Origin of the sequence: Prosthecobacter sp. (assembly GCF_044222565.1) — a bacterium.
Lineage (GTDB): Bacteria > Verrucomicrobiota > Verrucomicrobiia > Verrucomicrobiales > Verrucomicrobiaceae > Prosthecobacter.
The window spans coordinates 173014-230684 of the sequence record NZ_JBGANA010000013.1; the positions used below are offsets into that span (position 1 = coordinate 173014).

Consider the following 57671-nt stretch of genomic DNA (forward strand, 5'->3'; position numbering starts at 1 on the left):
CTGGGAAGGCTACAAGCTGCACGTCGACTGGATGCCGGGTCAGACGGAGTTCGGCAACTCGCTCTGGCTGGAGCTGGACGGCAAGAAGATCGTCTTCACCGGAGACAACCTCTTTGGCGATCCCGCTGATCCCGCGCAGAACGGCCATGAGTGCGTCAATGCCCGAAACAGCGCCATCGTTGAGGAAGGCTACCTCGTCGCTGCACAGTACCTGCAAAAGCTGCAGCCCGACATCATCATGGGCGCGCATGGCGTGCTGATGACAGAACCCAGGGCTTTCATCGAGCGCTACCATGATTGGGCCCGCCGCATCATTGCCGAATACAAGGAGCTGCTGCCCGACACGGATTATGAATACCTCTTCGACCCCTACTGGGTCAGCGCCTATCCGTATCGTGTGGACCTGACACAGCTGCACACTCAGGAGGTCAGCATCACCGTGCGCAACTTCCGCGCCACGGAGCAGAAGCACCGCATCGTGCTCCAGCTTCCGCCGGGGGTTCGCGCGGAGCCGACCACGCTGGAAGGAAGAGTGCCGCCCAAGTCGCGGCAGAGTTTCAAAGTGAAGCTTAGCGCCGACCCCGCCCGAGTGCCTGCGAGTGTGCAGATCGTGCCCATGGATATTACGCTGGATGGCCGGCACTACGGCCAGCTTTTTGATTTCATCCTGCAGGCCCGGGAACCCGAACCGAAAACCACTGCTCCATGACCAACCGCCGCGTCTTCCTGACTTCCCTCGCCGGACTTGCGGCCACCACCGGCCGCGCGATCACTTCCACCCCCATGAATGCCGCCGCTCAGATCATCAAGAAGCAAATCGACACCGGCACGCTGGAGTCCGCCGTGCTGCACGTCCGTAGGGGAAAGGACACCTTTGGGCAGGCCTTTGGCAAAGCCGCGAATGCGGATGCCATTTTCCTGCTCGCTTCCATCACCAAGACCATGACCGCCACGGCGGTGATGGTGCTGGCAGATCGAGGGGAACTGCGAATCAGTGATCCCGCCATGAAATTCCTCCCGGAATTCAGCGAAGGTGCACGAAGGGAAATCACCCTTGAGCATTTGCTCGCCCACACCTCCGGCCTGCCTGACCAGTTGGAGAACAATGCCGCGCTGCGCGCACGCCATGCACCTCTGGCGGAGTTCGTGCAGGGAGCACTCCGCACGCCGCTGCTGTTTGCCCCTGGCACAAAGTATCACTATCAAAGCATGGGCATTCTGCTGGCGGCGGAAATCGTGGAGCGCATCACCAAAACTCCGCTTCCAGAGTTTCTCGCGAAGGAGGTTTTTGCGCCGCTCGGCATGCGCCGCAGCGCGCTTGGCCTCGGCCGCTTCAAACTTGAAGACACCGTACGCTGCCAGACTGAGCACGCTGCGCCCGAATCCGGCGCAGGAGATCCCAAGGCTGCCTCGTGGGATTGGAACAGCCCCTACTGGCGAAATCTTGCGGCGCCCTGGGGCGGTGCGCATGGCTCAGCGGGTGATGTGGCGAAATTTCTCGAATCCTTTCTGCACCCGAGAGAGACTCTGCTTCGGACAGAGACTGTGCGCCTGATGCTTCAGAATCACACTCAAGGCTTGGAAGGTCGCCGCGGCCTAGGATTTGCCTTGGGGCCGGATGGGTTTGGCAAGAGCTGCTCAGAGCAAAGCTTTGGTCATAGCGGCTCCACAGGCACACTTGCCTGGGCTGATCCGGCCACAGACACAACCTGCGTCATCCTCACCTCCTTGCCCTCGCGAATCTCGGGCACCTCGGTTTTGCGTCCGGTTTCGGATGTGGTCTCAGGGCCCGGCTAGCGTGCTGTGAGCGCGAATTTCCTCCGGGCTGAGCAGGTGATCATAGACGGCCATCTCGGCCATGCGTCCGACGAACTGGCGGGCATCGCGCACGCCTGCGGCTTCAAACAGGCGGCCAAAACGCAGCACAGAAGCGGTGGTTTGCTCGCTTCCACGCAGAGGGGTGTCTCCAACCAGCCTGCCGTCCAGATACATTTCCAGCGCGTCTCCTCGACGCTGGCAGACGAGATGCTGCCAGCGGTATGGAGCATAAAGCGGGGCGCTGTACACATTCATCCCGTCCCGGCTGCCGGGAGGCCAGCGAAACAAAAAACGCACCCGGGCAGGGCGCAGGGCATTGCGTGCATCCCGCCGTGTCAGCTGCAGCAGGGAAAGTGTGTCGTGCTCGTCATCTTGCGCATGCATCACCGCGAGTGCGCTGTTGTGAAAACCATCGCTGGCAAACCATAGCTCCACAGCAAACTCCGCTGGGGGTGTCCAATCACCTTCGGCACGTAGAAACTGTGGCTCGTCGCCCGCAGCAAAAGCCAGGCTGCCATCTTCCTGCGACACCACGGCGCCATGAATGTGCAATGCCCTGCCACCAGGAGCCGCATCTGCAATCGTGCCATTGGCCGCAGCCTGACCGCGCCAGTAGTGCAGAGGTTTGGACTTGAGGATGCGCTGGGAATAATCCGCACTCAATTTCAGCGCAGGAAGCCGGAGGTCTGGAGCGGCGAGAATTTCCCGCGGCTCGATGCCACGAAAGCTGTCCGTCTGAGGATCCAGCTCAGAGGACTGCTGAGCATTCAGCAGGCGGGTGCGGCGGGGGCTTCCATCCGGAGAAAGCAGGGACAGCTCGGCCTGGCCTTGGTACACCACCACCTGCGCCTTTCCATCCCCTTCCACATTCACGCCAAACTCAGTTCCCAGATCCACCACAGCGCCGCCTGGCGTTTCGATCGTGAAACCTTCCGAACCCTCATTCACCAGGGTGCGGACGTTGCCACGCCGGCAGGCCATGCGCTCCGGGCCGAGGAGTGTAATGTCCGCCGGACCTTCGACGTGAACACTGACACCGCTCAAGAAGGCGAGCGTGAGTTTGCCGCGATCAAAACGCAGATCTCCAGCTCCGACGAGCCCACCCGCCTGCGGAGCATTTTTCTGCGCCGCATTCCACTTCACCCCGTCAACACGCACCGCCACCGCGAGATTCTCACGGCTCGCGTTGGCTGCCACTACGGTCTGCGGCGGCCTCATCAGCAGCAGAACCGCAAACACTGCGGCCAGGCAGGCGGCCAGCGCAGCCACAGGCCGCCACCAGGATGCTACAAACGGGCGCGGCTGCGCGCGAATGGCGTCCCGGATCCTCTCCACAGAAAAGTCGGTGCCTGACGCTGCCACGCCCAGCTCATCCTGCAGGGCCAGCCAGCGCGGCTCCGGCGACTGCACGGCATGAAGCATGGCAAAAGTGCGCAGCTCGGTTACTAACTCCCGCCTGAATTCCGCGTCCTCGCGCAAACGCTGCATCAGGGCCTCCCGGCGTGCCTCAGGCATCTCTTCCCCGAACCAAGCCGCGATAATTTTATTCAAGTCTTCAGACATCCTGCACCTCCTTCAGCACACACTCCCGCAGGAGCTGGTTCGCACGGTAGTGAAGCTGATACACAGCTCCGGCGGAAGTTTGCAGCGCCTCCGCCAGCGCGGAAACTTTGGTGCCGTCCAGCCCCGCATGCACCACACGCCGCAGCTTTTCCGGCAGCCTGGCGATGCACCGCAGCAGAGCCGCGATGTGCTCATGGCGGTCTCCTGCGCTTGCGACCTCCAGGTCATCTCCCATGATTTCCACCACCTCGGCACGAAAGCGGTCAAGCGCACCTGTCCGTCTCTGAGTGCTGCGGAAGTACATGAGCACTTTGTTGCGCGCGATGCCGCGCAGCCATGCCCCCATGTCATCGCCACGCCGGAAGCTGTGCAAGGTCCGGTAGGCCGCAATGAAGGTTTCCTGCGCCAGATCATCCACATCGCCAGTGTTAAAGACCTGCGCACCGATGTAGCTGCGCAGCATGAGGCCATGCGCCTGCACCACCTGCATAAAAGCAGCGGAGTCTCCGCGCGCCACGGCGTCCAGCACGGCATCCACCTGGTTAGGATCTGTCATCAGCGACCATTTGCCGCTGACCGACGAATCTCACACAAAAAAGATTTTTTGTGAGATCACCGGCCCGGCGGCAAATCAGGGGTCAATAACGCGTTCTTTCTACACGTTATCTTTCCCCGTATGTCCCTGCTCAAACCCACCAGCCTCCTCCTGCTTGCCGCCCTCGGCCTCCATGCCGCCGAACCGCCGGTGCCGGCGAAGATCGTGTTTAACCGCGATGTGCAGCCCATCCTGTCTGACAACTGCTTCTACTGCCACGGCAACGACCCCAAGCACCGCGAGGCCGACCTGCGGCTGGACATTCGTGACGAGGCCCTCAAGGCCAAGGCCTTTATCCCCGGCAAAGGCGCGGAAAGCGAGCTCGTCTCCCGCATTCTTACCAAGGACGAAGACGACCTCATGCCGCCGCCGGATTCGCACAAAAAGCTCACCCCGCGACAGAAGGAGATTTTACAAAAGTGGATCGACCAGGGAGCCGCCTACCAGCTGCACTGGTCCTATGAAAAGCCGGTCAAGGCAGCCGTTCCGGCAGGCAAAAATGGTGTGGATGTGCTGGTGCGGCAGCGCCTCTCCGAAATCGGCCTCAAGTCCTCGCCCCAGGCAGATGCGCGCACTTTGATCCGCCGACTTTATCTGGACCTCCTCGGCATGCCTCCGAAACCGGAGGAAGTGGCCGCGTTTGAAAAAGACTCCTCACCCGCCGCCTATGCGAAGCTTGTGGACAGCCTGCTCAAAAATCCGCACTACGGCGAGCGCATGGCCATCGGCTGGCTGGACGTGGTGCGCTTTGCCGACACCATCGGCTACCACAGCGACAATCCGCACAACGTCTGGCCCTACCGCGACTACGTCATCCAGTCCTTCAACAGCAACAAGCGCTTCGACCGCTTCACGCTGGAGCAGATCGCCGGAGACCTTCTGCCAGATGCGAATCAGGAATCGAAGGTCGGCTCCGCATTCAACCGACTCCTCCTCACCACCGAGGAGGGCGGCGCACAGGCCAAGGACTACGAGCAGCGCATGCTCACCGACCGTGTGCGCGCCGTGGGCAATGCGTGGATGGGCCAGACCACCGGCTGCTGCCAGTGCCACGATCACAAATTTGACCCCTGGACCATGCGCGATTTTTATTCCCTCGGCGCATTCTTTGCAGACATCAAGGAGCCGATCCTCGGCCGCCGCGAACCCGGCATGATGGTTCTCGACGCTGCGGGAGAGGAAAAGCAGGCGGACATCGCCCAGCGACTTGCCGCACTTCAGGCCGAATTTGCCAAACCACGCCCCGATCTCTCGGCAGCACAGGCAGCATGGGAAAAGCAGGCGCTGGAAGCCGTGACCGCGAACGGCCTTTGGCAGCCAGTGAAGCAGGTCGCCGCTGCCGCTGCAAAGAAGAATGTCAGCCTGAAGGCTGACAAAGACGGCATCGTGCGCGGTATCATCGATGCCAAGCGCAACGAGCGGAAGCAGAACGACGGCACCGAAACCTACATACTCACCACCAAGCTTCCCGCAGGCACTACGGGCATCCGCATCGATGCGCTCAAGGAAAAGCTGCCCGGCATCGGTCTGTCCTCCAATGGCAACTTCGTGCTCAGCGAAGTCACGCTCACCAGCGGCGACAAAAAGCAAAGGGCAAAGATCGAACTCGCACATGCCAGCGCCACCTATGAGCAGAAAGGTTTCAGCGCGGCGGCCGCCATCGATGGCATTGCCGACCAGAAGAACAACGGCTGGGGAGTGCTGGGTGGCACGAAGGCAGATCAGTCCCTCTATTTGGAACTGGCCGAGCCCATCGCCGATGGCAATGCCAGCGTGGCTCTCACGCTCACGTTTGCCTGGGGGGACAATCACGAAATGGCCAACCTCCGCCTCAGCACCACCAGCGCTCCCAAACCCATCCGCGCCCCCGGCACAGGTCTTCCCGCCGCCGAGATCGCAGCCATCCTCAAAGCCGCGCCGGAAAAGCGCAGCCCCGTGCAAAAGCAGCAGCTCACCACCGCTTACAAACAGATCGCACCGGAGCTCAGCGAGCTGCGCTCCAAGATCTCCACCGTGGAAAAGGAGAAGGCGGATTTCGATAACAACGCGCCCAAGTGCATCGTCTCCGTCAGTGACGCCAACAAGCGCACCGTGCGCATCCTGCCGCGTGGCAACTGGATGGATGAGAGCGGCGAAGTCGTGAAGGCCGCACTGCCAGGCTACCTGCCGAAGCCGAAGATCGAAGGCCGCGACCTAACGCGTCTGGATCTGGCGCAGTGGCTTGTTTCCAAAGACAATCCACTCACCGCGCGCACGGTGATGAACCGCCTGTGGAAGCAGTTCTTTGGCACCGGACTGAGCAAGGTGCTGGATGATCTGGGCGCACAGGGCGAGCCGCCGGTGAACCCCGCGCTGCTCGACTGGCTGGCCTGTGAATTCATGGACAGCGGCTGGGACATGCAGCACATGATCCGCGTCATTGTGGAAAGCGACATCTACAAGCAGGTCTCCACCTCCACAAAGGAGCTTACCGCCGCGGATCCCTACAACCGCGAATGTGCTCGCCAGAGCCCCTTCCGGCTGGACGCGGAACTCGTGCGTGACAATGCGCTAGCCATTTCAGGCCTGCTCGTTCCCAAAATCGGCGGCCCCAGCGTGAAGCCCTACCAGCCCGCCAAGTACTGGGAGAACCTGAATTTCCCCACACGCGAATGGCAGAACGACAGCGGCGAGGGGCTCTACCGCCGCGGTCTGTACACTTGGTGGCAGCGGACCTTCACCCACCCTTCCCTCCTCGCTTTTGATGCGCCCAGCCGTGAAGAGTGCGTGGCCGAACGCAACCGCTCCAACATCCCTCAGCAGGCGCTCGTGCTGCTGAATGATCCGACGTACGTCGAAGCCGCCCGAACTTTCGCCGCGCGCGTTCTCACCGAATGCAAGGGTGACAACAGCCGGCGGATCACCTGGGCTTTTGAGCAGGCTCTGCAGCGCAAGCCGAGTGCTGAAGAATTGAACACGCTCTCATCCTTGTTCGAAAAACAGCTGGCCGATTATCAAAAGGACGCTGCTTCCGCTGAAGCGCTGCTCAAGACTGGAGCATCGGCAGTCCCCGCCAGCCTCAGCAAGAGCGAGCTCGCAGCCTGGACGCATGTCACGCGCGTGCTGCTGAATCTGCACGAAACAATCACACGGAGCTGAGCCATGAGCACCTTTTCTCCACTCACACGCCGCGCTATCCTGGGCCGAGCCGCGCAGGGCCTCGGCAGTGTGGCGCTCGCCTCGCTCCTCCAGCCGCGGCTGCTGAACGCCGCTGCCAGCGGTGCGCTGGGCGCACTGCCACTGCCGCAGAAGGCAAAGCGCGTCATCTGGCTGACCATGGCTGGTGGCCCGTCACAGCTCGAGCTTTTCGATCACAAGCCGAAGCTCGCGGAAATGGATGGCATGCCCATGCCGGAATCTTTCACCAAGGGGCAGCAGCTTGCACAGCTTCAGGGGCAGAAGCTCGTGTGCAAAGGCCCCATGTTCAACTTCCAGAAGTTCGGCAGATGCCAGATGGAGCTGTCGGAGCTGCTGCCACACATTGGCAGCGTGGCGGATGACATCTGTCTCGTGCGGTCCATGACCACAGACGCGATCAATCACGACCCTGCGCACATGTTTATGAATACCGGCGCGCAGATCGCCGGCCGCCCCAGCATGGGCTCCTGGGTCACCTACGGCCTGGGCAGTGAGGCCGATGACCTTCCGGGCTTCGTCGTGATGATGTCCACCGGCAAAGGACGCAATCCGCAGCCCATCGCGGCACGGCAATGGAGCAGCGGCTTCCTGCCTTCGAAGTATCAGGGCGTGCAGCTCCGCTCGCTTGGGGATCCCGTGCTCTATCTCACCAGCCCGAATGGCGTCACACGTGAACGTCAGGGACGCGACTTTGCGACGATCAACAAGCTCAACAAGCAGCATGCCGCCATTTGCGACGATCCCGAAATCGCCACGCGCATCGCTCAATACGAAATGGCCTTCCAGATGCAGTCCAGCGTGCCTGAGCTGATGGACATCAGCGGTGAAGGAGCCAAGACACTGGAGCTCTACGGTTGCCAGCCCGGGGACGGTTCTTTCGCGTCCAACTGCCTCCTCGCCCGTCGCCTCGCGGAGCGCGGCACACGTTTCATCCAGCTCTACCATCGAGACTGGGACCACCACAGCCTCCTCAGGGAAGAGCTCCCCCTCCGCGCCAAGGAAGTGGATCGAGCCTGCGCAGCTTTGATCACGGACCTCAAGCAGCGCGGCATGTTTGATGACACCCTCATTGTCTTCAGCGGTGAATTCGGCCGTACCCCCATGGCCCAAGGAAACAAAGGCCCTGTGGGCCGCGACCACCACAACAAGGCCATGTCCATGTGGCTGGCCGGCGCCGGCATTCAGCGCGGCGTCACCTTTGGCAGCACCGATGATCTCGGTTACGCCGCTCAGGAAAACGTCACCACCGTACACGACATTCACGCCACGATGCTTCACCAGCTCGGCATCCAGCACGACGCCTTCACTTTTAAATTTCAAGGCCTCGACGCCAAGCTCTCCGGAGTCGAAGGTGCGAAGGTCATCAAAAAGATTCTCGCATGAAACCCACCGCCCTCATTCTCCTCGCCCTATCCCTCAATGCCGCCGCTTTCGACATCTCCGTCGTGGAAAAGGACCACGTCGATGTCTCCGCTGGTGGCAAAGTCGTCGCCCGTCTGATGATGGCGAATGATCTGAGCACTCCGGAGAAGCACCACGAAACCTACAAGCCCTATCTGCATGTCTTTGATGCCGCCGGAGCCACCCGCCTGACGAAGGGCCCGGGCTCCAATTTCACGCATCATCGCGGCATCTTCCTGGGTTTCAGCAAGATCAGCTACGGCGGCAAATCTTACGACCGCTGGCACATGAAGGGCGGCGATCAGGTGGTAACCAAGGTGACGCCAGGGGACTCCAGCTTCACCGCCTCCATTGACTGGCAGGGAGACACCAAAGACGCCTTCCTCACCGAAGAGCGCCGGTTCACCTTCTCCGCACCCGCGAAGCCTTTTTATCTCGGCATCGACATGACGAGCGCCATCAAGCCAGTGAGCGGCGAGGCCGAAATGAACGGCGATCCCGAACATGCCGGCGCGCAGTTCCGTCCGTCTGAAAAGGTGGACACCAAAACCACCACCTACCTCTTCCCCGGCGAAAACATCGATGCGCACAAGGTCAAAGACCTGCCCTGGTCTGCCGAGATCTTCACAGTGGAAGGCAAAACCTTCACGGTCGTCATTCTCAATCATCCCGACAATCCGAAGGAAACCTCCACCTCCGCCTACCGTGACTACGGCCGCTTTGGCATGTTCCCCAAAGGCAAGGCCACTGCGGAGTCCCCTTTCAAGCTGCACTACCAGTGGCTCGTGGCCGAGGGAGAAGTGCGCGATGCCGCCGACTTCCAGCAAGCCTGGAATGCCTTCGCTGGAAAGAACGATCCCGTGCCGGCCCTGACCGTCAAGGGCTCGGAGCAGCCCAAACCGAAGAAGGAAAAATGAGGCGCTCCCAGCGACGCCAGAAATATCAAAATTGGTCATTGAGCGACTAGGATTTCACCCGGATTTTGGTTAGCTGTCACTCCCCCGCTCAAATCAAAAACCGTCCCCATGCCTCCTCCTCAAAGGTTTCCCTCCCTCCTGCTGCGCTCGTCGCTGATCGTTCTTGCCTCATCTTTCCTGCCCGCCGCGTTCGCCGTTCATCAGAAGAACGCCGGGCCGGAAAAGGTCGAGCTGAAGTTCAAGCTGCCCCCGCCGGCGCCGCTTTCTCCGGAAGACGAGATGAAGACCTTTAAACTCGAAAAAGGTTTCCGCATCGAACTCGTGGCCAGCGAGCCGATGATCGAATCTCCGGTGGCCATGAGCTTCGATGACCAGGGCCGGCTCTACGTGGTGGAAATGCGCGGCTACATGCATGACCTCAATGGCGCAGGCGAAAGCGAGCCCACCGGCCGCGTCTCTTTGCTCGAAGACACCGATGGCGACGGCCGCATGGACAAGGCAACTCCGTTCCTGGACAATCTCGTCATGCCCCGCGCGGTCCTGGCCGTGAACGGAGGTGCCTTGATCGCCGTGCCGCCGAATCTCTACTTCTGCAAAGACACGGATGGCGATGGCAAGGCGGACGTGAAAGACGTTGTATCCAGCGATTTCGGCACTCTTGGAGGACAGCCGGAGCACATGGCCAACAGTCCGGTCTGGGCCATGGACAATGCGATCTGGAGCGCCGGCTACTCCACCCGCTTCAAGCTGCGCGGCGGCATGTGGCAGAAGGACAGCGGTCTCGGCCGCGGCCAATGGGGCCTGTGTCAGGACAACTACGGCAGGCTCTATTTTAACTACAACTCCGATATGCTGCGCGCGGACATACTCCCCACGGAGGCGTTTACGCGCAATCCGCTTCTGCGCAACGCCATCAGCATCAATGCCAAGGTCGCCGCGGATCAGACTCTGTATCCCTCCCACCCCACACCGGGTGTCAACCGCGGCTACGATCCGAAATCCCTCCGCGCAGACGGCACCCTGAGCAAGCCCACTGGCACCTGCGGCGCGCTGATCTATCGCGGCGATGCATTCCCCGCTGCGTATCGTGGCAATGCGTTCATTCCCGAGCCCTGCGCCAATCTGGTGAAGCGCTTCACCATGAGCGAAAAGGACGGCATCGTCACGGCAACGAACACGGCCAAGACCACTGAGTTCCTTACTTCCACCGATGAGCGCTTCCGCCCCGTAAACGCCACCAATGGCCCGGATGGTGCCCTCTATCTTGTGGACTTGTACCGCGGCATCGTTCAGCACCAGAGCTTTCTGACGCATTACCTCATTGCGAACATCAAGGACCGCAAACTTGAGACTCCATTCAATCAGGGCCGCATCTGGCGCATCGTGCCAGATACCAAGGAGCGCCCGCAGCCGGTCAAGGCAAGCAAGGACGTGAAACTCCTCTCTCATGCCAATGGCTGGGTGCGTGATGCAGCGCAGCGCCTCATTGTAGAATCTGGTGACGCATCCACGGTTCCTGCGCTGAAGGAACTCATCGCATCCGGCACCCCGCTTGCGCGCCTGCATGCCCTTTGGACTCTCGATGGCCTCGCATCTGCCACACCAGACGTAGTTCGCACCGCACTTGCAGACAAAGACACACAGGTACGTGCTGCTGCAGTGCGAATTTCCGGACGCGATCTCGCCCCGGAACTGATCGCGATGACCTCCGAAAAGGAAGCGCTGGTGCTCGCCCACCTCGCCATCAAACTGACATCCTTCAATTTGCCCGATGCAGACGCTGCCGTGGTCAAGCTGCTCGCCAGCCATGGCAAGATCGCCCTCGTGCGTGAAGGTGCCCTCACAGGCCTGCGCGGCAGGGAGGCCGCGTTTGCCAAACTCCTCGCGGCCCAAGTTTCCAAAGATAACTCTTCGCAGATCACCCCGGTGATCGAAGCTCTCGGCGCCTTGCTGGCAGCCGCCAGCAAAGCCGGACCGTTTGAAGACATGCTGGAGCTCGCCGCCGCTCAGCCGCAGGGCGGCTCTGTTCAAGCCGCCGTCATCAAGGGTCTCGCCACCAGCGGCGCCGATCCCAAATCCAAAACCCCCGTCAAGCTGCTCTGGCTCGATGCCGAGCCAGCCTCGCTCAAGACGCTGAAGGCCGCCATGACGGACAAGACGAGCGCCAAGCTCTTCACCAGTGTGGAGGCCCGCATCGCCTGGCCAGGCAAGCCCGGCGCTCCACCGCCGCCGAAAATCGTGCCGCTGAATGACGCGCAGACGGCCCTGTTTGAAAAAGGCAAAACCATCTACGCCACCCTCTGCGCCGCGTGCCATCAGCCACACGGCTTTGGCTTGGACGGACTCGCCCCACCATTGGTGGACAGCGAATGGGTGCTGGGCAGGCCGGACGTCACCGCCCGCATCGTCATGCAGGGCCTTGCCGGTCCCGTGAAGGTCGGAGGGCGTAATTTCAATCTGGCCATGCCTCCCCTGCCTCAACTTTCCGATGAAGACATCGCCGGTGTGCTCACCTATATCCGCCGCGAGTGGGAGCACACCGCCTCCCCGGTGGACGTCAAGACCGTCACCGGCATTCGTGAGCAGAGCAAGACGCACATGGCCATGTGGACCGAGGAAGAGCTGAAAAATTTGGGCAAGAAACCCAGTACCAAGTAACACCATGCACACACCCGCACCGCTCCATCGTCGCGCCTTTCTCGGCAGGACTTCCCAAGGCCTCGGAGCGGTGGCGCTTGCTTCCCTGCTGCGTCCGGCACAAGCCGCGCCCGTGCGCGGCGTGCTGGGCAGTCTACCTCTTCCGCAGAAGGCCAAGCGCGTGATCTGGCTGACGATGGCAGGCGGCCCTTCGCATTTGGAGACCTTTGATCCCAAGCCGAAGCTGGCCGAAATGGACGGCAAGCCCATGCCGGAGTCCTTCACCAAAGGGCAGCAGCTGGCGCAGCTCCAGGGCAAGCCGCTGAACTGCTTCGGCCCGCAGCATCCCTTTGCCAAATTTGGCAAAAATCAGATCGAGATCTGCTCTCTCTTCCCGCAGATCGGCAGCGTCATTGATGACATCTGCCTGATCCGGTCCATGACCACGGACGCCATCAATCATGATCCGGCGCATATGTTCATGAACACCGGCTCGCAGATTGCCGGACGCCCGAGCATGGGCTCATGGATCACCTACGGCCTGGGCACAGACGCTTCGGACCTGCCCGGCTTTGTTGTGCTGACCTCTCTCGGCAAGGGCGGGCAGAACCAGCCCATCGCCGCACGCCAGTGGAGCAGCGGTTTCCTGCCTTCCAAATATCAGGGCGTTCAGCTTCGCGCTCAGGGCGACCCCGTTTTGTATCTCACGAATCCCGGCGGCATCTCACGCGATCAGCAGGGCCGCGATGTCGCCGCGATCAATGCTCTCAACAAGCAGCGCAGCAGCCTCGTGGACGACCCCGAAATCGCCACGCGCATCGCTCAGTACGAAATGGCCTTTCAGATGCAGGCCAGCGTCCCTGATTTGATGGATGTGAGCAAAGAAGGCGCGAAGGCGCTCGAACTCTATGGCTGCACGCCAGGCGACGGCTCCTTTGCCTCCAACTGCCTTCTCGCACGCCGCCTGGCGGAACGCGGCACCCGCTTCATCCAGCTCTACCACAAAGACTGGGACCACCATGGCGGCGTGAAAGACGGTGTGGCTCTCAAGGCGCAGGAAATCGACCGCGCCTGCATGGCGCTGATCACCGATCTCAAGCAGCGCGGCATGCTGGAGGAGACTCTCATTGTGTGGGCCGGAGAATTTGGCCGCACCCCCATGTCCCAGGGTGGCAGCGGCCGGGACCACCACAACAAGGCCATGTCCGTCTGGCTCGCAGGCGCCGGAATCCAGGGCGGCCTCGTGCATGGAGCCACGGATGATCTCGGCTACGCCGCCGTGGACAAAATAACCACCGTCCACGATCTGCACGCCACCATGCTGCACCAGCTCGGCATTCAGCATGACGCCTTCAGCTTCAAGTTCCAGGGGCTAGACGCACGTCTCAGCGGCGTGGAAGGCGCGAAGGTGATCAAGGACATCCTCGCGTGAAATGAGTTTCCGCACCTTTGAATCCGCCGCCGTAGGCAACGGCATTTATCATGCCACGGTGAAGTCCTCCGCGCTGAGCCATCGCGCCGACATCAGCTTCTATGTGCCGCCCGATGCGAAGGTGGAAAAACTGCCGCTGGTCATTCTTCTGCACGGCGTTTACGGCAGCCACTGGGCGTGGCTGTACAAGGGTGGAGCGCAGGAGGTCATGGACCGTTTGATTCGAGACGAAGGCCTGCCGCCCATGATGCTGGCGATGCCGTCCGATGGCCTGTGGGGCGATGGCTCCGGGTATGTGCAGCATCGCGGTGCTGACTTTGCCCGGTGGATCGTGGATGAGGTGCCTGAGGCTGCGGCGGAGATCGATTCACGCTGCCAAGACGCGCCACGTTTCATCGGAGGCCTGTCCATGGGCGGCTATGGTGCTCTGCGCCTGGGCTTGCTGAGTCCGCAAAAATTTGCCGCCATCAGCGCCCACAGCAGCATCACGGATGCGCCGGCACAGATGGAGGGCTTTGTGGAGGAGCCGCTGGCGAAATATGATCTGACAGACGCGAACCCACTGGCAGTCCTCGATTGTGCAAAGCAGGCGTCACATCTCCCGCACCTGCGCTTTGACTGCGGCTCCGAAGACATCCTGATCGAGTACAACCGCAAGCTGCACCGGGATCTGGAGGCTGCGGGCATCCCGCATGTGTATGAGGAGTTTCCGGGCGGGCACACCTGGGACTACTGGCATGAGCATCTGGCGGATACTTTGCGGTTTTTCAAGGGGTGCCTGTCTTAACGCAGATCAGCAACCGAAGACCGAGATCCAGCTTCGAACGAATTGCGCGGGTTTCATTCCATTTGCCTCTTAAGCCACTATCAAAAGGTGAGGATGATCTCCTCGACAATGATGACATCTCCCGCCCGGATTGCCGGGTCGGGCGTGAGCGTCATGACAGGGCGTTTTTTATCCAGGCTGACGAACAGGCGCTGCATGTAATTCCCAGTACCGCGACGCAGGATGATGCGGCGCTTGTTGGCAAATTGAGCGAAGCCCCCCGCCTGCGCAATGGCCTGGGAGACTTTGATTTCTTTCGAGCCATCCACCGGATAATCCCCCGGTTTCATGACCACGCCCGTCACCCTGTAGGCCTTCTGGTCTTGCAGCCGTTCGATCATCCGTGTCGTCACCTTGGCCTCATGCTCTTCATAGGGGGAGCAGCCCGTAAGGGCAAAGCAGAGAAGGGCTGAAACCAGGACGCTCGCATGCTTGTTCATAGGTCCGGGCATAGACCGGCGATGGCCTTCTGATGTTCAATGCTTCTACTTCTTAATCGTCCTCACTTTGTCCGTATAAAAGACCATCGGCAGACTGAGATGTTCCTTATCCCCCACCGACTGGCCGACGAGTGGGATGGGATTTTTAAAGGGAAATTCGGGACTTGGCGAAAAATCGCGGTCGAAGGCTAGCATGGGGCCGCGGATGATGAGATCACGCCATTCGGAGTAGGGACCGGTGTAGAGGTCAGTGATGTGCTCTACTCTGGCGGAGACGGGAGTCATGACAAAACCGGCCAGCCTCGCTCCGCGCTCTTCGGCCTTTGATTTCATGGGCTCATAATCGCCGCGCTGAGTGCAAAGGTTCACGCTGGGAACATCACCATACCAAGCCACAAAAGCGGGCGAGTCGGAGATGACAAACTCGTTCTTTTCCGTGAGCTGGCGCAGGGCGGAAATGCGGTCGGGCATGTACGGCGGCCAGTGGGGTGGGATCTTGCCGCGCATGGTGAGGCCGAATTTCATCACCACCGGCAGATTCACCGCCATGGGCAGCGCGGTGATGACCAATGCCGCCAGAGGTGCGCCCCAGCGCGCTGTGAATTCCCCGGACACCTGAAAGCGTGACCAGAGCACCACGAGCATGGCCGCACCAAAGGTGGCCATCGCGGGCATGAGCACGATATACAGCGCGTTGTCGTCCTTCACCTTTTCCGGCAAGCCTATGAGCCCCATTCCCACGGCCACGCAGAGGAGGATGACTGCCAGTGTCCAGCGGGCGGAGGCTGCTTCCGGTTTACGGAAGCGGTGCATGGGCGCGAGAAAGAAAAACAGTCCCGGCACGACATAACCCAGATGAGCCACGAGCATTCCCAGCTGATCCTGCCAGCCGAGTCCGACTCGACGGACCAGGTCGTCCACCTGCAGCAGCGGCACGGTCGGGGTGAAATCCCGCAGCAGCAGGTCATGGGCCACGGCCGAAGACTGCGCCTGAAACAGGGCCTTGATGCCTCCCAGCGGATCTCCGCAGAGCTGGGCATTCCACCATCCCCAGGCCGCGAGTGTGAGCACCGGAAACAAAGCCACCAAGATGGCCCCCGCCCTGCCCTTCGGCATAAACACCGCCACTCCGATGATGATGCCCAGCACAATCCATAGCGACAGCCAGTGGGCGAGCACCATCAGGGAGCACACGCCGCCCAGAAAAATCAGCGGCACCAGCACTCCACGATTTTCCGCCGCACGGTTCGCGGCCGACGCATACAATCGAAAGGCCAGTGCAAACAACAGCACCAGTATGCCGCGCGGCGCCCCGCTGACCATCATCTCCCACGCCGGTTCACACACCAGGAGCGCGATGGCGGAGATGGTGGCCACTTGTTCATCAAAGAGCCGCCGCGCCGCACCATGGGTGAAATAAATCGCCAGCAGATACCACGTGACCCCAAAGCATGCGATCACCCGGTCCATGATGAAGACCGCCCCACCGGTGGCCGGATCATAAACCACCCATGGCTTCATGAAGCGAAACGCCACCGACCACAACAATGGCTGCAGGGGCGGCTGCACCGTCTCCGGCATGGCCAGCGGCGTAGGCTTTTTCTGCGCCGCTTCCATCTGCGCCCAGGCATAAGGCTCGATGACATGCGTCTGATACGATCCCGTCCGCGAAATCTGCCGTGCGAGCTGCGCCTGATTCATCCCTTCGGCGCTGCTCAGTCCGCGAAACGTCACAAACACATGCAGCAGCGCCATCACAATGGCGGCGGCATAAAACACCAGTCGAAGCAGAGCGCCGGGGCCGGAGGAGTTGGGAGACATGACCGTTACATGCCACAGCCGGGCCATGCGTGCCAAGAACGATTCACGCCTCACTGATGCGGCTCGAAAACCACCCAGGCGCACTGACGCTGCCCGTCAGCCCCCGCACAGCGCCAGTGCCAGCGCACAGCGGGCTTCACAAACGAGCCCAGATCCCCTTCCAAAATACGGAACTGCCCCAGCAGCTCGCCGCCGTCTCGCACCACGAGGGAGCGTGCGGCCGCCTTGCCGGACAAGGTGCCTCCCTTTTCGAGGATCACCGGGCCTTCGCACACGAAATCGCCCGAGGCATGACCGGAAACCGTGATCGAGCGCGCTTTCACCTCCTGCAGAAACGTCACCTCGCAGCCTGCGGCGATTTCGAGGCTGTCGCATACGACTGCATCGGCTATGAGACCATCCGTATCGATCGTGCGTGAACACAGCGCCAAAGACTCCTGCTCGATGCGCTGCAGTTTCTTCATGCAAATCGGGCATGTGGGCGTGGAAAAGTCTCCCGCGGTGGTGACGACAAACAGAAAATCGCTCTTGTCCCCAGGGAGAGCACGCACTGCGGCATCCAGCGCCACGGCATCCACCGCTTCAATGCGCATTTCCTGGGCTTTGCGCAGAGCCGCCGGACTGAAGCCCGCCGGGGCGATCAGAATGCCCCGTGTATTGCGCGCCGAGCTCATCTCCTGCGCAAAATGCTGCACCGTCTCAGGGGTGGCTCCCCATTCGTTCCATGCGGCTATCTTCACCAGCGCCCGCCGTGCTTTTGAAGACCTGGGCTCTTCGATCATGCCAAAGTGCACCGCTCCATCCTGCATGATTCGCGCTTCCGCCAGTTCGCATCCCGCCGCGGCCGCGATTGCACGCGCCAGATCGGAGAGGCGCGCCCAGTCCAGGCTCGCGATCAATTCCGGAGACCAGCCGGCCAGCCGGTCCACGCCTCCACTCCTCCGCAGGGAGAACCCTGCTTCTTCGAGTGTGACAAATGGATCAAGCATGGCAGGCGGCTGGAGGCTGAAAAATTAAGACACCAGTTTATTGACATCGAACTCCGGTACCAAAGCACATTCACGGAAAGCACCAAGGATATTGATCCCGTCTTTCTGCCACCTCCCCGAAAAACATCTCGTCCGACGGCGAGCAATCCGCCTTGCCGCATCTCCAAAACCCTGTTTCTTCCGCGCCTCATGTCGAAGGCCGTCAAAACAGAAGAAACCAAGTTTTTCCAAACCGGAAGCGCCGAAGAACCGTTCACGTTTGCCTGCGGTGCCCAACTTCCTGAAATCACGGTCGCCTACGAAACCTACGGCAGGCTCAACGCCACCAAATCCAATGCCATCCTGCTGTTTCACGCCCTTTCCGGCAGCCAGCATGCGGCGGGCATTACCCGCGAAGTCCCCGGAACGGACGAACGCTGGACAGATGACATCCACAATGGCTGGTGGGACCTCTTCATCGGTCCGGACAAGGCGCTCGATACAAAACGCTACTTCATCATCTGCGCCAACTACCTCGGCGGCTGCTACGGCAGCAGCGGCCCGGCCTCGATCAACCCCGCCACCGGCAAACCCTACGGCAGCGCCTTCCCCGAGGTGCGCACGAGCGATGTGGTGAAATCACAGCTGGCACTGCTGGACAGCCTCGGCATCAAGCAGCTTCATGCCGTCATGGGCGCGTCCGTAGGCGGCCTGCTGGCGATCAATCTTGCAACCCTTCACCCTGAGCGCACCCGGCTGGTCGTTCCCATCGCCAGCGGCTGCCGTACCACCGTGCTCACGCGCCTCACGCTGTTTGAGCAGGTCCTTGCGATCGAAAACGACCCCCATTTCAAAGGCGGCGATTTTTATGAAGGCAATGCGCCCGAATATGGCCTCGCCCTCGCCCGCATGATCAGCCACAAAACCTTCGTCCACCTTGATGCCATTGAGCGCCGAGCACGGCAGGATGTGAAATCCGGCGGCGCTTCGCTCTCGTGGTACCGCGTGCAGCACAACGTGGAGAGCTACATGCTCCACCAAGGCAAAAAATTTGTGAAGCGCTTCGATGCCAACACCTACCTGCGCATCGCCGACATGTGGCTGCGCTACGATCCGCTGGGAGACGCAGGAGTGGACAACTATGCCGATCTCTTCGCCCGCAGCGCTGCCGCCGGGCAGCACTACCTGGTCTTCAGCATCGACAGTGATTTCTGCTTCTACCCGGAGGAGCAGGCGGAACTCGTCAGCCATCTGGAAAAAGCCGAGGTGTCCAACATGCACATCACCGTCCATTCAGACAAAGGCCACGACTCTTTCCTCCTGGAGCCGCAGCTCTACACGCCGCATCTCTCTTTCACCCTCGATGGTCGCTGGAACAAAGGTTCAGTGGACCGTCCGGTGCCGGAAGTAGAGTGAGAATACGAGCGCACCCGGCGGGCCGATCTTGAGTTTCGCGATACTGGTGCGGGTCAATCTTCCAGCGATCTGGCCTGCGCCGCTTGCTCGCTATCCAGCCTTTCATCCAGCCGGGACAATTCACGATTGCGGATTACCCCCAGCAAGCGGTCAAGCTCCTGCTCAGCCAACGTCTCCTCGACTTGATCTGAGATTGTCATATCTTTGCCACTGCCCGGGCGGTCCTCCGCTTTGAGATAGGTCACAAACGCCGCCCCTTTTTGCCGCTCCCTTTCTTTGATGATCTCCAGCGCTCTGCTTGCTACGGCATCGCTGATCTTCCACCGGGCAAACAGCCCGCGGTATCTTGGTTCGCGAATTTGGAAGGCGGCCTCATCAATCTCCCGCTGCAATTCAGCGGAAGCCATGCTCGCCAGAGAAGCGTTGACCTGCCGGCGCCTTTCTTTCTCTGCCTCATCCACTTCAAAAACACCAGCATCAGTCGTCACAACTTCACGGCCCACAACCGCCTCCTCGCCTCCACGCGCCGGCTGCTGTCCTCCCCGCCAAAGATAGACGAAGGCTGCTGCAACCATGGGAACGAGGACAGGCAGATATCGAGTGTTCATGGGAAGGCTGGATTTATAGTGCCGGCAAAAGAGGCATTCGTTCACCTGAATCGCCCACGCTTCCTTGCCCGGCTTGTCATTTGGCTCAGGCTGCTGGGGCGGTTGTTGGATGAGTGGCTGCTCGAACAAAGACTCGGTGGACCGGCAGGCACCGGAGGTGGAGTGAGCGGCCGGTTCATACGTGCACCACCTGCTGAGAATCCGCAGACGGACCGGTCTCCTGTTGTGCCAAGGCCTCGTACGTGCAGTAGAGGCAGACCGTGCCATAGGCAAAAAAGATATCAAAAGCAACGCTCGTGGCGGCATCTGCAAGCCAGTGATCAGGAATAATTTCGAAGGCTGCCAGGGCAATGAGAGCCGCCATGGGAATGCAGATAATCAACGTGAGGAGCAGCAGGATGCCCGTCACCCACCAGTAACGGCCACGGAGAAGGACCTCGCTGCGCCTCATGGCGGCAGCGCCAGAAATCCGCTCACTAACGGTAACGCTGTCCACCAGCACCAGCCTCGGATACCAGTAGAAAAAAGGCACCACCAGGATCAGCAGCGCCATGGAGAGAACGAGGTTGGTGAGCAACCTCGTCCACCACATTCTCGGCCAGTTTCGGAAGCCTGCGGCAAGTGCCTGGCCAATGCCTGCCGGCGTTTCTGAGCGGTGCCGCAGCGCCACATGAATCACCCCCGCGGTGGCGATGATGCCAAAGAGGTTGTCGAGAAACATGCTAAACTTGAAGGATCTTTTAAGCTCATCCTCTCCAAAGACAAAGGCGTCCATATAGCTGCTGAGCAGCTCACAGGGAATCCAGACCAGCAGCACTGTGCACGCAATGACCACGAACCGTTCGCAGAAAATATGCCACGCCTTGAACATGATGGCCCCAATGCGGAGAGGATCTTGATGAAAGCTCGCCACTTCGGCGGCGGGCGGTGCGTAAGGATTGATTGATTCACTCATGGGAAAAGCAAAGTCTGGCTGACCAAACGCGGCAAAGTCGAAGAAAATGCCGCTTCAAGCGCAAAGAGTCTGATCTAACCCTGTGAAAGTTTCAAATCGTGGCTATCACTCTTACAGTTCCCATCATCCCTCGTTCCATGTCCATGCAGCTCACCTTTCTCGGCACCGGTACGTCCGTCGGCATTCCGGTGATTGGCTGTGACTGCGCGGTGTGCCGCAGCACGGACCCCAGGGACAAGCGGCTGCGCAGTTCCGTGTACATCCGCACGCCGGAGGCGGCCTGGGTAGTGGACACGGGGCCGGATTTTCGCATGCAGTGCCTGCGTGAAAACATCCGCAGTCTGGACGCGGCCATCTTCACGCATCCACACATGGACCATCTCACCGGTTTTGATGATCTGCGCCGGTTCACCACCGAGGCCGATCATTTCCTCCCCGTCTATGGTACGCCGGAGTGCCTGTCTGTGCTGGAGCGCATGTTCCTTTACGCCTTCAATGGGGAGAACCGCTACCGCGGTTATTTGAAGCCTTTTCCAAAACCGGTCCACGGCCCCTTTCATATTGGCGAGACCACTATCACCCCCCTTCCCGTTTTGCACGGGAAGGTGCACACGATTGGTTACCTGTTTGAACGTGGTGGAAAAAAACTCTGCGCCTATATCCCAGACTGCAAGACCTTGGAACCCGAGGCTCAGGAACTGCTGCGCGGAGTGGACACACTCATCATCGACGCCCTGCGTCATACACCGCACCCCACGCACATGAGCTTTGAAGAAAGCCTGGCCGTGCACCGCGAGTTCCAGCCACGACAGACGTGGTTTACCCACATCCAATGTGAGATCATGCATGCCGTGGAAGAGCCGAAGCTGCCGCCCGGCGTGAACATCGCGTACGACGGCCTCAAACTGGAATGGTCCTGAAATGACTCTGTTCCTTCGTCATTGCTGCATCTTCTTTCTTGCGCTCACGCCTGCCATCCAGGCCCAGCACCTCTCTGAATGGGACGCAGGCTCTGAAACGGCCGTCATTTTCAATCCCGACTTTCCCGGCTCTGCGGAGCTGGCCGCCTATTACGCGACCAGACGACACATCCCCAAGGAGCGCGTCATCGGCCTGCGCTGCTCAAAGGAAGACTCCATTTCACGCGGTGAATTCGAAGCCCAGTTGCGCGGCCCGCTGCTTCAGCTTTTTGAGTCCAGGCACTGGTGGTCGGCAGATTCGCCTCTTCCAGACAAAGCCCGGAAAGGCAGCGGCACTGCTGCACCCATGGCTCCGTTCAGCAAGGTCCGCGTTCTGGTGCTCATGCGCGGCCTCCCGTTTCAAATCCGTCGTGCGGCACAGAAGCCGAAACAGTCCCAGGAGGATGAAGCCAGCGTCGATTCCGAACTGACTGCACTCGGCCTGACCAGCCCGCCAATCCAGGGCGGCCTGCGCAATCCCTATTTTGAGCAGGCGTCACGCTTCCCCCATGCTCAAAACACGGCCGGTTTGCTGATCGTCGGCAGGCTGGATGGCCCGGATGACTCCACGGTCCGGCGTATGATCGATGATGCGATCTCGGCGGAAGAGACCGGACTGCTGGGCCGGGCGGTCATTGATCTCGCGCAAAAATCGGGGGTCTATCAGGACGGCGAAGAATGGCTCACGAGCAGCGCAGAATCCTTCCGCCGGGCAGGCATTCCTGTGTACATCGACCGTTCCGCGGAAGTGCTGCGCGAGGCATGGCCCCTGCCAGACACGATTCTCTACTTTGGCTGGTACACGGATCACATTACGGGCGCGCTCGCTTCGCCATCATTCAGGTTCAAAACCGGCGCCATCGCCTGCCACCTGCATTCCTTCAGCGCCAGCAGCCTTCGCTCCACGGATAAATTTTGGGCCGGCCCCCTGCTCTCTCATGGCGCGGCGGTGACCTTTGGCAATGTGCACGAGCCTTATCTCGCCCTCACAATGCATTTCGACATTTTTAACAAACGCCTTCTCGAAGGCTTCACCGTAGGAGAGGCCGCGTGGAATGCCACGCCTGCACTGTCATGGATGAATGTCGTTCTTGGAGATCCCCTGTATCGCCCGTTTGGCAGGGGAATCGGCACAAAGCTTGGTGAAGGCCCCGACCGTGACTATGCACTCTACCAGGGCATGGTGCTGCGTCTGGCAGGTGAGCCGGACGGACACATCAAATCCGCGCTCACGGAATTCGCCGAGAAGCGCCAGAGGCCGCGCCTCCTGGAACTCACCGCGCTGCTTGCCTCTCTTCAATCCAAGCTTCCGCAGGCCCTGGACCTGCTCGAACATGCAGAATCCACCACCCAGGATTCTGCCGAACTGCTGCGCCTCCGGCTCTACCGTGCCGAAATGCTCCGGCGCGGCGAGAAGGCGGACGCCGCGCGCTCGCTGCTGCGAGACGTTCTGAAAGACGACCACTTTAAGGAGCAGCCCGCCCGCGCAGCAGCCGAGTCCCTGCTCAAGGACATGGGCGGCTGAAAAAAGTCTCTCGTCGAAAATGGGCAGTCTGTGCTAAAAGCATGGCCCACTCGTCCGTTAAGATCACTCCACCTGTTTCCACCCAATTTATGAAGATCATCTCCACCGCCTTGTTATCACTTTGTCTGACTGTTGCGGCCAGTGCTGAAATCCGCGTCTGGAAAGATGCCTCCGGCACCCACGAGATCAAAGCCGAGCTCGTCAGCGTAGCCGGCGGGAAGGTCACCCTGAAGCGTGAAAACGGCACGATCCTCACTCTGGCGGTCACCGCCCTGAGCAAGGCCGACCAGGCGCTTCTGGCCGGAGGCTCCAGTGGCGGGGCGCCGGGAGACTGGCCGCAATGGCGTGGCCCGGCACGTGACGATGTCTCAAAAGAAACCGGCCTGCTCAAAAAATGGCCGGCTGACGGTCCTAAGCGTGTGTGGGTGAATGAAGAGGCCGGCCTTGGCTATTCGGGTTTCTCCGTCGTGGGTGGCAAGTTGTACACCATGGGTCTTTACGATGCGGAGGAGAAGCTCATCTGCATCGACACTGCCACAGGCAAGAAACTATGGGAGACTCCCGTGGGAGCGATTTTGAAGAACAAGTGGGGAGACGGCCCCCGCGCCACACCCACCGTTGCCAACGGCATGGTGTATGCCACCGGAGGCAATGGCGACGTCGTCTGCGCGGATGCAGCGACTGGCAAGATGGTCTGGACCAAAAGCCTGATCAAAGACCTCGGCGGCAAGCTTCAGGGCTGGGGCTACACGGAATCCCCGCTCGTGGATGGCGACCTCGTCATTGTCACTCCCGGAGGCAGCAAGGGCGCTGTGGCAGCACTGGAGGCCAAAACCGGCAAAGTCCTGTGGCAGACAACGGATGTGACTGAAAACGCCCAGTACTCCTCTGTCATACCCATCACCGAGGGCGGAGAACGCGAGTATGTGCAGCTGCTCATGAACAGCATCCTCGGAGTCTCCAAATCCGGCAAGGTGCTCTGGAAGACCGAATTCCCCGGCAAGACCGCCGTCATCCCGACCCCCATCTACAGCAACGGGCAGGTGTATGTGGCAGCCGGTTACGGCGTCGGTTGCAAATCGGTTAAGATCGACGGCGGCAATGTCACCGAGTTGTATTCCAACACCAACATGGTCAATCACCATGGCGGCGTTATCCTCATTGACGGACTGCTTTACGGACACTCAGACAAGGGCGGCTGGACCTGCCAGGACTTTAAGACCGGAGACATCGTCTGGCAGGACAAAGGCATTGGCAAAGGCGCGGTCACCAGCGCGGATGGCATGCTCTATTGCCAGGCGGAAAACGACGGCACGATCGCCCTTGTGGAGGTCTCCAAAAGCGGTTGGAAACTCGTCAGCAGCTTCAAGCTGGCCGCTCAAAGCTCCCAGCGCTCCCGCGACGGCAAGATCTGGACACACCCCGTCATCAGCAATGGCAAGCTTTACCTGCGTGACCAGGAGTTCATCTCCTGCTACGACGTGAAGGGTTGATGAAGAGCGTCCTCAATGATTTCGGAGGCAGGGCCGCGTGGCTCTGCCTCTTTTTTATGCTCGCCCAGTGCGGGCCTGCAAGGCGGAGCGAATGGAGGCTGCTTTCGGACGAGTTCCTCCCAGCCTGGAAAGCCGCGCACATCCCTGACGAAGGGAAGGTCACCATTGAGGAAGGCGAGATCAAACTCGAAACTGGCAGACCGATGACGGGCGCACGGTTGGAGCTTTCTAAATGGAAAGAAGCCGAAATGCCTGCCACACGTTACTCCATCGAGTACGAGGCCATGCGGGTGGAGGGAAATGACTTCTTTGGCACTGTGACATTCCCGGTGAACGAGTCGCATGTCTCTCTAGTTGTCGGCGGCTGGGGTGGCACTCTTGTTGGCATTTCCAGCATCGATGAAATGGACGCCAGCGAGAACAACACCCGCGGCAACGCCCGGTTTGAAAACAACCGCTGGCACCTCGTCCGCATCGAAGTGCGCGATGACGACCTGCGGGCTTGGATCAATGGCAGGCTCTTCGTCAACACCAGCACCAAAGGCCACAAACTCGGACTGCGTGATGGTGAGATCGAAAAATGCACCCCTTTTGGTTTTACCAGCTACGATTCGCGGGCACGCATCCGCAATGTGGTTCTGCGGCGGCTCTAAACTCGACGACCTAAGACTTGACCCCTGGGGGGCCTCCCCATATTCTCCACCCATGGCAACCGAGCATTTTCAACGTGGACAGGTCATTTTCCGTGAAGGCGACAAGTCGAAGGAGGCATACTTCATCGTCAACGGCATGGTCGAGATTTCCATCAACACCTCCCACGGCGTCCAGTCCCTCGCTCAGATCGGTCCTGGAGAAATCTTTGGAGAGATGGGCATGATCATGGACCGTCCGCGCTCAGCCACGGCTGCGGCAATGGAAAACACCACGCTGGAAACCATTGCGGAGGAGGATTTTGAGCAGCAGATCATCCAAAGGCCGGAGCGTCTGCACGTCTATCTTGCGACGCTGTTTGAGCGCATCCGTAAGACTGATCTGCTTCTGACCACGACCACCAACGCCACCGTCCCGCTGGTTTCCAAACCCAAGCCCGCCAAGGAGCCGGTGTTCCGCGTGAAGATCCGCTCGCACTACGAAGAAACCGGGCTGGACCATCCACGGGTGGAAAAGACCATCACCAAGCTGCCCTTCCGCATCGGCCGCACCTACTTTGACACCGCGGTGTCTTCGCTCGCCCGCAACGATCTTTCCATCGAGGAACCGCATCCCTACCAGCTCTCACGCAATCACTGTGAGATCGACTTCGAGCATGGCCATTTCATCCTGCGGGACCGTGGCAGCAAGCTCGGCTCATGGGTCAATGGTGAGCATGTGTCCGTGGATGCAGGCTGCATCACCTCTCCGCTGAAAACCGGCGAAAACAAAATCATCCTCGGCAACGGCGACAGCCCGCACCGCTATACCCTCACGATTGAGGAGCTGCAGTAAGAGCGCGCTTCACTTCATCCGCACGATAGCCAAAGCCGGGACCGCTGAGGGTGCTCAGGTCCACAATTCCGTTGCGGCGCTGGAAGAGGCCGGGATGAATCTCCGCTTCTGGCAGTGAGGCATCGGGATAGAACTGCATGGCGTTGCATTCCACGCCCTGAATGGTGCCGGCATGGGCGGCAAGGCGCACATGAGGGATCATGGCGAGCATGGGATTGGTCAGATCCTGCACCATGAGGGGCATGCCGTGGGCTTTGGCCCAGCATAGACTTAGCAGTGCGCCAGTTTGCGTTTTGCAGGTCTTCAAGGCCACGCCGGACCAGCCGAGACGGCGGCCCAGGCGCACGAACTCCCAGTCGTGCGCGCTCTCATCCAGGAACAGCGGTTTGCGTGCTGAAACGCTGCGCACGTCGATCTGATGCGCTTCCAGATCGTACGGGAAGGGCTGCTCGACGTAGAGGGTGCGCGCATAGATTTCCGGTTCGTCGCGCAGCAGCTTGTCGAGGATGTCGTTCACGTAGCCAGGCTCTTTGACGGTGCAGTTAAAGTCCGCGCTGAGCCACTTCACGCCATTGGCAAAGCCGATTCTTCCAATCCGCTGCATGCGCTCAAAGTCCCAAGCAGCATCGGTTCCGCGCAGCTTGACCTTGAGACACTTCAGGCCGTCGCGCTTGATCCAGTCTGCCAGCAGCAGGGGGTGTTCGTCCTTGGGCTCTGTGCCGTTCAGATCAGAAGCTTCAAGCGCATCCACACCACCGACGAGATGCCAGACCGGCAGTTGTTTCGGCGCGTCCATCACCAGGTAATCCTGCGGATAGCGTCCTTTGAAATCGATGCCGCTGCCTTCTTCCGGCGTGATGAAGGCGGAGAGATCGCGGTTCATGAATTCCGCGTTGTAGGTGGAGTAGATGTCCAGGTTGTGCAGCACTCCAAAGGCGTCATGCACGGCGATGTCGAAGGCGCTGAAGGCCACGAGCGAGCCCAGGTAGGGCATGGCATCGCCGCCTGCCGCTGCATTCGCCTCCTTCAAGGTCGCCGCCAGCGGGCCGTGCATGAAGTCGGCGCCGATCTCCATCGGATGCCCGGTGAAGCCGCTTTCCACGAGGCGCTTGGCCAGCAAAGTGGAAAAGTCCTGCATGCGCTGAGCACGTACCGCCACGCTCAGACTGCTGGGCCAGACCCATGAGACGCTGAGCGGCGTCTCGCCCCAGCCCTGTGCGGATTTGCCACCCCGGTCTTCCACCGTCACATGCACCCGCAGGCAGACGGCGCTGGTCACCGTTTCCGGGCCAAACTTCAGCGGCACGCGCATCGTCACGGGGAGGAAATAAACTTCTGCGGCGGTGACACGGACATCGGTGGGCTTGGTGGTGGGCATGGGCTCAAAATGAAGCGCAGTGGCAGGCTCGCAAAGAAAACATTGCCGGCGTGTGCGGCTTCCGCTTCAATCCTCCTCATGCGCATTTGGGATCTGCATTGCCACATGTCCGGCGTCCCCGGCCTCACGCCGGAGGAACGCCTCAAAGCCCTCCTCGTCTATGCCGACCGCATGGGCATTGAGCGCCTGTGCGTTTACATGGGCCTCAAGTGGGCGCAGGATCCCACGCCTGCTGACCTGGTGCAGCAAAACAGCGAAGTGCTGCGCGCGCTTGCCAAGTTTCCGGACCGGGCCTTTGGTTTTGTCTATCTCAGCGCCAGGCATCCTGCCGAGAGCCTCGCCGAACTGGAGCGCTGCGTGGCCAATGGCCCGATGGTAGGCATAAAGCTATGGGTGGCGGAAAAGTGCAGCGTGTCCGCCATCGATGCGATCATCCGGCGCGCCGCCGAATTGAAAGCGGTGATCTTCCAGCACACATGGTTCAAGACCAATGGCAACTACGCCGGCGAATCCACGCCTGACGATCTCGTGGCACTGGCCAGGCGTTTCCCTGAGGTGCCAATCATATGCGGCCACACGGGTGGCACCTGGGAGCTGGGCATCCGGGCCATCCGTGCCCAGACCAATCTGTATGCCGATCTCGCCGGCTCAGACCCTACGGCGGGCTTCACGGAAATGGCGGTGCGCGAGCTCGGTGCCGGACGCGTCATCTATGGCAGCGACTGCGGAGGCCGCAGCTTTGCCAGCCAGCTGGCCAAGGTGCATGGCGCTCAGATCAGCGAAGCTGACAAACAGAAAATTTTTTGCGACAACCTGCGCGGCCTGATGCTGCCGATTCTCAAGGCCAAGGGCATCAAGGCGTGACGATCAGTCTTTCTTCTTTTTCCCAAAGCCGAAGAGCCTCTTGAAAAACCCGCCGCTTTCCTTGGGCTCGGCGGCTTCCGTCGTCGGAGCATTCGGCCCGGACAAACGACGCGTACCCGCACTGGTCGCCTTGCCTTTGCCTGCCGCCTTTGTCTCCGCCACCGGCCTGCCGGCAGGAGTGGGCAAGGCCGCCGCCCACCAGGCAGGCGACAGCACTGCGACCGACTGCCATGCCTCCAGCCCAGCATGCCAGACGAGGGAGTCCGAGACCACTTTGCTGGCACGTGCCAGCTCGGTCATGGCCTGGTCGTCCAAGGGACCTTCGGCGGCGCCGGCGTTGTTGTAGTACCAGTTCATCAGGTTGGGTGCTCAAGGCTACGCATATGGCAAAATAGCGCAAGGCAGGAGGAAATGCTTTTCTCCGTGGCCGAATCGTTCAAACTGCCCTCATGAACCGCCGGACTTTCCTTCTGAGCTCCAGCGCCGCACTGGCGGCATCCACGTTGCAGGCGGAGGACAAGCCGAAGCTCACCGACTGCCACGTCTATCTCGGCTCATATCCCTTTCGCCAGTTCGGCGAGTTCACGGACCCCACGAGCCTGCTCAAGCGCGGTGTCACGGAGGCATGGGCCGGAGCCTTCGAAGGCCTGCTGCGCCGTGATGTGGCCAATGTGAACCGAGAGCTTGCCCAGGCATGCCAAAGCCATCTACTTCGCCCCTGCGGCACCATCAATCTCTCGCTGCCGGACTGGCAGGACGACGTCAAACGCTGTGCCTTGGACCATGGCATGCGCGTCATCCGGCTTCACCCGAACTACCACGGCTACGATCTGAATACGCCCGCTTTTCGTGAACTGCTCGCTCTGGCCGTAAAGCACCGCCTCCTGGTGCAGCTCGTGGTGCAGATGGAGGACGAGCGCACGCAAAACCCCCAGGTGCGGGTGGCACCGGTCGACCTGAAGCCCCTCCCAGGAATCATGCATGAGATGAAAGAGGCCCGCCTCATGCTCCTCAACGCCAACGCCACCATGCTGATGCGGCACCTGCAGGAGTGCCCGAATGTCTGGGTGGATTTCGCCATGATCGAAGGCGTGGGCGGCGTGGAAAACCTCCTCAAAACCTGGCCGCTGGAGCGCGTCGTCTTCGGCTCGTTCGCCCCCGTTTTCTACTGGGAGTCCGCCCGGCTGAAGGTGCAGGAATCCGCGCTGGATGCGGCGCAATCGACCGCGGTGCTGTGGCAGAATGCCGCCGGTTTGCTGGCCTGAGAGGCTGTGTTTTGTCAAAGCCAAACCTTGCGCTCCAGCGCCCAGCATCCATCAATCTGACCCACCCGTATCCCCTCCCCCAGACCATGATCAAACTTACCGGCATCGCAGACGAAGCAGGCGCATCTTTGGATGTGCAAATCCAGGCCCACCAGGAACTTGGCTGGGACAGCATCGAGTCCCGCATCGTCGAATTTGACGGCGTGAAGGGAAACCTGCATGAAATTCCTGAGGCCACCTTTGACAAGGTCGTGGCCCGTCTGGCAGAGAAGAACATGAAGGTCAGCGGCTTCGGCTCCCTCATCGGCAACTGGGCCAAGAAGATCACGGATGACTTCAGCATCACCGAGGCAGAAATCGGCCGCGCCATCCCGCGCATGCAGCGCCTCGGCGCCAAGATGATCCGCGTCATGAGCTACGCCGTGTGCAAAGATGAAGGCGGCAAAGATTTGGAAGAGCAGTTTGCGCCCGAGCGCATCCGCCGCATGTCGGAAATCAACAAACGCTTTGCCGACGCCGGCATCACCGTGCTGCATGAAAACTGCATGAACTGGGGCGGCATGAGCCCGACTTACGTGAAGCGCATGGCCGAGGCCGTGCCCGGCATGAAGTGGGTCTTTGACACTGGCAATCCCGTCTTCATCGACGACCGCGACAAGCCCGGACACAAGCAGGATGCATGGGAGATGTACCAGGCCGTGAAGCCCTACATGGCCCACGTGCACGTCAAAGACGGCATCTGGGACAAGACCAAGAACGACGCCGTTTACACCTTCCCGGGCGAAGGCGAAGGCCAGACCGAACGCATCATGAAGGATCTGGTGGAAACCGGCTACAACGGCTACATCAGCATCGAGCCGCATGTGGCCGTCGTCTTCCACGGCGCAGGTGCTGCTGACGATCTCTCCCCTGAACAGAAGGCCAGGGAGCAGTACGACAGCTACATCAAATATGGCCGCATGCTTGAAGCCATCCTGAAGAAGGTGGGCGCCAAGCTCAGCTGAGGCTGAGGAAGTTAGGGGGATCATCCTGATCCCTCAAGCTCCCGCGTTCAGCCGTCGCTTCCAAACCGGGGACCAAGATGGTCCCCATCTTCAAGGCCGCGCCTGCAGCCACGCCTGGAACATCAGAATATCCCACAGATAGAAGTGCCAGTTACGCGTGCCGCTGAGGTGTTCCTGCCATTTCTGGCGGATGGGAGCGGGGTTGAAGAAGCCTTCGCGTTTGAGGCGGGATTCGCTGAAGAGGTCTTCGGCCCAGTCGCGCAGGGGGCCGCGCAGCCAGATTTCCAGGGGAATGCCAAAGCCCTGCTTCGGGCGGTCGATCATGGCCTTGGGCACGTGGCGGTAGAGCGTCTCGCGCATGAGCCACTTGCCTTTGCCGTCGCGCACCTTCATCGAATAGGGGATGCGCCAGGCGAACTCGATCAACTCGGTGTCCAGCAGCGGAATGCGTCCCTCGAGGCTCACGCCCATGGCGGCGCGGTCCACCTTGGTGAGAATGTCTCCCGGCAGATAGGTCTCCATGTCGAGGTACATCATGCGATGGGTGAAATCGCTCACGCGCGGCCAGGCCTTGGGATTGGTGAGGGCAGTCACGGGGTCCTTGCCGTCGATCACGATATCTGTGGGCTTCTTCCAGTAGGACATGATCGTGAGATACAACGCCTCCGTGCCCGGTGCGGCAACGACTTCGGCGAGCTTGTGCAATTTGTCGCCGACAGGGATGTGGCGTTTGCTTTTGGGCAGCACTTTGGCCCCGACGCTGTTGAGAACTCCAGGTGGCATGAGGGTGAGTGCGGTCGCTGTGAGCTTCTTTAGCGGCCGCGGCATCCAGGAAAATTTGTTCCAAATGCTGCGACCCATGGCGTAGCGTTCGTAACCGCCAAAGAGTTCATCTCCGGCATCGCCGCTGAGGGCCACGGTCACGTGCTTTCTCGCCATCTTGCAGACGAGGTGCGTGGGGATCTGCGAGTAGTCGGCAAACGGTTCGTCATACAACGCAGGAAGCTGCGGGATGACGTTGAGCGCGTCTTCGCCGGTGACGTACATTTCGGTGTGCTCAGTGCCGAGATGTTGCGCAACGCTCTTGGCAATCTCCGCCTCGTTGTACTGCTTCTCGTGGAATCCGATGGTAAAGGTGCGCACCGGGCGGGCGCTTTGCGCCTGCATCATCGCCACGATGAGGGAGGAGTCGATGCCGCCGCTGAGGAAGGCGCCAAGCGGAACGTCAGACACCATGCGCATGCCCACGGCTTTTTTGAGCATGGCTTCAAACGTGTCGATGGCTTCGGCTTCGCTGCCGGTAAAAGGATTGTCCAGACCGCGCTCCACGGCCTGCGGCAGGCTCCAATAGTACCCTGGCTGCGGGCGCTCGGCAGGAGCTTTCAGGCTCAGCATGGCAGCAGGAGGCAGCTTGTGGAAGCCCTGGTAGATGCAGAGCGGATCGGGAATGTAATTGAAGCGCAGCAGCGAGGTCAGTGCTTCACGGTCTACGCTCGCATTGAAGCCGGGGAAACGCTGGATGGCTTTCAATTCGGAGGCAAAGACGAAGGTCTCGCCGATCCAGCCGTAGTAGAGAGGCTTCTCGCCCATGCGATCCCGCGCGAGGTGCAGCACGCGCTCCTGCTTGTCCCAAACCGCGAAGGCAAACATGCCGTTGAAGCGCTGCGTGGCCGCGATGACGCCCCACTGGCGGAAGGCGGCCAGCATGACTTCGGTGTCGGAATGTCCACGCCAGGTGTGTCCGTGGGGTTCGAGTTCCGCTCGCAGATCCTGGAAGTTGTAGATCTCGCCATTGAAGACGAGTACGAAGCGGCCATCGGCGCTGTTCATCGGCTGATGGCCAAGCGGCGAGAGGTCGAGAATGGAGAGGCGGCGGTGGCCCAAGGCAATGCCGCTGGGAGAGTCCACCCACGCGCCTGCGTCATCCGGCCCTCGCAGGATGATGGCGTCTGTCATCGCGGTGACGATGGCGTTCATCTCATGCGAGGGACACGCCGAGGGGGGACTGAAGAAGCCTGCGATGCCGCACATGGTTCAGGATTGGGGAAGTGAAGTGACGAGACGATGCTGCAGCGGTGCTTCCGTTTGGGGCGAAGGCTGTGGCGGAGAGTTGAGCAGAGATGCAAACTTCTGCAGCACGCTGTCGATGGAAAACTGCTGCTCGATGCGCGCGCGTGCCGCATGGTCCTGAGTGATGCCGGCATCCAGCAGTGCGATGCAGGCCTGCGCGAGCGCAACTGGATCTCCCGGTGGGACGAGATGGCCGGTGTCTCCCATGACCCAGCGGGTGTCCCCAATGTCGGTGGCCACGACCGGCACAGTGCAGGCCATGGCCTCACCGACGACATTGGGAAAGCCTTCGCCAAAGGCGGAAGAGGACACTGCGATGTGGAGGGAGGCGGTGAGCTCAGGCAGGTCGTGGCGTTCGCCCAGAAGCTGGATGTATTCGGGCACCTCCAGCTTTTCCGTGTCTGCACCCACGATGATGAACTGAGCTGCAGGACGCTGCTCGTGGATGAGTTTCGCGGCAGCGATGAAGGTGGGGTAGTCCTTCATGGAGGCATTGCGCCCGAAGCGGCCGATGAGTCCAGTGACCTGTTTTCCTGGCTGCCATTTGGACAGATCAAATCCATTCGGGATGAGCTGCGTTTTCTCCGCACGGAAGCCGAGTGCTTCGTGCTGGCGTGCGCCCGTTTGCGTGTTGTAAGTGATGCGCTGCGTCATCCAGGACAGCCAGGTGAGGGCGCGGATGACGAGGGCGGAGCCGCGCTTCTCGTGCTTCAAATCGTAGAGGCTCTGGCGCACGTTCCAGATGATGGGAACGCCTTTAAAACGCATGAAGCGCGCTAGCACGGCAGCGAAGCAGCCATGGTACATCCAGCCCATCATCACATCCGCCTTGGTGGCACGAACGACCCTGAACAAGCGCCAGAGAGAATTTAGCGTCGGTTTGCCAGCGGGCATGTCGAGGCTGTGGACCCCGATGCCTGCCTCCCGCAATGCAGTCGCATGCTTGCCTCCGGCGGTGAGGGAGATGACGACGTGCTCAAACTGCGGCAGTCCGCGAATGAGCTGCACCAGCATCATCTCCGCGCCTCCGCTGCCAAGGCCGGTGGTAAGCCAGAGCACTTTTTTGGAGAGCAGACGCGTGGTGCGCTCCACGAGCTTGGCCACGCTGAACTCCTCCACGATGCGTTGGCGCGGGTCTGAGGGACGGAAGTTGCGCATGCACTGGGCGAGCGCTGCGTGATCGCCCACGGGAAAGACCTGCGCTTTGTCGCCAATGATCCAGGCGCTGTCGCCCACGTCGCTGGCGATGCAGGGCACGCCGCAGGCCATGGCCTCGCCGATGACGTTGGAGAATCCTTCGCCAAACGCGCTGGAGTTCACGAGGCAGTCAAACTGCGCGTACACGGCTGGCATGTCATGCTGCGCGGGCATCCAGGTGAGGCGGTCATCAAGACCGAGCTGAGTGGAAAGGTCGCGCATCTGGCGCTCATACGCGGCATCGCCAGAACCGACGATGATGAACCTGGCCTCTGGCACCAGCGCCGCCGCCCGGAGGAAGGTGCCGATGTCCTTCATCGGGTTCATGCGGCCGACGAGACCAAAAGTGCGCAATGCGGATGGCGTGCGGGCTGGCGGCTTGAAACGCTGCGTATCGATGCCGTTTGGCACGACATGCATCCTGTTCGGCGGATAACCACGCGCGGCATAGTAGTCGCGCCCGGCCTGTGAATTGCAGAGGATGACATCTGCAAAACGGGCAAGCAGACAATTCAGTCGAAAGCTCATTCTGCCGAGGACGCCCCAGAGGTGCGCGTCTGTCTGCGAGTCCCGCACACCCCAGGCGACGCGGGGAAAGCCGCAGAAGGGCTTCAGGAAAAGAGCCATGAGATTGGACTCCGCGAGATAGCCGTGGATCACGTCGGGGCGGATGTGGCGCGCGGTTTTGACGAGACGCAGGAAGAAGCCCGCGAGATCCCAGCGGCTCTTTTTGCCGATGCACAGCGTGCGCACGCCGGCGGCCTCGAGTTCGGCACGGAAGGGACCTTCGTAGAAATGCAGCACGCTGACATCATGGCCTTCTTTGACCAGGCCGGCAGAGAGCATGACGAGCTGACGCTGAGCACCGCCGTGGCCGAGATCGCGGATGATGAAAGCGATTTTCATGCGAGTGGCAGCGGGGAGTGAGGTGTGGTCTGCGCTTTGGCAGGCGCCGTAAGGACGATGCGGAAGCGGCCGGTGAAGGCCAGATTGCTGCATACGGCGGCGGCAAACCAGTAGTGCGGAGATTCCACGAGAATCTGACTGCATGGTATGAACAACCAGAGCGGCACCAGGCAGTAGCCGCCCTGCAGCCTGCCGGTGAAACAACGGAAGGTCAGCAGCAGCAGGCCGCCGATGTAAAGGAGCGGTCCCATGATGCCGATGTCGATCCACAGCGAGACGATTTGATTGTGCGGCTTCCACACGCTGGTGCCGGCGCCGGTGCCATGGCCCCAGAGCGGCTCCTTACCGGCGGCCTCCCAGCCATCCTGAAGGTCCTTGCCGCGTTCGGGCGATTTGATGCGCTCGAAGTCCAGCTCGTAGATGGCCTTGAGGCGGTCCGTGGTGTCCTTGTTGGTCATGAGACCGGACTTGGTGGAGGTCTGCGCCAGAATGGCCACACCGCCGATCGCCAGCGGCACGCTGATGGCGACGACGAGCAGCATGCCCATGAAATGCTGGCGCAGATTGGCCAGGATGTAGCAGAGCATGAGGCAGGAGTACACCGCCATGCCGCTGCGGCTGAGAGTGAGGGCGATGGCCGGGGAGACCACGGCGACCAGCACGACATTCCACCAGAAGCGCGGATTCAACGTGAAGATGACGCTGAGCATGAGGCTGATGATGATGGGCGGGTCGTTCGGATCTTCCGGAAAGCCTGCCATGCGGCCCGGGATGCGTGTGAAGGAGCGGAAGCCCAGCCATTCGTAATAGACGCCCGCCGCGCAGAGCAGCGCGGTGCAGACGCCGACCCACACGGCGACACGCTTCCACGGCTCCGCCGAAAGGCAGAACACCACGGTGAAAGTGACGAGGAGATTGGACAGCAGGGACATCACCACGATGCTGTGGTCTCCCAAAGCGGTGATGGTGAAGCGCTGCAGGAAGGTGACGTCCAGCACCCGCAGCAGCGGCACGATCAGCATGAAAAAAGCCGGGGGACAGAGGCTGGGCCTGTTCAGCATGACCATGACCCAGACACCGGCGACCGTGAGCAGGGTGTAGTCTCGCGGCTTGAAGGGGAGGACGCCCACCGAGTCTCCCCACATGAGGTATTTCGTCATGGTAGGAACCAGCAGGGCTAGCGCGGCGAGGATGAGCAGCTTCGTCATCTGCTCGCGCTTTTTTTCCGCCGCTTTCATGAAAGCAGGCAGCATGGGGCTGGCTGGCGCGGCGGTCATGTGCTGGCGGCCTCCCTTCGGCGGATGACGATGAGACAGGTGGCGCAGGTGGCAAAGGCGCAGATGCAGTGAACGAGGGTGGTGGACAGGGCGATGCCCGCCGCGCCCATCTGCCGCATCAGCAGCCAGTTCAGCGAGGCATTCAGAATGAGCGCGCTGAACGCCGTGGTAAGCATGAAGCGCGAGGCCTGCAATGAGACCGCGACCCGCGCGGCGACGATGCCGAGGATGTAAAACGGGATCTGGAAGGCGGCGCAGCGCAGCACCTCCGCCACCCGCTGGGTGTCCTGCGGGCCGAAGGCTCCGCGCTCAAACAGCAGGCTGATGATCCAGGGCGCCATGAAGAAGAGCGCCAGCGTCATGGGGAGAGACGCGGTGACGATGAGGCCCGCGCTGGTAAAAAGGCGCCTCCGCAGGCCGCTCCAGTCACGCTGGGCCACGAGCTCGGCAAAATGCGGAAACAGTACGTCCGAAGCCGGGCCTGCGGTGACGGCCAGCACCACGGCGCAGACTTTGTCCGAATACCCCAGCACGGCCACCGAGCCGGCGGGCAGCCATGCAGCCATCGCCTGATCGACCACCGCGGCACTGCCAAAGGCGACACCGCCAATGAGGAAAGGAGTGGCATTGCGCAGAACGGTGCGCAACCCCGGCTCCCAACGGCGCAGGGTGCAGCGCCACCAGCTCATCCTGCGCGGCAGGCGCCGGGCGATGGAGAAGGACACCACGGACAGATGCGCGAGTGAGCCGCAGACCGTGCCATAGACCAGCGTCCAGGCACTGACGTGGTCGCCCGAGAGCAGCAGGAAGATCACGATGGTCAGCGGCACGAGCATGGGAGCGGAGGCGGCGAGCAGGAAGGTTTTTCCCACACGCAGCCAGGCCCCCAGATGCATGGACAGGCCAAAGAAAAGCAGGAAGGGCAGCAGCCCGCGCAGCAGGCTCACCGCCAGCGCCTGCTTGGCGGGGTCAAAGCCCTTCGTGGTCCAAGCGATCAGCCAGGGAGCTGCCAGCGCCAGCAGCACACCACAGACCAGCAGGCCACTGAAGTGGCAGGCGGCAGCCTGCACGCCCAGACGGTAGGCCCGGCGCAGGCCGCGGCGCTCGCGCAGTTCTGCGTATGCAGGCACAAAGGCCTCCGGCACTCCGCAGCCGAGCACGGAGCAGACAAAGGTCAGATAGCCAAAGACGAGAACAAAGGCGTCCAGCTCGCTTGCCGTGCCGAACTTGTCGGCGACCAGGGCGTCTTTTGCAAAGGAGACGATCTTGCCGACCATGGTGAACACCGCCACCACCAGAAACCCCGAGACCATGGCCGACCCAGCCCCTCTGCTTAGCAGGGAGCGAATAGGGGACGGCAATGCGAGACGGCTTGCAGACATCTAAATAAACTATAAACACCATAAAACGATTGAGCAAACTTGAGCTATGGATTTTTAGGGGCTGGCGCAGGCTTTTTTGCGCTCGCTGCCATGGGTTTAGCCGTGTTTAATGGCCTGCAGGCACGTCTTAAGGGGCGGGTGAGGCCTCCTTGCCGGGGTGACTAAGCGCGTAAAGGGGGTGAACACAGGGGCTGGAGTGCCTTGCAGGGGAACGCCTTGAGACAAAGCTCAGCGGGATCATGATCCGAATTTGATCCTATGTCATCCCTTTGATCCTAGCTCACACCTTCGGTTCCAACAAGGCAGGGTCCCCGTCTGCCAGTGTCAGACAGACGATGCCTTGAGCGACCAAGCAATAGGCCTCGCTGCCTGTGTAGGTGGAGGTTTTGGCGGGGAAGGATGGTGAAAGCGCTGTGTCGAAAACGAGACTCCAGGAGATGCTGCTGTCTCCTGGCAGGACAAAGGGCTGGGGCTCGGCGCTGTTGTTAAAGAGCAGCAGCAGAGGGCTGGCGGACTGGCCCACGGTGCCAAACAGGGCGCCGAAGCAGCGGCGGGTCTCCTGATGCCATTCCTCATGGTGCAGCAGTGTGCCGTCATTTTCCAGCCAGAGGACGTCCCGCAGGCCGGTGGCGGGATTGAGCTTGCCGTCGAAATAACTGCTGCGGCGGAAGGCAGCGTGGCTGCGGCGGAAAGCAGTCATCTGGCGGGTGAAGATGAGCATCTCTTCATCGCAGTCCGTCCAGTCCAGCCAGCTGATGGGGCTGTCCTGGCAGTAGGCGTTGTTGTTGCCGCCCTGGGTGCGGCCACGTTCGTCGCCCGCGGTGAGGAAAGGCACGCCGAGGGAGCACATCATGGTGGCGATCATGCCGCGGCGGAGGCGACCGCGGGCCTGCAGGATTTTGGGGTCCGTCGTGGGGCCTTCCACGCCGCAGTTGCTGCTGTGGTTGTTGCTGTCGCCATCGCGGTTGTCCTCGTTGTTGGCCTCGTTGTGCTTGTTTTCATAGCTCACGAGATCCAGCAGCGTGAAGCCATCATGGGAGGTGAGGAAATTGATGCTGGCCAGGGGCGGGCGCTGGTTCCAGCCGAAGACGTCCTGGCTGCCGCAGAGGCGTTTGGCAAATTCGGCGGTGCAGCCAGTGTCTCCACGCCACCAGCTGCGCACGGTGTCGCGGTATTTGCCGTTCAGTTCGCGCCAGGGTTCTGGGAAGTTTCCCACCTGGTAGCTGTCCATGCGGGAGATGTCCCAGGCCTCGGCGATCAATTTGACGCGCGAGAGGATGGGGTCCTGCGCCACGGCGCTGAGGAACTGGGACTGGCGGTTGAAGCCGTCCTTTTCATCGCGCGCCACAGTGACGGCCAGGTCAAAACGGAAGCCGTCCACGTGCATCTCGGTGACCCAGTAGCGCAGGCTGTCGAGAATGAGGCGCAGGGCGGGCAGGCTGGCGGAGTCCACGGAATTGCCGCAACCGGTGACATTGATGTAGTCCGCGCCGCTCTCCCCAAAGTGATGGCGGTAGTAGCTGTGATCGTCCAGCCCGCGAAACATCAGAGAGGGGCCGTGCTCATTGCCTTCAGCGGTGTGATTGTACACCACGTCCAGAATGACCTCGATGCCGGCGGCGTGCAGGGCCTTGACCATGGACTTGAACTCGCGGACCTGCTCCTGCGGATCGGTGGCGGCGGCATAGGTGTTGTGCGGGGCGAAGAAGCCGATGGAGTTGTAGCCCCAGTAGTTGGTGAGATCGCGGCCCAGCAGAAAGCCGTCGTCGAGGTGCTGATGCACAGGCAGGAGCTGCACGCTGGTGATTCCGAGGCCGGTGAGGTAGGAGGTCACGGAGGGGTGCGCGAGTCCGGCGTAGGTGCCGCGCAGTCTGGCTGGCACGTCCGGGTGCGTCTGGGTGAAGCCTTTCACATGCAGCTCGCAGATCACCGTGTCCTGCCAGGGGACGCGGGGCGGGGTGTCGCCAGTCCAGTCAAAGGATTCGTCGACCAAGACACATTTCAGCGCAGAGGCTCCGTTGTCCATGCGACCATGCCCGTGACGTGGGTCGGGCTGGGTGCGCATGTGCTCGGCCTCGTGCGGCACGCCGTGAATGGCGCGGGCGTAGGGGTCGAGCATGAGCTTCTTGGCATTGAAGCGCATGGCATTCTGGGGCAGCCAGGGGCCGTGGGCCCGATAACCGTAGAGGGTGCCCGCACGCACGCCGTGAACGGTGGCGTGCCACAGATCGCACTCGGTGCGCTGCATGCGGATGCGGGCGGTCTCGCGGGCTGGGTCCTTCAAATCGTAGAGGCAGAGATCCAGCGCCGTGGCATGGCGGGAATGGACCACGAAGCGGGTGCCCTCGCGCAGCAAAGTGACCCCCGGAGCCAGTGGCTGGCCCCCCGTGGCAAAGGAGACGGGAAAGGGGCCGTCGCTCACGGCCACGCGTGCCGTTTCCAACGGGGCGGGCTTCCGGGCAAATCTTCGTTTCCAACTTGTGAGCAAAGGCTGCATGAGTGCCACAACGCACAACGTTTGCCATGCTGCCATGAAATATCGCTGTTTTCCCGTGCTTTTTCTTATTCTGACCTCGGTCTGGGCCGATACCGTCAAGACCGCGGATCCGGCGCGTTTTGAAAAAGCCATTCAGGCCTTTGAGGCGGAGGATGCCGCCAGGACGCCGCCGAAGGACGTGACAGTGTTTGTGGGAGCGTCCAACATCCGCCGCTGGCAGTCGCTGCCGGAGAGATTCAAAAAGATCTCGGTGCTCAACCGCGGCTTTGGCGGCTGCCACCTCAGCGATGTGGCGTTTTTTGCCGAGCGTTGTGTCATCAAATACCAGCCGAAGCAGGTGTATCTGAACGCGGGTGGCAATGACATTCATGCCGGGCGGAGTCCGGAGGATGTGCTGGCTTCGTTTGACTCCTTTGTCTCCAAGGTGCGCACGGCGCTGCCGAAGACGGCCATCGGCTACATCTCCATTCCGCCCTCGCCCTCGCGCTGGGGGGAAGTGGAGAAGGTCAGGAAGGCCAATGCGCTGATCGCCGCATCCTGCGCGAAGCAGGGTGTGGAGTACGTCGACACCTTTTCGCTGCTGCTGGGCGCGGACGGCCAGCCGAGGCCGGAGTTGTTTGTGGAGGACCGGCTGCACTTCAGCGAGGCGGGGTATGATGTGGTGACGTCCGCCATCCGCTGGCAGAAGGAGATCATGGCCTTTGGAAAGCTGGATGAGCAGGTGGCACCGCCGGAGAATCCCATCGTCTTCACCGGCAGTTCCAGCATCCGCCGGTGGGCCAGTCTGGCGTATGATTTCCCCGGTCTGCCCGTGATGAACCGGGGCTTTGGCGGCTCCGAAGTGTTTGATTCCTTCAACTATGCGCATCTGACCGTGATCAAATACAAGCCGCGCATGGTGGTGTTTTATGCGGGGGGCAATGACATCGCCGGAGGCAAGACGCCGCAGCGGGTGTTCACGGACTTTAAAGCCTTCGCCGCCAAAGTGCATGCCGCGCTGCCGGACTGCCGCATCTGCTACATCTCCAACGCGCCGAACCCGAGCCGCTGGAAGCTCATCGACAAGATGATCGAGGCGAACCGGCTGATGGAGGCGTTTGCCAAGACGGACAAGCGGCTGCAGTTCATCAACGTCTATCCGCACATGCTGGGGCCGGATGGGATGCCGAAGCCCGATATTTTTGTTTCAGACAACCTGCACATGAATGCAAGCGGGTATGCGATCTGGAAGGAAGTGGTGGGGCCGTATTTGAAGTAGGGCCTCTGGCTCTTTCTCCTCTTCATACCAGCCCTTCCTTTACCGCCTTCGCAATCGCGCTGCCCCGGCTGCGCACCTGGAGCTTCACATACACGCTGCGGATGTACTCGTCTGCGGTGTAGTAGCCAATGCCGAGCTGGGCGGCAGCGTCCTTGATGGTGCTGCCGTCAACGAGGAGCTTCAAAATCTCCAGCTCGCGCGGCGTCAGGCCGTAGTCCTTCTGCGGCGTGTTGGCTTTGGAAAACATCTCCAGCACGCGCCGAGCGATGTGCGGATTGATCGGCGAGCCCCCCGCTGCCGCACTGCGAATGGCGGCGGCGATGTCCTCTGTGCTAGAGGTTTTCAAGAGATACCCCGCAGCTCCGGCACAGATGGCGCGGAAGATTTTGTCGTCCTCTTCAAAGACCGTGAGAATCACGATCGCCACCTCCGGAGCGAGCTGCCGCAGCCGTGCGATGCCTTCGATGCCGTTCATGCCGGGCAGGCCCACATCCAGCAGCAGCACCTGCGGCGCAGGCTCGGTGGTGAGCGCGGCAAAGGCATCCTCGCAGGCCGTGAAGCGCTGCGTGCAGGAAATGCCATCGAGGCGGTTCAAGGCACGGGCCAGGCGCTCGCCGTAGGTCTTGTGGTCTTCGATGATCCAGAGTTGGATGGGGTCAGGCATGGAGTGGGTTGATTAGATCGAGCCGTTCATCTTCATCTGATCGCGGATGGCTTGGCGCACCACTTTTCGAACGTGCTCATTGGTGAGAGAGGCTCTTGTGGGGGCGCTGAATCGAGGCTGCTTCATTAAAACGTGAATCATGGCGGCGGCTGGAGTCCATTTTTCGGCACGGAGTGCGTCTTTAAAACCCGCAACGTGGGTGCCATGCAGGGAGGTGGCAATGCCATTGCACCAGGAAAGCCAATGACATTTCTCAGCGGTGCCGCAGGCGGCCGCATTGACGTGGATGCCGTCAACCTCGATGTCCACCTTGAGTGCCGGCTGATCTGGATTAGAAAACGGTTCCTCTTTGGCTGTGATGAACTCGGCGAGATCGATCAAGCCCCGCGGCGCATGGAATATTTCCTCCTGCAGTCCCAAGATCAAACCTGGAAAAAGGTGGGCTGTATCGAAGAGCTTGCGGCGGATGAGAGACCAAGATGGAGAAGATGAAAGCAGCGTTTTGGCATCGGGAACAAAAGTGATTCGTGTGCCTCGGTCCGTGGATGGAGTTTTTTGCGGGCTTGAAACAGCGCAGCCATTTTCGAATTGCTGCTGCCAGCGGAAGCCCCTGCGATGAGAGACGACTTCGACCGTGGTTGAAAGAGCAGTCACTACGATCAGGCCGATTCCTCCAGCATTCAGATGCACGTGCGGGCTGTGTCCATCCGCCGTAGGCGTTTGATGGTATTCCGTGAAGAAAGTTTCCGCCAGTGATCTGCCTTCCGCTCCTGGCTCGTCAAATGGCAGACCGGCGCCATCATCTGACACGCAGATGGCTGCCCCCTGATGTGTGACGTTAATTCTGCGCGCATGGCCGGCAAGATACTGATCCAGCCCGTTGGCTACCAGTTCATGCACCAAGTGCGCCACGGCACATGGGCCGGGGTCGCCGACGTACATGCCTGGTCTGAGGCGGATTAAAGCGATTGCGTCAGGCATGCAACGGCAGAGTGAGGGTTAAAACGGTGCCTTCTGGCGACGACGCAATATCCGTACGTCCTTGATGCTTCGCCGCACGGCGATGCAGATTGGTGAGGCCCATGCCGGTGTGTTTTGCAGTGGTGTCGAAGCCTTGGCCATTGTCACGGAGGGTGAGGACAAGGTCGTTGTGAATCTGCGTGAGGGAAATGCGCACCTCCGTGGCGGCGGCGTGGCGGGTGATATTGTGCAGCGCTTCTTTGAACATCAGCATGAGATCGCGCTGGCGGTCCACGGAGAGGCGGCGGGTCTGGGCGTGCTCGTCGATTTCGAGGGTGTGGGAAATGCCGCGCAACATGCGGGCGGCGGTTTCGCGCAGCAGCGTGGTCAGGTCATCGGTGCCGTAGCGCTCGCTCTGCATGAGGCGGGTGATGTCGCGCATGGCACCCACGGTTTCGTCGGCGATCTCCTTGATTTCCTGCAGATCTGCACGGGCCTGGCCGTTCTGCGCTCCCTCAGCCAGGATGTCCTGCGCGATGAGGGCGATGCTGCCGAGGCTGCTGCCGATTTCATCGTGCAAATCCTGCGCGATGCGCTCGCGCAGGCGCTCCAGCTCCTGCCGGCGGGTCTGACGCTGACGCCTGAGCCACATGAGCAGAATGATGATGGCCACCGCGACGCCGCCAATGAGCAAACCCACCGCGATGCGCTGCCAGTGCTGGGTGACAAGCCCGCGTTTTTCCTCGATCACGCCGAGCTGCTGCTGCAGCTCCCGCCGCTGGGAAAGAGCGGCCAGCCATTCGGGCCAGTCCACGATGTCCGCGCTGCTGGCAAAGCCGTCCACCAGAGCGGTGCGGGACCAGCCATCCTGCTGTGTGGAATCGGTGGAATCCACATCGCAGCCCTGGGCGATGTTTTTCCCCTCGGACCACACCTGCATCTCCGCGATGGCCAGCACGACGGAGCCATTGCTCACATGCGGAGCCAGCACCTGCATGCGCACATAGCGTGAGCGATGCGCGCCGACGATGGTGACCACGTTGTCTCCTGGAAGGGCGTTGTAGCTGCCGGATTGCGGCTCGGGCAGGATGCGCGGCTCGTCATTGTCCTCCTCGCGAAGCTCGATCTGGTAGCGCACGGGAAAGCCGTAGCCGTGGCTGTGCGCAAACTGGGGGGGATGCGCGGGGAAAAAGCGGATTTCATCAATGGGCCGCACCTGGCCGAGATCCACCTCCACCCAGGGATTGGTGTAGGGGCGGCCTTCGCTGGTGGGCACGCTGCGAAAGCCAAGCGTGGGACTGCGGCGCGTGCCGAGGGGGGGGCCGAGGACGGTGTGGCCGTCCACCAGATTGATGCGGCCCCAGTCTGGCCGCGTGCCCTGGCTGCTGCTGGCACGCACTGCCGCGGGACCGATGGCCTCCAGCCGCGCACCTAGATTTTGCTTTCCCTGGAGCAACATCACCTCTCCCAGTGCGAAGAAACCGCGCTCTCCGGTGGAGCAGAGACGTGTGGCGGTGATGCGGACTTTTTGCGCCATGCGTCCGCCTGCGGAGATGACCACGGGCAGCGCCCCGGGATTCGGAAAATCCTCCGCTGTGTGATCAGCGATGATGGTGCGCTCGTTGTCCTCTCCCTCTTCGAGAAGCTCGACGTAAAATCGCAGCGGGAAGCCGTAGCCGGGCGTGACGGTGCCACCATTCGGCGGCGGCGCGATGAGCACCACAGAGTCGATCTGCTGAGCCTGGCCGAGATTCAGCTCCACCCATTCCGCTTTGTCACGCGAGGACGAGTATTCGCTGTGCCAGCCGAGACGCTGGGTGAACTGCACTTCGGGTGCCGCTGGCATGGTGCTGAGCTTTTGCTGCAAGGCCGCGCGATCGGCTGCAAGCGCTCGCATCTCAGGAATCCATTCCGCGATACCGCCACGCGCCGTCTGGCCTGCCAGCAGCAGGAAAAACAAGCGTGGATGGAGGAGTCGCCGCACAGTGCGTGGAACTTAGCGAGGGGAGTGCCGAACTGCCACAGTCTTCTGCCGGGACTGCGGCCCCCGAACATTCGGGGGCGGTGCACAAAGGCCCGGCGGTCACCGTTTTGTCCCATGACCGACCGATGACACGCCTTCCCACCTTTGCGCTGACCGCCTCCGCAATCCTGCTTTCCCACTCGCTCATGGGCGCTGAATCGCGTGAACTGACCGGCCTTGTCCGCCCGTTCTTCAAGGAACACTGCAACAAGTGCCATGACGCCAAGAAGCAGAAGGGCGATCTGCGCGTGGACAATCTCGTGGTGGATCTGCAATCGCCCAAGATCATGGGTCACTGGGAGGAAATCATGAGCCGCATCAACTCCGGGGACATGCCGCCGGAGGACGAGGGAAGGCCGAAACCGGAGCAGATCTCCGCAGTGTCCGACTGGATCGTGCAGCAGCTGCGCGAAGCTGAAACCGCGCGCCAGTCCTCCGCCGGAGAACGTGTGGCATTCCGCAAGCTGACGCGTGACGAATATGGCAACACCATCCGCGATCTGCTGGGCGTGAACTTTGATGTGAAAGCGCCGAGCGGCCTGCCGGAAGACCCGGACTGGAAGGGTTTTGAGCGCATCGGCTCCGTGCTGACGCTCTCGCCGGCGCATGTGGAGAAGTATTTGAGCGCGGCAGACACGATTCTGGATGAGGCCCTGTCAATTCGACCCGAGCCGAAGCGCGAAGTGATCCGCTGGGAGGCCTTTGACATGCGCTGGAAGGGCTTCAAGGAGGAGTATCAGGCGCGTGGCATTGCGGACAAGGTGCGCATTGAAATCGTGCCGAGAAATTACACCACGGACTCCTGGAACATCGACATCAAAACCACGGGCGACTACATCCTGCGTCTCAAGCTCAGCGGCCTGCGTCCCGAGGGCGGCCGCCCGCCGCGGCTGAAGGTGTACATGTCCAGCATCAACACCACGCTCATCGAGCAGGATGTGGATGCGCCGGAGGACAAGCCCATCACGGTGGAGGCAAGGGTGCATCTCGTTGCGGGCAAGTATCCCGTCCGCATCATCAACTCCGTGCCTGGCCCGAACCCCGAAGGCCGGCGCTCGCGCCACAGCGGCACGCCGAATGCCTTCACCACCACCCGCAGCCGCGTGCCATGGCAGCTCAAGCTGACGGATGATGACTTCAAGCCGATCCAGCCCACGCTGATCATCGACACAGTAGAGTGGGACGGCCCCATCGTGGACTCCTGGCCAACGAAGGCCCATCAGCAGATCTACAGCAGCAAGGATGCGCGGGAGATCCTCACCAACTTCGCCACGCGCGCATGGCGCAGGCCGGTGCAGGCCAAGGAGATCGAGCGCCTGATGCAGCCGGTGAACAAGTCGCTGGAGCTGGGAGATACCTTTGAAGTGGCGGTGAAGAACGGCCTCATGGGCGTGCTGTGCGCGAAGAGCTTTCTCTATCTCGAAGAGGGAGATGCCGCGAAGGCCGCCCCCGGACTCAGCGACTACGAACTGGCGTCCCGCCTCTCCTATTTCCTGTGGAGCACCATGCCGGATGCACGCCTTCTGGATCTCGCGAAGCAGGGCAAGCTGCACGAGGCGAAAACGCTGGGTGCGGAAGTCAAACGCATGCTCGCTGATCCCAAGGCGCAGGAGTTTTCCGACAGCTTCCCGCGCCAATGGCTGCAACTCCGCAAGGTGGGCATGTTTCCGCCGGACAAGGAATTGTATCCCGACTACGACGAGAATTTGGAGCAGAGCATGGTGGCGGAAACCCTGGCCTTCTTCAATGAAGTGCTGAAACGAAATGGCAGCCTGCGTGACTTTCTTGATTCTGATTGGACGATGATCAATGAGCGCCTGGCCGCGCACTACGGCATCGAAGGCGTTCGTGGCGATCAAATGCAGCGCATCGCGCTAAAGGCGGACGATCATCGCGGTGGATTGCTCACCCAGGCCTCCGTGCTCAGCCTCACCTCCGACGGCACGCGGCATCGTCCGGTGCATCGTGGCGTTTGGATGCTGGAGTCCATCATTGGCAAGCCTCCGCCTCCGCCGCCTGCCAATGTGCCCGCGCTGAGCACGCCGGATGCGAAAGCGAAGAAAACGACGGTGCGCGAGAAGCTGGAGCTGCACCGCTCTGATCCAAACTGCACCGCCTGCCACAACAAGATCGATCCTCTCGGCATCGCCTTTGACAACTACGACGCCATCGGCCGCTGGCGCACAGAGGAGACGATCAAGGATGGCACCGGTGCCGACCCCACGCTCGATCCCAGCGGCGTGCTACCGGACGGGCGCCAGTTTGCCGACTCGGTGGCTTTGAAAAAGATCCTGCTGGAAGATGAGGATAAATTCGCCGCCGCCGTGACTGACAAACTCGCCACCTATGCGCTGCGCCGGGGCATGACCTTCTCTGACCGCGATGAGCTAAAGCGTATTGCTGAGGCTTCCAAGGCTGGCGGGTATAAGCTGGCCTCGCTGATTGAGGCACTCGTCACCAGTCCGCTGTTTTTGAAACGTTAACCTGCATCCCCATGAGCAACATCCAATCCCAACGCTGGCTTCTCAACCGCCGCCACTTTCTGCGCGGACTCGGCACGACCATGGCGCTGCCTTTGCTCGATGCGATGACGCCTCTGCGAGCCAGCGCCGCCGCCACGACCAAGCCACGCCGCAGTGTGTTTGTGTATATCCCCAACGGCGTGAACGGCATGACGTGGCAGTGCAAACAGGCGGGGCGGGGCTACGAGCTGTCTCCTTCGCTGAAGCCGCTGGCGAAACATCAGGAGGATCTCACGGTTTTCAGCGGTCTGCATCATCCAAACGGTCTGGGACAGGCGCATGTGTGCGCGGATACATGGCTCACGGGAGCTAAAATCGATGCGCAGGGCGGGCGCAAATACGAAAACACCATTTCCTGCGATCAGATGATGGCCGAGGTGGTGGGTCAGCAGACGCGCTTCAATTCTCTGGAGCTTTCCATCTCTTCCGGCACCGGGCACCCCTTTGGCACGAACACGCTGGCCTTCTCACGCGATGGCGTGCCTCTGCCGGCGGAGGACAATCCAAAGCTCATCTTCAACCGTCTGTTTGGTGAAGAGCCAGGGGGCATCGGAGCGCAGCGAGTGCGCCTGACCAAACGCCGCAGTGTACTGGATGCGGTGCTGGATGATGCGAAGTCCCTTCGTCTCGCGCTCGGCTCTGACGACCGCACCAAGCTGGACGAATACATGCACGCCGTGCGCGATGTGGAGCAGCGCACCGAGCGCCTGGACGCATGGCTGGACATTCCGAAGCCGGTGGTGGAAAAGAATCTCGCCGCTCCCTTCCAGCGCGATGTGCCGAAGGCGCAGGCGGGTGAATACTGGCGCACGATGTTCGACATCATTGTACTCGCGCTGCGCACTGACATGACGCGCGTGGTTACCTACATGAACGGCAGCGAAGGCAATGGGCTGGCGATTCCTGAGATTCAGATCACGCAGGCACGGCACAATCTCTCCCATCACAACGGTGATCCGGTGATCCTGGACCGGCTGGCAAAGAGCGATGCTTTCATCATGCAGCAATTTGCGCATTTCCTTGATGAACTGCGTGCTGTGAAGGATGGCGATGAGCCGCTGCTGGATCGCACGATGGTGCTCTTTGGCAGCGGCATGAGCTACGGCCACAGCCACTGCAACAGCAACCTGCCCATCCTCCTCGCTGGTGGAAAAGGTCTAGGCCTCAAGCACGGCCAGCACTTGGATTACAACAAGCCCCATCTCAAAGAGGACTACACGCTGAGCTATGACGAGTGGCGCAGCCTTTGTGGCAAACCCAAGGACGGCAAGGCCCGCCTCAGCAATGTGCTCGTGACCATGCTGCAGAAGATGGAGGTCAATGCAGAGACCTTCGTGGACAGCCTGGGACCCGTCAGTGAAATCGTGTGATCCGAGACCTCCTCCATTTTTTCCAACCAATTCCCATGAAACAAACTCTCTCATTCCTCACCCTGCTGTCTTTTGCCGCAAGCCTTCCCGCTCTTGCCCTGGACCCGCATGTCGAAGCCGTCACCAAGATCGTCGAAGGTGCCAAGGGCAAAGTCGAAAAGACCGAAGACGGCCAGAGCCTGAAGCTGGTGGACCTTGCCGTGCCAAACACAGGACCGCATGACCATCGCGAGAAAGATCCGTATGATGCGGCCTTCTTTGAGCATCTGGGTCACATCACCACTCTGGAGTCGCTGAATGTGATTTCCACCAAGTTCAATGACGAGTGGATGCCGAACATCTCGAAGCTCACCAATCTCAAGACTCTGCGCTTTACCAACAACGGTTCGCTGACGGATGCGGGCATGGCGCAGCTCGCCGGTTTGAAAAATCTGGAGTCCTTCTCATTTGTGGGCACCAAGATCACCGGACGCGCCTACGCGAAATTCGACGGCTTCACCAAGCTGATCAAGGTGAGCCATCGTGGCAGCAGCATTGACGACGAGGGGTTGAAAGAACTGTGCGACCACCTGCCGAATCTCGAAAGCATCAGCCTTGCGCATGCGAAGTTCACGGATGCAGGTGCTCCCAATCTGGCCAAGCTGACGAAGCTGAAAGGGCTGGAGCTAGGTGCGCATGCGACACCTGCTGCGCTGAAAAACATCACCACGCTGCCGCTCGAATCATTGCAGCTTGGTGAGGGCTTCGACAAATCTGAGTCGCTTCCCATCGTGAAGGAGATCAAGACGTTGAAGCGCCTGACGCTCACGAACTGCAAGGCCACCACCGACGATGATCTCAGGCTGCTGGCCACGATGACGCAGCTCGAATCCCTCGAACTCGGCAGCCCGGCCATGCCGGAGGAGCGTCTGGCGGTGCTGAAGGGTTTCAGCTTTCTCAAAGAGCTTAAAATCATCGACCGCCAGAAGGGCTACCCGGAAGAGACGCAGGCCAAAATCAAGGCCCTCCTGCCTAAGGTGGATGTGAAATTTAAGTGACCCACCTCATGCGACTGCTCTGCTCCCTGCTTCTTGCCTCCTCCATGTTCGCCCATGGGATGGAGTTCCCGCCGCTGAATGATGCCAGGCGCATCCATGGCGAGCTCGTCAGTGTGGACTACATTCTGCGCAAAGGCGAGTTCCGCGCAGACGACGGCACGCTGGTGCCCTTCTCCATGCCGCCTTATGCGATCATGAAGTACAAGGGGGTGGAGGCGGATCTTCGTGAGGTGCCGCTGGGGACGAAGATGACCTTCCTCATGCTGCCAGGCTCACAGCTGGTCACCACCGATGACGGCCAGCCGGCTGATGCGGCGCAGTTGAAGAAGTTCCGCGAGTTCACGGAGAAGCGCGGTGTGGCTGGCTGGATCGACAAAACTTCGGGCAACACTGTGACTCTTACTTTTTTCAGTGCTGACCCGGCTGCCTTTCAGGCTGCGTATGGCGAGCTGATCGCAGTGGGGAAAAGCGGCAAGCTCTGCGTGGCGAACGAAGAGCTCCGCACGTGGAATCCAGGTGTGGATGGTGAAGGCTGCTCCATCACTGAGGTGAACAAGGTGCCCACCGAATACTTCGGCAGCAGCGGCGTGCAGGTGACGGTGAAGGTGGGCAACATGCTCGAAGGCTTTCGCCGCGGGCGTGTCGTGCGCGTTTTCCTCGGCGGCTGGAAGGTGCAGGATCAGTTCTATGGTGAGAGTTTGATGGGCTACGGATTTGGCCGCATGCTCAATCAGGAACTGGTGGAAAATGTGGCCCATGATTACCCTGAGCAGTTTCCTTTTCGCACGGATTTCAGCAATGAGAAGCTGCCCTGGTACCAGCTCAAAGACGATGTGAAGCCGCCGCCCTTCGCTGAGCACATGATGTTTGGCCAGCTCGTGCAGGTGGATGCCAAGAAAGGCTCGGGCCAGTTTCTCAGCGAACTGACGGGCGAGCCTGTGAACTTCACCTTGATCAAGCACCACACGCTCAAACTTCTCGGTGCCGATCCGCAGTTTGCCCTACTACCCACCGGCCAGCGTTATCGCTTTCATGTTTTCCAGGATGAGAAGGGAGCTTTTACCCGTATCAGTTTCATCAGCGATGACTTCAGCCACGCGGGCGCAAATGCGATCACGGCTCGTGTCATAGCTATGCAGGGAGATCAGGTCCATGTGGCCTGGCAGCTCCCGCTGGTAAAGGATTACAATGGGGACATGCAGCGGCCGCAGGACATCGGAAGGCGCATTCTGCGCGTGAATGACGCAACGCGTGTGTGGAAGGCGGACCAGCAGGTCAAACTGGCCGATTTGAAGGAGGGCGATGCACTGCTCTTCAATCGCACGGCCGAGCTGCCAGGGAAACCGTCTGTCTGCACCGATCTGTGGATAGGTGAGGAGACGCACAAGATGGTGACGGAGAAGCTGCGGAAGGACCAGATTGCGGCGAAGAAGAAGTAGGCGGACAGTGACGCCGGGATCGCAGCGTAGGTCCGTCATAATGCAGGGCGCGAAACATTTTTACTTCACGGCCTCGTCTTTTTTCGCATTTTCATCGCGGCGGTGCAGGGGGCGCACCCAGATGTTGCGGTAGCGGGTGGGATTGTGATGATCCTGCAGCGCAAAGCCAAACTCCTGAACGGTCGCTTCGAGAGGGACGGCGTGCTGCACGATGACGCCATTGTGAAACACAGTGATGCGAGCTGGCTGGACGACTTTACCTTTTTCATCCAGCGTCGCGCATTCGCAGATGATGTCGTAGCTCTGCCACTCGCCGGGCTTGCGGCTGGCGTTCACGAGCGGTGGATAGTTGCTGTAGATGGCGCCGGCCTGGCCGTCGGGATAGGTGTCGTTTTCATAGGAGTCGAGCACCTGCACCTCTCCCCAGCCATGGATGAGCACGCCGCTGTTGCCACGGCCCTGGCTTTTGCCCACGACCTCGGCAGGCGTGGCCCATTCGAGGTGAATCTGGCAGGAGCCGAATTTGTCCTTGGTATCAATGTCGCCGCCCTTGGGCAGGATTTCTGCGTAGCCATTTTCGATCTTCCAGTTCGGCACGTCGCTCTGGTCTTTGTCGTCTTTGCGCGGTCTACGGATGAATTTGGAGAGGTCCTTGCCATCGAAGAGCACGATGGCATCGCTGGGAGCAGTCGTTGCAGTGGGCGGCGTGATCACCGTGGGGCGTGGCCGGTTCATGTCTCCCTGACGGTAGATGCCACCGGGGGTGAAGGGCTTCTCCTTTTTGGGTTCAGCAGGTTTTGCAGGCTCGGCGGCTGAGGCGAGTGCTGCGAAAAGAGGAAGGGCGAAAAAGATGCGATGCATGGAGGTGTGAGTGATGAATGGAAAACGTGCGGGAGGAGCGGCTATTTCTGATTAGACGCCCCTTGCGGCGAAACCTTCTTTTGAAGCTGTGGTGTTTTGGAGGGTTTGGATGGCGTTTCGATAAAGAACTGTACAATTCCGCCGATGACTCCGGTCAAAAAGATTGCCCAGATAATGAGGCTGATGATGTCCCAGCAGCCTCGCTTCTGCGGCTTATGCACCGTCTTGGGGTCCAGCGCGGCAACCTCGGCAAAGCGTCCAGGATCCGCAGAGCCGGGCAGAGGAGGGGTGCCGGTGGCAATGTGCCAGGGAATCTGGACCACGGCCCCCTGAGGACCGGGCATGGCGAGCAAGGGAATAAACGGCACGTCCTTTGGCGGCATCCATGAATGGCGTAGCAGGACGCTCAGCAGCGTGAAATGACGGCCATGCGTTTCTGTCAGCGGAAAGGCTTCGCGGTAAAACACTCGGTAGCTGTCGTCAGACATCATCTTCGCTGTTCCAGGAAACTTGGCTGCGTCGCCCTCTCCAGAATAAACTTCATAAGCGACCATGGCAAAGATGCCTGCGGCGCAGATTTCCGTGCTCGTCTGCTCTGCGGCCACGATGACGCCGCAGGGCAACAAAGTGTTCTTTTCTGTGGCAAAGGCAGGATTGGTCATCATCGGCACGGCGAACCACACCTGGCCATGAGTCGCGAGCTGCTGGTACTGGTTCCATAACTGCGGAGTTTGCTGTCCCAAATACTGAAGCTGCTGCCAGGTGTCCTGCGCCTTTTTTTTGGACATGGCCATCTCCAGCGCGATCTTCATCGCGAATGGCACATGGGCGTCGTCATAGTAAACCGTGCGAAACTCGGTAGAGCGCAGCCAGCTCACCGCGCGTTGATGGATCGTACTGCGCAACGCCTGCCAGGCATCCAGCTTGGCCATGATTTCAGAGGCTTCGGAGAACAGCGCGCTTTCTTCATTCGTCTCTGGTGGTGCGCTGCCGGGCCTTGCGGCCAGTTGTTCGGGTTCGGGAGGCGCGCCTTCCAGCGTCCAGTGCAGAACCTTCCGTGGCGGAACCATACAAGACTCTTCACGCTCTTGAGCACGCCAGCGCTGACCATTGGGGCCGTCGGTCGTGTGCCCGCTTTCAATCTGTACCGTGTTGTCCGCCTGATAGTGCAGGAGGTTGACCAGGAAGTGGATCTGTTCAGTGCGAGTGTTGGAGATGTCCTCCCAGGCGAACTCGTGATCGCGCATGCCCAGCTGTGCCATGCCGATGCAGTCCACGAAGGACCAGCTTTCTTCGGCGGGGCAGCCTCGCAAACGGCAGACAGCCTCGATGGGAAAAGTTTTGTGCTCCTGTGCGCTGCTCAGTATACCGCCCAGGCCATCCAAAGGCAGAATCATTTCGCTGTTCGGATTGAAGTAAGCGAGCGCACCTGGCAGCTCCGCGAGCGCGGCGGCTGTTTTGAGCAAGAAACCGAGCTCCTGCAGCGGCCTGGCATTCTCCGCCTTAGCAGGGCTTGTTTTTTCAGCACTGTCAGGAGCTTGAAAAAAGTGAGTCGTGCGCAGGCGCACAAAGGCGCGGTGTTCGTGCGCTGTCGGTACCGCTGCTTGGTATCCGGGTGCCTGAAGTGCACGCTCCAAGGCGCCCGTATGCACAAAGGGGCCAAAGGCTCCCAACGCATGGGCGGAAGTCAGCAAAGTGGGATCTCCGGTGGCTCCCATGTCATCCGGCCAGGGAAATTCGCAGATGTCCACCCAGCAGACGGCGCCATTTTCAAAATCAGTCGCGAGAGTGAGGCAGGCTCCCTGCATCTCCCTCCATTCAGTGGCGTCTTCGTCGGCAGTAATGATGCAGCCCTGGCGTTCGAAGAGCTGGCGCAGCGAGCCGAGATCAGGTGCCTGGGAAAAAAGGACGGCGATTCCTTGGGTGAAGAAGTGCTGCATGTTTTCGGGCTTTCTAGCCGCAGTGCCCGCCTTTGAACAGGGGAAAAAAGAAGGCCGGCAAAGCGCCGGCCTTCCTTGATTCAGATGTCGTGCAACAGGGCTACTTCTGGAAGGCCTTGTCCTTCGCGTTCCCGCCGCTGGTCATGTAGGCGATGAGGTCGAGGAGCTCTTCCTGATTGAGATTATTGATGAGGCCGGGGGGCATCATGCTGACTTTGCGGGTGCCTTTCTTCGCGATGTCGCTCTCATTAATGGCCATGTGGTCGTTGGGGGCGAAGGGGTTGGTCATGATGAAGACCTTGCCGTTTTCCTCCACAACAATGCGGCCGATGATGACGCTGCCATCCTTCTTGGTGATTTCGTGGCTGTCGTACTGGTCGGAGATGACCTTGCTGGGATCGACGATGTTTTCCATCAGGTCGCGCATGGTGTAGCGGTTGCCCACGCCGGTAAGGTCGGGGCCGATGCTGCCGCCCTCTCCATTGAAGCGGTGGCAGGTGGCGCACATGATGCTGCGGTACATGGCCTCTCCATTGGCAAAGTTGCGGCCTTTGAGTCCGCCGGCGGTCAGTGCGACGGCTTCATCCACGGTCCAGTTTTTCCCGGGACCTTTCGGTGCAACGTAGTTGGGGATGGTTGTGCTGGCCTCAACCTTGCTGCTGATGGCTTCGAGGGAGGCGATTTCTTCCTGAGGCACAAAGGTGGCCATGGCATCCTTGCGGATGTTTTCGATGAAGCCCTTGAAGCTGTTGCCACCTTTCCAGGTGCGGGCATGCGGGAACCAGGAGAAGAACGTCTTGCGATGTTCGGGAGTCCAGCCTGCGGTGGCATTGCGCAGCGCGAACATGTAGCTGATCTGCTGGGCATTCGGGCGGCTGCCTGCGGCGGCACGAGCGGCGTTGGCGTAGCCGTCATTGCGGCTCAAAACCGCATCGCTGGCGACTTCCTGAAAGTCATCCTTGGCGGTGGCCATGATGGCGAGGGTTTTGGAAACGACCTGTGTGGAGTCTATGGCGACGAGGATCTGGCAGAGCTCGCGATTCACGAAGGGATCTTCGGCCGGATACGCAGCATCCAGCACGACGGCCATTTTGGAGCACACATCGGCGTCGGGCTTGCCAAGACGAATGAGGATGAGTTCCAGAGCGCGCAGGGCGGCGAGCTGTTGATCAAGAGGAAGCTTGGTTCCTGCAAGACTTCCCAGGGTGAGTAGCATGCGGCCCTGCAGCTCGGCATTCTCACCGGAGACGTTGCCAATGGGTTCTGAGGAGGTGCCGGTGGGCTTGGCGGCAGGTCTGCCACCTTCGTTTCCGGCTTTGGCCCCCGTGACGCGAGCGAGAGCAATGATGCCTTCGATCAATACGACGGGGTTTTTCTCCGAAAAGACTTTCTCCTGCCACTGTGCGACTGGGAGCTTTTCAATGGCCACACGAGCGGCGTAGCGCACATGGCGGTCGCTGTTGCCGAGGTTGGCCCATGCTTCCTGAAGTGCTTTGGCGGCATCGATCTTTCCTGTGTGGAAAGCTTCGAGAGAGGCGCGCAGTTTGAAGTCGTCGGCGACGGGCTGTGCCTGCGCTGGTGCGGTGGATTCCGTGCCGACATAGGTCACGCGATAGACGCCTGACTGTGTTTTGCGACCACCGACCGCGAAGTACATGGCACCATCCTGCGGGTGGATGACCACATCTGTGAGGGGCAGCGGCTTGCCGAAGACAAACTCCTCCTTGGTGGCTGCGTAGCTGGCACCCTTGGCTTCCAGGTTGATGGCCCACATGGTACCGTAGGTCCAGTCGTTGATGAAGATGGCGTGCTGGTATTTGGCAGGGAATTTTGCGCCGGTGCCAGCGACGACGCCGGTGGGGCTGCCGGGGCCGATGTCGAGCGTGGTCGGAAGGGAGTCAGGGTAATAATTGGGCCACTTGCCGCTGCCGCTGCGCCAGCCGTAGTCAGCGCCGCTGACGCAGTGGTTTACACGGGTGGGGCGGTACCACGGGCTGCCGATGTCCCACTCCATGTCCGCATCATAGGTGAAGAGCTGGCCCTGGTCATTGAAGCAAATGTCGAACTCATTGCGGAAGCCGTAGCAGAAAAGCTCCAGGCCGCTGCCGTCCGGGTTCATGCTGCAGATGTAGCCGCCGGGGGAGAGGATGCCGCGTGCGTGGCCATTCGCGTCCCACATGCGCGGAAGGATGTGGTCTTCACTCCAGATTTTGGCCGGCCGGCTGTCTTCCAGGCCTTCGGGCAGCTTGGTGTGGTTGCCGCAATTGAAGAAAATGCGTTTGCCGTCTGGGCTTACGACCATGCTGTGAAGGCCGTGCTCGCCGCCTCCAGCCATGGTGTGGAGCTTGGTGATCTTGTCGTACTGATCGTCACCATCCGAGTCCTGCACTCGGTAGAGGCCGTTGTTTTTGCCGTCCTCATTGACCATGACGTAGAGGCTGTCGAAGGCGGCGAGGAGTCCGTGGGCTTTGCCGAGTTGAATGGCGAGTTTTTCAGGCTTGAGGCTCTCGGTTTTGCCCACGGCGGGAACACTCATGCGGTAGATGCTGCCGTACTGGTCGCAGGCGATGAGGCGGCCTTTCGGATCGACCGTGAGGGCCACCCAGGAGCCTTCCTGGTCCTTGGGAACATTGTAGAGTTTTTCGACCTTGAAGCCCTTGGGGACGGTGATCTCGCTGGCGGCGATGCTCTCGGCCGGGCCGCTGTTGCCCCCGCCGGGTTTGCCATCCAAGGCGAGGCCCCAGGGCCCCTTGCCGTATTCACTGATGACGCTGGCAGTCTTCCACTCTTCCTTGCCTGTGGTGGTCGCCTCCCATTTATCGCTGGTCTCGAGGAGGACTTTGGACTGGTCCTTCGGCAGCTTCACCGTCAGCCGGGCGATCAAAGCCGCGACGCCGCCTTTATTGCGGGCGTGGACGATGATCTCATTCGTCGTGCCGGGCTTGAGGTCTTTGCTGACGTCCGCCTTGGAGGGCTCCATCCAGTCAGGATTGGAGAGGACTTTTTTGCCGTTGATGAGGGCATCCGCGCCGTTGTCGCAGGTGAGTTCCAGCGTGGCAGACTGCACCCCGGCCGGGACTTCAAAGCGGTGACGGAAAGTGACTTTGGGATCCTTGTCGCCGCTTTTGGAGCTCCAGATCCACTGGGGGGCGGCGGAAGCGGTGGTCAGCAGGACAGTAAACGCGAGCGTGGAGAGTAATCGAGGCAGCATGGTGGGCCAAAAGTACGCACCAAATCGCCAGACGTTGCACACGAATACCAAGCCCTTACGATCGTTTCCCCACAGGAAGCACGGATTTACACGGCGCTGCCGTTCAAAGCCTGGCCGTCATGCACTTTGCTCACCGAAAGGGCGGCTACGCGGGATTTGAGCTCCTTGCTGGGCTTGAAGCGCACGACGCAGCGGTCGGGAATCATCACCTCGGAGTTCGGCTGTTTGGGATTGCGCCCAATTTTGCCACGTGCCACGCGCAGGTCAAAGGTGCCAAATGTCCGGAGCGTGACCTCATTGCCTTCGGCCAGGTTTTTAGAAACCAGCTCCATAAATGCTTCCACCATGGCCAGTGTATCGGCATGTTTGATCCCGGTTGCATTGCTGAGCTCGGCAACCAAATCCTTTTTGGTGATCGTTGTCATAATGATGTGACTAGCGAGACGTTTAATGGGGTGCAACTAAATTCTGTGTCGAATTATCCTGCCTACCTATGATTCTCTCGGGATA

Annotated in this window: 44 protein-coding genes (2 of these 44 only partly in view); 22 read left to right on the forward strand and 22 right to left on the reverse strand. The window is 60.6% G+C overall.

The annotated features are described in order from the left end of the window. Both ACILSR_RS19600 and ACILSR_RS19605 read left to right on the forward strand, forming a co-directional pair. Positions 1-709: the 3' portion of an MBL fold metallo-hydrolase gene (locus tag ACILSR_RS19600; protein ID WP_395751494.1), read on the forward strand. The gene continues 1223 nt to the left of window position 1, outside the view; only the last 709 of its 1932 coding nucleotides appear in the window; its start codon lies off the left edge, out of view; it ends in the stop codon at positions 707-709. Further along, entirely contained in the window at positions 706-1797 is a 1092-nt protein-coding gene (locus ACILSR_RS19605; protein WP_395751495.1) for a serine hydrolase domain-containing protein, read from the forward strand. The genes ACILSR_RS19600 and ACILSR_RS19605 overlap by 4 nt, the downstream gene beginning before the upstream one ends. Here ACILSR_RS19605 and ACILSR_RS19610 read toward each other — a convergent pair. Further along, on the reverse strand, positions 1783-3333 hold the full coding sequence (locus ACILSR_RS19610; RefSeq protein WP_395751496.1) for a LamG-like jellyroll fold domain-containing protein: 1551 nt from the start codon (positions 3331-3333) through the stop codon (positions 1783-1785). The genes ACILSR_RS19605 and ACILSR_RS19610 overlap by 15 nt on opposite strands. A gap of 40 nt (positions 3334-3373) precedes the next feature. Further along, positions 3374-3937, reverse strand: coding sequence for a sigma-70 family RNA polymerase sigma factor (locus ACILSR_RS19615; RefSeq protein ID WP_395751497.1), 564 nt, complete (start codon positions 3935-3937; stop codon positions 3374-3376). Positions 3938-4057: 120 nt separating this feature from the next. On the opposite strand from ACILSR_RS19615, the gene ACILSR_RS19620 reads away from it, so the two are divergent. From ACILSR_RS19620 to ACILSR_RS19645, 6 genes are all read left to right on the forward strand, one after another. Further along, positions 4058-7114 carry a PSD1 and planctomycete cytochrome C domain-containing protein gene (locus tag ACILSR_RS19620; RefSeq protein WP_395751498.1) on the forward strand — a complete coding sequence of 1019 codons (3057 nt, stop codon included), beginning with the start codon at positions 4058-4060 and terminating at the stop codon, positions 7112-7114. Positions 7115-7117: 3 nt separating this feature from the next. Next, positions 7118-8536, forward strand: a complete 1419-nt coding sequence (locus ACILSR_RS19625) for a DUF1501 domain-containing protein (protein WP_395751499.1) — start codon at positions 7118-7120, stop codon at positions 8534-8536. After that, the gene (locus ACILSR_RS19630) at positions 8533-9471 is read left to right on the forward strand and encodes a DUF6807 family protein (RefSeq protein ID WP_395751500.1); all 939 of its coding nucleotides are present in this window, start codon (positions 8533-8535) and stop codon (positions 9469-9471) included. The genes ACILSR_RS19625 and ACILSR_RS19630 overlap by 4 nt, the downstream gene beginning before the upstream one ends. Positions 9472-9579: 108 nt before the next feature. After that, positions 9580-12129: a c-type cytochrome gene (locus ACILSR_RS19635; RefSeq protein WP_395751501.1), complete on the forward strand. Its 2550-nt coding sequence runs from the start codon at positions 9580-9582 to the stop codon at positions 12127-12129. A 4-nt stretch (positions 12130-12133) separates the two neighbouring features. Further along, positions 12134-13540, forward strand: a complete 1407-nt coding sequence (locus ACILSR_RS19640; RefSeq protein ID WP_395751502.1) for a DUF1501 domain-containing protein — start codon at positions 12134-12136, stop codon at positions 13538-13540. 1 nt (position 13541) lies between these two features. Continuing rightward, the gene (locus ACILSR_RS19645) at positions 13542-14327 is read left to right on the forward strand and encodes an alpha/beta hydrolase (protein ID WP_395751503.1); all 786 of its coding nucleotides are present in this window, start codon (positions 13542-13544) and stop codon (positions 14325-14327) included. 80 nt (positions 14328-14407) lie between these two features. On the opposite strand, the gene ACILSR_RS19650 is transcribed toward ACILSR_RS19645, so the two are convergent. From ACILSR_RS19650 to ACILSR_RS19660, 3 genes are read right to left on the reverse strand one after another with little or no spacing between them, the layout of a single operon-like run. Beyond that, positions 14408-14818: a polysaccharide biosynthesis/export family protein gene (locus tag ACILSR_RS19650; protein ID WP_395751504.1), complete on the reverse strand. Its 411-nt coding sequence runs from the start codon at positions 14816-14818 to the stop codon at positions 14408-14410. Positions 14819-14851: 33 nt separating this feature from the next. Then, positions 14852-16627, reverse strand: coding sequence for a hypothetical protein (locus ACILSR_RS19655; RefSeq protein WP_395751505.1), 1776 nt, complete (start codon positions 16625-16627; stop codon positions 14852-14854). Between the two features lie 50 nt (positions 16628-16677). After that, a complete protein-coding gene (locus ACILSR_RS19660; RefSeq protein WP_395751506.1) occupies positions 16678-17616 on the reverse strand; it encodes a polymer-forming cytoskeletal protein in 939 nt (312 codons plus the stop codon). Positions 17617-17805: 189 nt separating this feature from the next. On the opposite strand from ACILSR_RS19660, the gene ACILSR_RS19665 reads away from it, so the two are divergent. Next, positions 17806-19011: a homoserine O-acetyltransferase gene (locus ACILSR_RS19665; RefSeq protein WP_395751507.1), complete on the forward strand. Its 1206-nt coding sequence runs from the start codon at positions 17806-17808 to the stop codon at positions 19009-19011. A 53-nt stretch (positions 19012-19064) separates the two neighbouring features. Here ACILSR_RS19665 and ACILSR_RS19670 read toward each other — a convergent pair whose 3' ends face one another. Together ACILSR_RS19670 and ACILSR_RS19675 are read right to left on the reverse strand one after the other, a co-directional pair. After that, on the reverse strand, positions 19065-19619 hold the full coding sequence (locus ACILSR_RS19670) for a hypothetical protein (protein WP_395751508.1): 555 nt from the start codon (positions 19617-19619) through the stop codon (positions 19065-19067). Between the two features lie 175 nt (positions 19620-19794). Then, the gene (locus ACILSR_RS19675) at positions 19795-20574 is read right to left on the reverse strand and encodes a hypothetical protein (RefSeq protein ID WP_395751509.1); all 780 of its coding nucleotides are present in this window, start codon (positions 20572-20574) and stop codon (positions 19795-19797) included. A gap of 137 nt (positions 20575-20711) precedes the next feature. On the opposite strand from ACILSR_RS19675, the gene ACILSR_RS19680 reads away from it, so the two are divergent. The 5 genes from ACILSR_RS19680 to ACILSR_RS19700 all read left to right on the forward strand — a co-directional run bounded on the left by ACILSR_RS19680 (position 20712) and on the right by ACILSR_RS19700 (position 26036). After that, complete coding sequence (locus ACILSR_RS19680) at positions 20712-21494, forward strand: MBL fold metallo-hydrolase (RefSeq protein WP_395751510.1); 783 nt, start codon at positions 20712-20714, stop codon at positions 21492-21494. Position 21495: 1 nt separating this feature from the next. Next, positions 21496-23058, forward strand: a complete 1563-nt coding sequence (locus tag ACILSR_RS19685) for a TIGR03790 family protein (protein ID WP_395751511.1) — start codon at positions 21496-21498, stop codon at positions 23056-23058. Between the two features lie 89 nt (positions 23059-23147). Next, positions 23148-24551, forward strand: a complete 1404-nt coding sequence (locus ACILSR_RS19690) for a PQQ-binding-like beta-propeller repeat protein (protein ID WP_395751512.1) — start codon at positions 23148-23150, stop codon at positions 24549-24551. After that, a complete protein-coding gene (locus ACILSR_RS19695; protein ID WP_395751513.1) occupies positions 24551-25204 on the forward strand; it encodes a DUF1080 domain-containing protein in 654 nt (217 codons plus the stop codon). Before ACILSR_RS19690 ends, ACILSR_RS19695 begins: the two co-directional genes overlap by 1 nt. A gap of 52 nt (positions 25205-25256) precedes the next feature. Next, entirely contained in the window at positions 25257-26036 is a 780-nt protein-coding gene (locus ACILSR_RS19700) for a cyclic nucleotide-binding domain-containing protein (RefSeq protein ID WP_395751514.1), read from the forward strand. Here the strand turns inward: ACILSR_RS19700 and ACILSR_RS19705 are convergent. Continuing rightward, on the reverse strand, positions 26014-27414 hold the full coding sequence (locus ACILSR_RS19705; RefSeq protein WP_395751515.1) for an enolase C-terminal domain-like protein: 1401 nt from the start codon (positions 27412-27414) through the stop codon (positions 26014-26016). The two genes, ACILSR_RS19700 and ACILSR_RS19705, sit on opposite strands and share 23 nt — an antisense overlap. A gap of 78 nt (positions 27415-27492) precedes the next feature. Between ACILSR_RS19705 and ACILSR_RS19710 the strand changes: the two genes are divergently transcribed. Beyond that, positions 27493-28278, forward strand: a complete 786-nt coding sequence (locus ACILSR_RS19710; protein ID WP_395751516.1) for an amidohydrolase family protein — start codon at positions 27493-27495, stop codon at positions 28276-28278. 3 nt (positions 28279-28281) lie between these two features. Here the strand turns inward: ACILSR_RS19710 and ACILSR_RS19715 are convergent, their stop codons facing one another. Further along, a complete protein-coding gene (locus ACILSR_RS19715; protein WP_395751517.1) occupies positions 28282-28635 on the reverse strand; it encodes a DUF4339 domain-containing protein in 354 nt (117 codons plus the stop codon). Between the two features lie 92 nt (positions 28636-28727). Here ACILSR_RS19715 and ACILSR_RS19720 point away from each other — a divergent pair, with 92 nt between their 5' ends. Both ACILSR_RS19720 and ACILSR_RS19725 read left to right on the forward strand, forming a co-directional pair. Further along, entirely contained in the window at positions 28728-29543 is an 816-nt protein-coding gene (locus ACILSR_RS19720) for an amidohydrolase family protein (RefSeq protein ID WP_395751518.1), read from the forward strand. Positions 29544-29629: 86 nt separating this feature from the next. After that, positions 29630-30547 carry a sugar phosphate isomerase/epimerase family protein gene (locus ACILSR_RS19725; RefSeq protein WP_395751519.1) on the forward strand — a complete coding sequence of 306 codons (918 nt, stop codon included), beginning with the start codon at positions 29630-29632 and terminating at the stop codon, positions 30545-30547. 90 nt (positions 30548-30637) lie between these two features. Here the strand turns inward: ACILSR_RS19725 and asnB are convergent, their stop codons facing one another. The 5 genes from asnB to glgX all read right to left on the reverse strand — a co-directional run bounded on the left by asnB (position 30638) and on the right by glgX (position 39801). Beyond that, complete coding sequence (asnB, locus tag ACILSR_RS19730) at positions 30638-32578, reverse strand: asparagine synthase (glutamine-hydrolyzing) (RefSeq protein ID WP_395751520.1); 1941 nt, start codon at positions 32576-32578, stop codon at positions 30638-30640. A 3-nt stretch (positions 32579-32581) separates the two neighbouring features. After that, the gene (locus tag ACILSR_RS19735; protein ID WP_395751521.1) at positions 32582-34720 is read right to left on the reverse strand and encodes a glycosyltransferase; all 2139 of its coding nucleotides are present in this window, start codon (positions 34718-34720) and stop codon (positions 32582-32584) included. Beyond that, positions 34717-35997, reverse strand: coding sequence for an O-antigen ligase family protein (locus tag ACILSR_RS19740; RefSeq protein ID WP_395751522.1), 1281 nt, complete (start codon positions 35995-35997; stop codon positions 34717-34719). Before ACILSR_RS19740 ends, ACILSR_RS19735 begins: the two co-directional genes overlap by 4 nt. Then, positions 35994-37310 (reverse strand): murein biosynthesis integral membrane protein MurJ, encoded by a 1317-nt coding sequence (murJ, locus tag ACILSR_RS19745; protein WP_395751523.1) that lies wholly within the window; start codon positions 37308-37310, stop codon positions 35994-35996. Before murJ ends, ACILSR_RS19740 begins: the two co-directional genes overlap by 4 nt. A gap of 349 nt (positions 37311-37659) precedes the next feature. Continuing rightward, positions 37660-39801: a glycogen debranching protein GlgX gene (gene glgX / locus ACILSR_RS19750; protein ID WP_395751524.1), complete on the reverse strand. Its 2142-nt coding sequence runs from the start codon at positions 39799-39801 to the stop codon at positions 37660-37662. A gap of 109 nt (positions 39802-39910) precedes the next feature. Between glgX and ACILSR_RS19755 the strand changes: the two genes are divergently transcribed. Beyond that, positions 39911-41134, forward strand: a complete 1224-nt coding sequence (locus tag ACILSR_RS19755) for a GDSL-type esterase/lipase family protein (RefSeq protein WP_395751525.1) — start codon at positions 39911-39913, stop codon at positions 41132-41134. 22 nt (positions 41135-41156) lie between these two features. Here ACILSR_RS19755 and ACILSR_RS19760 read toward each other — a convergent pair whose 3' ends face one another. The 3 genes from ACILSR_RS19760 to ACILSR_RS19770 are packed head-to-tail and all read right to left on the reverse strand — an operon-like array spanning position 41157 to position 44718. Continuing rightward, positions 41157-41798 (reverse strand): response regulator, encoded by a 642-nt coding sequence (locus ACILSR_RS19760; RefSeq protein ID WP_395751526.1) that lies wholly within the window; start codon positions 41796-41798, stop codon positions 41157-41159. Between the two features lie 12 nt (positions 41799-41810). Then, positions 41811-42779 (reverse strand): hypothetical protein, encoded by a 969-nt coding sequence (locus ACILSR_RS19765; protein WP_395751527.1) that lies wholly within the window; start codon positions 42777-42779, stop codon positions 41811-41813. Next, positions 42772-44718, reverse strand: coding sequence for an ATP-binding protein (locus tag ACILSR_RS19770; RefSeq protein ID WP_395751528.1), 1947 nt, complete (start codon positions 44716-44718; stop codon positions 42772-42774). The genes ACILSR_RS19765 and ACILSR_RS19770 overlap by 8 nt, the downstream gene beginning before the upstream one ends. A gap of 149 nt (positions 44719-44867) precedes the next feature. Here ACILSR_RS19770 and ACILSR_RS19775 point away from each other — a divergent pair, with 149 nt between their 5' ends. The 4 genes from ACILSR_RS19775 to ACILSR_RS19790 are packed head-to-tail and all read left to right on the forward strand — an operon-like array spanning position 44868 to position 51149. Further along, positions 44868-47264 carry a DUF1592 domain-containing protein gene (locus tag ACILSR_RS19775; protein WP_395751529.1) on the forward strand — a complete coding sequence of 799 codons (2397 nt, stop codon included), beginning with the start codon at positions 44868-44870 and terminating at the stop codon, positions 47262-47264. Between the two features lie 11 nt (positions 47265-47275). Continuing rightward, positions 47276-48673: a DUF1552 domain-containing protein gene (locus tag ACILSR_RS19780; RefSeq protein ID WP_395751530.1), complete on the forward strand. Its 1398-nt coding sequence runs from the start codon at positions 47276-47278 to the stop codon at positions 48671-48673. Between the two features lie 35 nt (positions 48674-48708). Beyond that, complete coding sequence (locus tag ACILSR_RS19785; RefSeq protein ID WP_395751531.1) at positions 48709-49710, forward strand: G protein-coupled receptor LGR4; 1002 nt, start codon at positions 48709-48711, stop codon at positions 49708-49710. Between the two features lie 8 nt (positions 49711-49718). Then, positions 49719-51149, forward strand: coding sequence for a hypothetical protein (locus tag ACILSR_RS19790; RefSeq protein ID WP_395751532.1), 1431 nt, complete (start codon positions 49719-49721; stop codon positions 51147-51149). A 60-nt stretch (positions 51150-51209) separates the two neighbouring features. Here ACILSR_RS19790 and ACILSR_RS19795 read toward each other — a convergent pair whose 3' ends face one another. The 5 genes from ACILSR_RS19795 to rnhC form a co-directional block, all read right to left on the reverse strand. Beyond that, positions 51210-52010, reverse strand: coding sequence for a DUF1080 domain-containing protein (locus ACILSR_RS19795; RefSeq protein ID WP_395751533.1), 801 nt, complete (start codon positions 52008-52010; stop codon positions 51210-51212). A gap of 41 nt (positions 52011-52051) precedes the next feature. After that, on the reverse strand, positions 52052-53950 hold the full coding sequence (locus ACILSR_RS19800) for a DUF4261 domain-containing protein (protein ID WP_395751534.1): 1899 nt from the start codon (positions 53948-53950) through the stop codon (positions 52052-52054). A gap of 100 nt (positions 53951-54050) precedes the next feature. Further along, on the reverse strand, positions 54051-57161 hold the full coding sequence (locus ACILSR_RS19805) for a c-type cytochrome (RefSeq protein WP_395751535.1): 3111 nt from the start codon (positions 57159-57161) through the stop codon (positions 54051-54053). Positions 57162-57247: 86 nt separating this feature from the next. Further along, complete coding sequence (locus ACILSR_RS19810; RefSeq protein ID WP_395751536.1) at positions 57248-57622, reverse strand: HU family DNA-binding protein; 375 nt, start codon at positions 57620-57622, stop codon at positions 57248-57250. 30 nt (positions 57623-57652) lie between these two features. Next, positions 57653-57671, reverse strand: the final stretch of a protein-coding gene (gene rnhC, locus ACILSR_RS19815; protein WP_395751537.1) for a ribonuclease HIII. The gene runs 944 nt beyond the window's last position; 19 of the gene's 963 nt are visible here — the last part of the coding sequence; its start codon lies beyond the right edge, outside the window; its stop codon occupies positions 57653-57655.

What these genes read in the sequence shown, in the direction of transcription:
- ACILSR_RS19605 (WP_395751495.1), top strand. Translation starts at nt 706, where the DNA reads ATGACCAACCGCCGCGTCTTCCTGACTTCCCTCGCCGGACTTGCGGCC.
- ACILSR_RS19610 (WP_395751496.1), bottom strand. Translation starts at nt 3,333, where the DNA reads ATGCCTGAGGCACGCCGGGAGGCCCTGATGCAGCGTTTGCGCGAGGAC.
- ACILSR_RS19615 (WP_395751497.1), bottom strand. Translation starts at nt 3,937, where the DNA reads ATGACAGATCCTAACCAGGTGGATGCCGTGCTGGACGCCGTGGCGCGC.
- ACILSR_RS19620 (WP_395751498.1), top strand. Translation starts at nt 4,058, where the DNA reads ATGTCCCTGCTCAAACCCACCAGCCTCCTCCTGCTTGCCGCCCTCGGC.
- ACILSR_RS19625 (WP_395751499.1), top strand. Translation starts at nt 7,118, where the DNA reads ATGAGCACCTTTTCTCCACTCACACGCCGCGCTATCCTGGGCCGAGCC.
- ACILSR_RS19630 (WP_395751500.1), top strand. Translation starts at nt 8,533, where the DNA reads ATGAAACCCACCGCCCTCATTCTCCTCGCCCTATCCCTCAATGCCGCC.
- ACILSR_RS19635 (WP_395751501.1), top strand. Translation starts at nt 9,580, where the DNA reads ATGCCTCCTCCTCAAAGGTTTCCCTCCCTCCTGCTGCGCTCGTCGCTG.
- ACILSR_RS19640 (WP_395751502.1), top strand. Translation starts at nt 12,134, where the DNA reads ATGCACACACCCGCACCGCTCCATCGTCGCGCCTTTCTCGGCAGGACT.
- ACILSR_RS19645 (WP_395751503.1), top strand. Translation starts at nt 13,542, where the DNA reads ATGAGTTTCCGCACCTTTGAATCCGCCGCCGTAGGCAACGGCATTTAT.
- ACILSR_RS19650 (WP_395751504.1), bottom strand. Translation starts at nt 14,818, where the DNA reads ATGCCCGGACCTATGAACAAGCATGCGAGCGTCCTGGTTTCAGCCCTT.
- ACILSR_RS19655 (WP_395751505.1), bottom strand. Translation starts at nt 16,627, where the DNA reads ATGTCTCCCAACTCCTCCGGCCCCGGCGCTCTGCTTCGACTGGTGTTT.
- ACILSR_RS19660 (WP_395751506.1), bottom strand. Translation starts at nt 17,616, where the DNA reads ATGCTTGATCCATTTGTCACACTCGAAGAAGCAGGGTTCTCCCTGCGG.
- ACILSR_RS19665 (WP_395751507.1), top strand. Translation starts at nt 17,806, where the DNA reads ATGTCGAAGGCCGTCAAAACAGAAGAAACCAAGTTTTTCCAAACCGGA.
- ACILSR_RS19670 (WP_395751508.1), bottom strand. Translation starts at nt 19,619, where the DNA reads ATGAACACTCGATATCTGCCTGTCCTCGTTCCCATGGTTGCAGCAGCC.
- ACILSR_RS19675 (WP_395751509.1), bottom strand. Translation starts at nt 20,574, where the DNA reads ATGAGTGAATCAATCAATCCTTACGCACCGCCCGCCGCCGAAGTGGCG.
- ACILSR_RS19680 (WP_395751510.1), top strand. Translation starts at nt 20,712, where the DNA reads ATGTCCATGCAGCTCACCTTTCTCGGCACCGGTACGTCCGTCGGCATT.
- ACILSR_RS19685 (WP_395751511.1), top strand. Translation starts at nt 21,496, where the DNA reads ATGACTCTGTTCCTTCGTCATTGCTGCATCTTCTTTCTTGCGCTCACG.
- ACILSR_RS19690 (WP_395751512.1), top strand. Translation starts at nt 23,148, where the DNA reads ATGAAGATCATCTCCACCGCCTTGTTATCACTTTGTCTGACTGTTGCG.
- ACILSR_RS19695 (WP_395751513.1), top strand. Translation starts at nt 24,551, where the DNA reads ATGAAGAGCGTCCTCAATGATTTCGGAGGCAGGGCCGCGTGGCTCTGC.
- ACILSR_RS19700 (WP_395751514.1), top strand. Translation starts at nt 25,257, where the DNA reads ATGGCAACCGAGCATTTTCAACGTGGACAGGTCATTTTCCGTGAAGGC.
- ACILSR_RS19705 (WP_395751515.1), bottom strand. Translation starts at nt 27,414, where the DNA reads ATGCCCACCACCAAGCCCACCGATGTCCGTGTCACCGCCGCAGAAGTT.
- ACILSR_RS19710 (WP_395751516.1), top strand. Translation starts at nt 27,493, where the DNA reads ATGCGCATTTGGGATCTGCATTGCCACATGTCCGGCGTCCCCGGCCTC.
- ACILSR_RS19715 (WP_395751517.1), bottom strand. Translation starts at nt 28,635, where the DNA reads ATGAACTGGTACTACAACAACGCCGGCGCCGCCGAAGGTCCCTTGGAC.
- ACILSR_RS19720 (WP_395751518.1), top strand. Translation starts at nt 28,728, where the DNA reads ATGAACCGCCGGACTTTCCTTCTGAGCTCCAGCGCCGCACTGGCGGCA.
- ACILSR_RS19725 (WP_395751519.1), top strand. Translation starts at nt 29,630, where the DNA reads ATGATCAAACTTACCGGCATCGCAGACGAAGCAGGCGCATCTTTGGAT.
- asnB (WP_395751520.1), bottom strand. Translation starts at nt 32,578, where the DNA reads ATGTGCGGCATCGCAGGCTTCTTCAGTCCCCCCTCGGCGTGTCCCTCG.
- ACILSR_RS19735 (WP_395751521.1), bottom strand. Translation starts at nt 34,720, where the DNA reads ATGAAAATCGCTTTCATCATCCGCGATCTCGGCCACGGCGGTGCTCAG.
- ACILSR_RS19740 (WP_395751522.1), bottom strand. Translation starts at nt 35,997, where the DNA reads ATGACCGCCGCGCCAGCCAGCCCCATGCTGCCTGCTTTCATGAAAGCG.
- murJ (WP_395751523.1), bottom strand. Translation starts at nt 37,310, where the DNA reads ATGGTCTCGGGGTTTCTGGTGGTGGCGGTGTTCACCATGGTCGGCAAG.
- ACILSR_RS19755 (WP_395751525.1), top strand. Translation starts at nt 39,911, where the DNA reads ATGAAATATCGCTGTTTTCCCGTGCTTTTTCTTATTCTGACCTCGGTC.
- ACILSR_RS19760 (WP_395751526.1), bottom strand. Translation starts at nt 41,798, where the DNA reads ATGCCTGACCCCATCCAACTCTGGATCATCGAAGACCACAAGACCTAC.
- ACILSR_RS19765 (WP_395751527.1), bottom strand. Translation starts at nt 42,779, where the DNA reads ATGCCTGACGCAATCGCTTTAATCCGCCTCAGACCAGGCATGTACGTC.
- ACILSR_RS19775 (WP_395751529.1), top strand. Translation starts at nt 44,868, where the DNA reads ATGACACGCCTTCCCACCTTTGCGCTGACCGCCTCCGCAATCCTGCTT.
- ACILSR_RS19780 (WP_395751530.1), top strand. Translation starts at nt 47,276, where the DNA reads ATGAGCAACATCCAATCCCAACGCTGGCTTCTCAACCGCCGCCACTTT.
- ACILSR_RS19785 (WP_395751531.1), top strand. Translation starts at nt 48,709, where the DNA reads ATGAAACAAACTCTCTCATTCCTCACCCTGCTGTCTTTTGCCGCAAGC.
- ACILSR_RS19790 (WP_395751532.1), top strand. Translation starts at nt 49,719, where the DNA reads ATGCGACTGCTCTGCTCCCTGCTTCTTGCCTCCTCCATGTTCGCCCAT.
- ACILSR_RS19795 (WP_395751533.1), bottom strand. Translation starts at nt 52,010, where the DNA reads ATGCATCGCATCTTTTTCGCCCTTCCTCTTTTCGCAGCACTCGCCTCA.
- ACILSR_RS19800 (WP_395751534.1), bottom strand. Translation starts at nt 53,950, where the DNA reads ATGCAGCACTTCTTCACCCAAGGAATCGCCGTCCTTTTTTCCCAGGCA.
- ACILSR_RS19805 (WP_395751535.1), bottom strand. Translation starts at nt 57,161, where the DNA reads ATGCTGCCTCGATTACTCTCCACGCTCGCGTTTACTGTCCTGCTGACC.